This window comes from Amycolatopsis sp. TNS106 (genome assembly GCF_019330265.1).
GTDB lineage: Bacteria > Actinomycetota > Actinomycetes > Mycobacteriales > Pseudonocardiaceae > Amycolatopsis > Amycolatopsis lurida.
Genome location: NZ_CP024972.1, coordinates 6,167,198 through 6,223,283, shown reverse-complemented (window position 1 = coordinate 6,223,283; position 56,086 = coordinate 6,167,198). Strand labels below are relative to the sequence as shown.

58 protein-coding genes (2 of these 58 cut by a window edge) are annotated in these 56,086 nt (G+C 69.3%); 35 read left to right on the top strand and 23 right to left on the bottom strand.

The features are described from left to right. The 4 genes from CVV72_RS28435 to CVV72_RS28420 all read left to right on the top strand — a co-directional run. Positions 1-238, top strand: partial view of a DUF4328 domain-containing protein gene (locus CVV72_RS28435; RefSeq protein WP_219146671.1) — the final stretch only. 689 nt of this gene lie to the left of the window's left edge; 238 of the gene's 927 nt are visible here — the last part of the coding sequence; the start codon falls outside the window, past its left edge; its stop codon occupies positions 236-238. A 76-nt stretch (positions 239-314) separates the two neighbouring features. Beyond that, on the top strand, positions 315-617 hold the full coding sequence (locus tag CVV72_RS28430; protein ID WP_219146669.1) for a hypothetical protein: 303 nt from the start codon (positions 315-317) through the stop codon (positions 615-617). A 30-nt stretch (positions 618-647) separates the two neighbouring features. Beyond that, positions 648-1,073 carry a type II toxin-antitoxin system VapC family toxin gene (locus CVV72_RS28425; RefSeq protein WP_219146667.1) on the top strand — a complete coding sequence of 142 codons (426 nt, stop codon included), beginning with the start codon at positions 648-650 and terminating at the stop codon, positions 1,071-1,073. Between the two features lie 102 nt (positions 1,074-1,175). After that, entirely contained in the window at positions 1,176-1,484 is a 309-nt protein-coding gene (locus CVV72_RS28420) for an antibiotic biosynthesis monooxygenase (RefSeq protein WP_255632294.1), read from the top strand. Here the strand turns inward: CVV72_RS28420 and CVV72_RS28415 are convergent. Then, positions 1,481-2,650 carry a cytochrome P450 gene (locus CVV72_RS28415; RefSeq protein ID WP_219146665.1) on the bottom strand — a complete coding sequence of 390 codons (1,170 nt, stop codon included), beginning with the start codon at positions 2,648-2,650 and terminating at the stop codon, positions 1,481-1,483. The genes CVV72_RS28420 and CVV72_RS28415 overlap by 4 nt on opposite strands. A gap of 49 nt (positions 2,651-2,699) precedes the next feature. Then, complete coding sequence (locus CVV72_RS28410; RefSeq protein ID WP_219146663.1) at positions 2,700-2,912, bottom strand: hypothetical protein; 213 nt, start codon at positions 2,910-2,912, stop codon at positions 2,700-2,702. Between the two features lie 290 nt (positions 2,913-3,202). Here CVV72_RS28410 and CVV72_RS28405 point away from each other — a divergent pair, with 290 nt between their 5' ends. From CVV72_RS28405 to CVV72_RS28390, 4 genes are all read left to right on the top strand, one after another. Beyond that, positions 3,203-4,084 carry a DUF5926 family protein gene (locus tag CVV72_RS28405; protein ID WP_219146662.1) on the top strand — a complete coding sequence of 294 codons (882 nt, stop codon included), beginning with the start codon at positions 3,203-3,205 and terminating at the stop codon, positions 4,082-4,084. Between the two features lie 72 nt (positions 4,085-4,156). After that, the gene (locus tag CVV72_RS28400) at positions 4,157-4,510 is read left to right on the top strand and encodes a DUF952 domain-containing protein (RefSeq protein WP_219146661.1); all 354 of its coding nucleotides are present in this window, start codon (positions 4,157-4,159) and stop codon (positions 4,508-4,510) included. A 185-nt stretch (positions 4,511-4,695) separates the two neighbouring features. Further along, positions 4,696-5,208: a SigE family RNA polymerase sigma factor gene (locus CVV72_RS28395; RefSeq protein WP_219146660.1), complete on the top strand. Its 513-nt coding sequence runs from the start codon at positions 4,696-4,698 to the stop codon at positions 5,206-5,208. Then, entirely contained in the window at positions 5,205-6,047 is an 843-nt protein-coding gene (locus CVV72_RS28390; protein ID WP_219146659.1) for a hypothetical protein, read from the top strand. Before CVV72_RS28395 ends, CVV72_RS28390 begins: the two co-directional genes overlap by 4 nt. Positions 6,048-6,122: 75 nt before the next feature. Here the strand turns inward: CVV72_RS28390 and CVV72_RS28385 are convergent, their stop codons facing one another. The 3 genes from CVV72_RS28385 to CVV72_RS28375 all read right to left on the bottom strand — a co-directional run bounded on the left by CVV72_RS28385 (position 6,123) and on the right by CVV72_RS28375 (position 8,853). Further along, the gene (locus CVV72_RS28385; RefSeq protein WP_034309611.1) at positions 6,123-6,674 is read right to left on the bottom strand and encodes a ferritin; all 552 of its coding nucleotides are present in this window, start codon (positions 6,672-6,674) and stop codon (positions 6,123-6,125) included. A gap of 156 nt (positions 6,675-6,830) precedes the next feature. Next, the gene (locus CVV72_RS28380) at positions 6,831-8,042 is read right to left on the bottom strand and encodes an arginine deiminase (protein ID WP_219146658.1); all 1,212 of its coding nucleotides are present in this window, start codon (positions 8,040-8,042) and stop codon (positions 6,831-6,833) included. A gap of 13 nt (positions 8,043-8,055) precedes the next feature. After that, complete coding sequence (locus CVV72_RS28375; RefSeq protein WP_219146656.1) at positions 8,056-8,853, bottom strand: CPBP family intramembrane glutamic endopeptidase; 798 nt, start codon at positions 8,851-8,853, stop codon at positions 8,056-8,058. 23 nt (positions 8,854-8,876) lie between these two features. On the opposite strand from CVV72_RS28375, the gene CVV72_RS28370 reads away from it, so the two are divergent. Next, positions 8,877-9,338: a PPOX class F420-dependent oxidoreductase gene (locus tag CVV72_RS28370; protein ID WP_219146654.1), complete on the top strand. Its 462-nt coding sequence runs from the start codon at positions 8,877-8,879 to the stop codon at positions 9,336-9,338. Here the strand turns inward: CVV72_RS28370 and CVV72_RS28365 are convergent. Further along, a complete protein-coding gene (locus CVV72_RS28365) occupies positions 9,335-10,126 on the bottom strand; it encodes a DUF2470 domain-containing protein (RefSeq protein ID WP_219146652.1) in 792 nt (263 codons plus the stop codon). The genes CVV72_RS28370 and CVV72_RS28365 overlap by 4 nt on opposite strands. 94 nt (positions 10,127-10,220) lie before the next feature. Between CVV72_RS28365 and CVV72_RS28360 the strand changes: the two genes are divergently transcribed. Further along, positions 10,221-11,228 (top strand): hypothetical protein, encoded by a 1,008-nt coding sequence (locus CVV72_RS28360; RefSeq protein WP_219146650.1) that lies wholly within the window; start codon positions 10,221-10,223, stop codon positions 11,226-11,228. Positions 11,229-11,230: 2 nt separating this feature from the next. On the opposite strand, the gene CVV72_RS28355 is transcribed toward CVV72_RS28360, so the two are convergent. The 3 genes from CVV72_RS28355 to CVV72_RS28345 form a co-directional block, all read right to left on the bottom strand. Further along, a complete protein-coding gene (locus CVV72_RS28355; RefSeq protein WP_219146648.1) occupies positions 11,231-11,971 on the bottom strand; it encodes a hypothetical protein in 741 nt (246 codons plus the stop codon). Positions 11,972-11,982: 11 nt separating this feature from the next. Beyond that, a complete protein-coding gene (locus CVV72_RS28350; RefSeq protein WP_219146647.1) occupies positions 11,983-13,800 on the bottom strand; it encodes a substrate-binding and VWA domain-containing protein in 1,818 nt (605 codons plus the stop codon). Between the two features lie 190 nt (positions 13,801-13,990). After that, entirely contained in the window at positions 13,991-15,166 is a 1,176-nt protein-coding gene (locus CVV72_RS28345; protein WP_219146646.1) for a homogentisate 1,2-dioxygenase, read from the bottom strand. An 85-nt stretch (positions 15,167-15,251) separates the two neighbouring features. Between CVV72_RS28345 and CVV72_RS28340 the strand changes: the two genes are divergently transcribed. Together CVV72_RS28340 and CVV72_RS28335 are read left to right on the top strand one after the other, a co-directional pair. Beyond that, positions 15,252-16,106: a hypothetical protein gene (locus CVV72_RS28340; protein ID WP_016330606.1), complete on the top strand. Its 855-nt coding sequence runs from the start codon at positions 15,252-15,254 to the stop codon at positions 16,104-16,106. Beyond that, positions 16,103-16,744 carry an IclR family transcriptional regulator gene (locus CVV72_RS28335; protein WP_219146645.1) on the top strand — a complete coding sequence of 214 codons (642 nt, stop codon included), beginning with the start codon at positions 16,103-16,105 and terminating at the stop codon, positions 16,742-16,744. The genes CVV72_RS28340 and CVV72_RS28335 overlap by 4 nt, the downstream gene beginning before the upstream one ends. Positions 16,745-16,919: 175 nt before the next feature. On the opposite strand, the gene CVV72_RS28330 is transcribed toward CVV72_RS28335, so the two are convergent. Next, complete coding sequence (locus tag CVV72_RS28330) at positions 16,920-17,582, bottom strand: DUF998 domain-containing protein (protein WP_219146644.1); 663 nt, start codon at positions 17,580-17,582, stop codon at positions 16,920-16,922. 88 nt (positions 17,583-17,670) lie between these two features. After that, entirely contained in the window at positions 17,671-18,258 is a 588-nt protein-coding gene (locus CVV72_RS28325) for a TMEM165/GDT1 family protein (protein ID WP_219154181.1), read from the bottom strand. 187 nt (positions 18,259-18,445) lie between these two features. On the opposite strand from CVV72_RS28325, the gene CVV72_RS28320 reads away from it, so the two are divergent. The 9 genes from CVV72_RS28320 (at position 18,446) to CVV72_RS28280 (ending at position 30,921) form a co-directional block, all read left to right on the top strand. Beyond that, entirely contained in the window at positions 18,446-19,399 is a 954-nt protein-coding gene (locus CVV72_RS28320; protein ID WP_219146643.1) for a S41 family peptidase, read from the top strand. An 81-nt stretch (positions 19,400-19,480) separates the two neighbouring features. Then, positions 19,481-20,992 carry a cytochrome ubiquinol oxidase subunit I gene (locus CVV72_RS28315; protein ID WP_219146642.1) on the top strand — a complete coding sequence of 504 codons (1,512 nt, stop codon included), beginning with the start codon at positions 19,481-19,483 and terminating at the stop codon, positions 20,990-20,992. Between the two features lie 333 nt (positions 20,993-21,325). Then, entirely contained in the window at positions 21,326-22,333 is a 1,008-nt protein-coding gene (cydB, locus tag CVV72_RS28310; protein WP_219146640.1) for a cytochrome d ubiquinol oxidase subunit II, read from the top strand. Continuing rightward, positions 22,330-25,572 carry a thiol reductant ABC exporter subunit CydD gene (cydD, locus tag CVV72_RS28305; protein ID WP_219146638.1) on the top strand — a complete coding sequence of 1,081 codons (3,243 nt, stop codon included), beginning with the start codon at positions 22,330-22,332 and terminating at the stop codon, positions 25,570-25,572. Before cydB ends, cydD begins: the two co-directional genes overlap by 4 nt. Positions 25,573-25,586: 14 nt before the next feature. Then, the gene (locus CVV72_RS28300; RefSeq protein ID WP_219146636.1) at positions 25,587-26,732 is read left to right on the top strand and encodes a GAF domain-containing sensor histidine kinase; all 1,146 of its coding nucleotides are present in this window, start codon (positions 25,587-25,589) and stop codon (positions 26,730-26,732) included. Positions 26,733-26,866: 134 nt separating this feature from the next. Then, positions 26,867-27,475, top strand: a complete 609-nt coding sequence (locus tag CVV72_RS28295; protein ID WP_219146634.1) for an excalibur calcium-binding domain-containing protein — start codon at positions 26,867-26,869, stop codon at positions 27,473-27,475. Further along, complete coding sequence (locus CVV72_RS28290) at positions 27,472-28,104, top strand: class F sortase (RefSeq protein ID WP_219146631.1); 633 nt, start codon at positions 27,472-27,474, stop codon at positions 28,102-28,104. Before CVV72_RS28295 ends, CVV72_RS28290 begins: the two co-directional genes overlap by 4 nt. Before the next feature lie 9 nt (positions 28,105-28,113). After that, on the top strand, positions 28,114-28,740 hold the full coding sequence (locus CVV72_RS28285; RefSeq protein ID WP_219146629.1) for a histidine phosphatase family protein: 627 nt from the start codon (positions 28,114-28,116) through the stop codon (positions 28,738-28,740). Positions 28,741-28,776: 36 nt separating this feature from the next. Continuing rightward, positions 28,777-30,921, top strand: a complete 2,145-nt coding sequence (locus CVV72_RS28280) for an ATP-binding protein (protein WP_219146627.1) — start codon at positions 28,777-28,779, stop codon at positions 30,919-30,921. On the opposite strand, the gene CVV72_RS28275 is transcribed toward CVV72_RS28280, so the two are convergent. From CVV72_RS28275 to CVV72_RS28260, 4 genes are all read right to left on the bottom strand, one after another. After that, positions 30,902-32,434, bottom strand: coding sequence for a hypothetical protein (locus tag CVV72_RS28275; RefSeq protein WP_255632293.1), 1,533 nt, complete (start codon positions 32,432-32,434; stop codon positions 30,902-30,904). The genes CVV72_RS28280 and CVV72_RS28275 overlap by 20 nt on opposite strands. 71 nt (positions 32,435-32,505) lie before the next feature. Then, on the bottom strand, positions 32,506-33,132 hold the full coding sequence (locus CVV72_RS28270; protein ID WP_034309658.1) for a response regulator transcription factor: 627 nt from the start codon (positions 33,130-33,132) through the stop codon (positions 32,506-32,508). Between the two features lie 9 nt (positions 33,133-33,141). After that, positions 33,142-35,664 carry a M14 family zinc carboxypeptidase gene (locus tag CVV72_RS28265; protein WP_219146623.1) on the bottom strand — a complete coding sequence of 841 codons (2,523 nt, stop codon included), beginning with the start codon at positions 35,662-35,664 and terminating at the stop codon, positions 33,142-33,144. A gap of 69 nt (positions 35,665-35,733) precedes the next feature. Further along, complete coding sequence (locus tag CVV72_RS28260) at positions 35,734-36,051, bottom strand: nucleotide pyrophosphohydrolase (protein ID WP_219146621.1); 318 nt, start codon at positions 36,049-36,051, stop codon at positions 35,734-35,736. Between the two features lie 120 nt (positions 36,052-36,171). On the opposite strand from CVV72_RS28260, the gene CVV72_RS28255 reads away from it, so the two are divergent. The 5 genes from CVV72_RS28255 to CVV72_RS28235 all read left to right on the top strand — a co-directional run bounded on the left by CVV72_RS28255 (position 36,172) and on the right by CVV72_RS28235 (position 40,876). After that, positions 36,172-37,062: a nitrate- and nitrite sensing domain-containing protein gene (locus tag CVV72_RS28255; protein ID WP_255632292.1), complete on the top strand. Its 891-nt coding sequence runs from the start codon at positions 36,172-36,174 to the stop codon at positions 37,060-37,062. Further along, positions 37,059-38,372, top strand: coding sequence for a hypothetical protein (locus tag CVV72_RS28250; protein WP_219146619.1), 1,314 nt, complete (start codon positions 37,059-37,061; stop codon positions 38,370-38,372). Before CVV72_RS28255 ends, CVV72_RS28250 begins: the two co-directional genes overlap by 4 nt. A 165-nt stretch (positions 38,373-38,537) precedes the next feature. Beyond that, entirely contained in the window at positions 38,538-40,094 is a 1,557-nt protein-coding gene (locus CVV72_RS28245) for a DUF1841 family protein (protein ID WP_219146617.1), read from the top strand. Between the two features lie 69 nt (positions 40,095-40,163). Then, entirely contained in the window at positions 40,164-40,463 is a 300-nt protein-coding gene (locus tag CVV72_RS28240) for a type II toxin-antitoxin system Phd/YefM family antitoxin (RefSeq protein WP_255632291.1), read from the top strand. Next, positions 40,460-40,876: a type II toxin-antitoxin system VapC family toxin gene (locus CVV72_RS28235; RefSeq protein WP_219146614.1), complete on the top strand. Its 417-nt coding sequence runs from the start codon at positions 40,460-40,462 to the stop codon at positions 40,874-40,876. The genes CVV72_RS28240 and CVV72_RS28235 overlap by 4 nt, the downstream gene beginning before the upstream one ends. Positions 40,877-40,938: 62 nt before the next feature. Here CVV72_RS28235 and CVV72_RS28230 read toward each other — a convergent pair whose 3' ends face one another. From CVV72_RS28230 to CVV72_RS28220, 3 genes are all read right to left on the bottom strand, one after another. Next, positions 40,939-41,109: a hypothetical protein gene (locus CVV72_RS28230; protein ID WP_167373516.1), complete on the bottom strand. Its 171-nt coding sequence runs from the start codon at positions 41,107-41,109 to the stop codon at positions 40,939-40,941. Positions 41,110-41,894: 785 nt separating this feature from the next. Further along, positions 41,895-42,827, bottom strand: a complete 933-nt coding sequence (coaA, locus tag CVV72_RS28225; RefSeq protein WP_034309674.1) for a type I pantothenate kinase — start codon at positions 42,825-42,827, stop codon at positions 41,895-41,897. A gap of 157 nt (positions 42,828-42,984) precedes the next feature. After that, positions 42,985-43,626: a macro domain-containing protein gene (locus tag CVV72_RS28220; RefSeq protein WP_219146612.1), complete on the bottom strand. Its 642-nt coding sequence runs from the start codon at positions 43,624-43,626 to the stop codon at positions 42,985-42,987. Between the two features lie 97 nt (positions 43,627-43,723). Here CVV72_RS28220 and pheA point away from each other — a divergent pair, with 97 nt between their 5' ends. From pheA to CVV72_RS28205, 3 genes are all read left to right on the top strand, one after another. Next, positions 43,724-44,632: a prephenate dehydratase gene (pheA, locus tag CVV72_RS28215; protein ID WP_219146610.1), complete on the top strand. Its 909-nt coding sequence runs from the start codon at positions 43,724-43,726 to the stop codon at positions 44,630-44,632. After that, on the top strand, positions 44,629-45,249 hold the full coding sequence (locus CVV72_RS28210; protein WP_219146608.1) for a histidine phosphatase family protein: 621 nt from the start codon (positions 44,629-44,631) through the stop codon (positions 45,247-45,249). The genes pheA and CVV72_RS28210 overlap by 4 nt, the downstream gene beginning before the upstream one ends. Before the next feature lie 154 nt (positions 45,250-45,403). Beyond that, positions 45,404-46,054, top strand: a complete 651-nt coding sequence (locus CVV72_RS28205; protein WP_219146606.1) for a DUF4232 domain-containing protein — start codon at positions 45,404-45,406, stop codon at positions 46,052-46,054. Here the strand turns inward: CVV72_RS28205 and CVV72_RS28200 are convergent. The 4 genes from CVV72_RS28200 to CVV72_RS28185 form a co-directional block, all read right to left on the bottom strand. Continuing rightward, positions 46,051-46,488 (bottom strand): hypothetical protein, encoded by a 438-nt coding sequence (locus tag CVV72_RS28200; protein WP_219146604.1) that lies wholly within the window; start codon positions 46,486-46,488, stop codon positions 46,051-46,053. The genes CVV72_RS28205 and CVV72_RS28200 overlap by 4 nt on opposite strands. A 61-nt stretch (positions 46,489-46,549) precedes the next feature. Then, positions 46,550-47,809, bottom strand: coding sequence for an MFS transporter (locus CVV72_RS28195; RefSeq protein ID WP_219146602.1), 1,260 nt, complete (start codon positions 47,807-47,809; stop codon positions 46,550-46,552). A gap of 225 nt (positions 47,810-48,034) precedes the next feature. Then, positions 48,035-48,385 carry a metallopeptidase family protein gene (locus tag CVV72_RS28190; protein WP_034309691.1) on the bottom strand — a complete coding sequence of 117 codons (351 nt, stop codon included), beginning with the start codon at positions 48,383-48,385 and terminating at the stop codon, positions 48,035-48,037. A gap of 4 nt (positions 48,386-48,389) precedes the next feature. Continuing rightward, a complete protein-coding gene (locus tag CVV72_RS28185; RefSeq protein WP_219146600.1) occupies positions 48,390-49,379 on the bottom strand; it encodes a septum formation family protein in 990 nt (329 codons plus the stop codon). A gap of 95 nt (positions 49,380-49,474) precedes the next feature. Between CVV72_RS28185 and CVV72_RS28180 the strand changes: the two genes are divergently transcribed. Genes CVV72_RS28180 through CVV72_RS28165 form a run of 4 tightly spaced genes read left to right on the top strand, consistent with a single transcriptional unit; the run spans position 49,475 to position 52,722 of the window. Further along, on the top strand, positions 49,475-50,083 hold the full coding sequence (locus tag CVV72_RS28180) for a hypothetical protein (protein ID WP_255632290.1): 609 nt from the start codon (positions 49,475-49,477) through the stop codon (positions 50,081-50,083). Continuing rightward, positions 50,084-51,250 (top strand): glutathionylspermidine synthase family protein, encoded by a 1,167-nt coding sequence (locus CVV72_RS28175; RefSeq protein ID WP_034309698.1) that lies wholly within the window; start codon positions 50,084-50,086, stop codon positions 51,248-51,250. It abuts the gene before it with no gap. A gap of 58 nt (positions 51,251-51,308) precedes the next feature. Next, the gene (locus CVV72_RS28170; protein ID WP_034309700.1) at positions 51,309-51,761 is read left to right on the top strand and encodes a DUF350 domain-containing protein; all 453 of its coding nucleotides are present in this window, start codon (positions 51,309-51,311) and stop codon (positions 51,759-51,761) included. A gap of 55 nt (positions 51,762-51,816) precedes the next feature. Further along, the gene (locus tag CVV72_RS28165; RefSeq protein WP_219146598.1) at positions 51,817-52,722 is read left to right on the top strand and encodes a haloalkane dehalogenase; all 906 of its coding nucleotides are present in this window, start codon (positions 51,817-51,819) and stop codon (positions 52,720-52,722) included. Positions 52,723-52,774: 52 nt separating this feature from the next. Here CVV72_RS28165 and CVV72_RS28160 read toward each other — a convergent pair whose 3' ends face one another. Then, positions 52,775-54,058 (bottom strand): aspartate aminotransferase family protein, encoded by a 1,284-nt coding sequence (locus tag CVV72_RS28160; RefSeq protein WP_219146596.1) that lies wholly within the window; start codon positions 54,056-54,058, stop codon positions 52,775-52,777. A 133-nt stretch (positions 54,059-54,191) separates the two neighbouring features. Here CVV72_RS28160 and serS point away from each other — a divergent pair, with 133 nt between their 5' ends. Together serS and CVV72_RS28150 are read left to right on the top strand one after the other, a co-directional pair. Continuing rightward, entirely contained in the window at positions 54,192-55,460 is a 1,269-nt protein-coding gene (gene serS, locus CVV72_RS28155) for a serine--tRNA ligase (RefSeq protein WP_219146593.1), read from the top strand. 27 nt (positions 55,461-55,487) lie between these two features. Further along, positions 55,488-56,086, top strand: partial view of a DUF3558 family protein gene (locus tag CVV72_RS28150; protein ID WP_219146591.1) — the 5' portion only. 394 nt of this gene lie beyond the right edge of the window; the window shows 599 of its 993 coding nt (coding positions 1-599); its start codon is at positions 55,488-55,490; its stop codon lies off the right edge, out of view.

Here is a 56,086-nt window from a genome sequence, read left to right as displayed (position 1 = left end):
CGTCATCGTCTGGCGGTTCCGTGACGGCGTCCAGGCACTGGCCGACGGGGTCGTCCTGGTCGCGCTGACCGACCTGGCCGCGGCCGGGCTCGCGGTGGTGACGGCGCTGCTCGTGAAGCGTATGTCCGGCTTGCTCGCGCCTGTGGCGGAGAAGCGCCTTCGGCTGCTTCGCGTGCTGAAGGTGGACGGGGCTCCGGATCCGGACCGGCGGGAGCGCCCGGCCTCTTCAGTGCGCTGACGCAACTCGTCCACTGAACGTTTGAATGCGGATCTCCGCACCCCGTTGGGAGCGGATCGGTCTGTAACATGGAGGTATGAGCAGCGAGCAGCAGGAGTGTGATCTGCCCGCCGGGGAGACCGGCCGGGCGAGGTCTGCTGTGTTCGGTCTGTACAAACCGTCCGCCGCCAGGACGAAGAGGATCACCAGGCCCGTCACGGGCCGAGTTTCACCGGCCGGGAAAACAGGCCTCACCGCTCATGGAATCCGCAGGCCTGACTCGGCCACGGACGAACCGTCGACGCCGTATTCGCCGCCGTCCTTCTTGGGGATGTTCGATCTTCCCGCGGACGCGTCCGAGAACGTGAAGGCCGTGGTGCGCGGCCAAGATGTCGCCTGAGACGCACCAAGTGATCCGATGGCGCGCCCGATGGTGGTGGACGCCGGCCCGCTCATCGCCATGGTCAGCCGAAAAGACGATCACCATCAGGCGGTGGTGTCCTGGCTGGAGACCGCGGCCACGCGTGATCTGTTGGTGCCGTCGTTGGTGTTGACCGAGGTATGTCACTACCTGGAGAAGTACCTCGGCGGTGAAGCCGAAGCGGCGTTCATCGAAGGACTCATGCGCTCGCCGCAGTTCGCTGTCTACCACCCCATGGACGACGATTTCCGGCGGATGGCCGTGCTGATGCGCCAGTACTCTGATTGGCCGCTCGGCCTGGCCGACGCCGCGGTCGTGGCCACGGCGGAACGGTTGAAGACGGTCGAGGTGGCGACGGTCGACCGCCGGCATTTCGAGCACATCAAGCCGGTGCACGTTTCCCACTTCACTCTTTACCCCAAAGCCGCACGCTGACCTGCGGAAAGAGAGCAAGGGACCTTTGCTGCCGCCCCGGCTGCCGGAGTGAGCCAGGTCACCGTTGACCTCCAGCTCGCTGGAGGTTCCAGACTGCTGATCATGAGCGACGACGGCGTCACCTTCATCAATGTCTTCGAGATCCCCGCGGACCGCGTGGACGAGTTCGTCGAGACGTGGCGGGAGCGCGCGAACCTGATGCGGGACGCGCCCGGTTTCCGCGACGCCAAACTCCACCGGGCCCTGCTGCCGGATTCACGCTTCCAGCTGGTCAACGTCACGCATTACGACAGCAAGGAAGCCTGGGAGGCGGCCGGGAAGAACCAGGTGTTCCAGGCGTCGACCGAACGTGCCGCGGAGGTCGCGACGCCCAACGCCGCGCTCTACGAAGTGGTCGTCAAGTACCCCTAGCCGGTGGTGACCCGGAGCGAGCGCAGCCCCCGGATCACGAATTCGGGCCGCCGCTCCGGGGTCTCGGCGAGTTCCAGTCCCGGCAGCTTCGAGGCGAGGGAGCTCAGCGCGGCCGCGATCTCCACGCGCGCGAGCGGGGCGCCGACGCAGTAGTGGATGCCCATGCCGAAGCCGAGGTGCGCGTTCGGCGTACGGCCGATGTCCAGGGTGTCCGGCCGGTCGAAGACCTTCGGGTCCCGTGCCGCGGCGCCGAGGAGCGCGCCGATCTTCTCGCCTTCGGCCACCCGGAACCCGGCGATCTCGACGTCCACGGTCGCCGTCCGCTCGAAGAGCTGGAGCGGTGCGTCGAAGCGGATCAGCTCCTCGACGCACGGGTCCAGCAGGTCCGGGGAGGCCACCAGCCGCTCCCACTGGTCGCGGTGGGTCAGCAGCGCGTTGACGCCGTTCCCGATGACGTTCACCGTCGCCTCGTGCCCGGCCATCAGGAGCAGGACGGCGGTCGCGACCAGTTCGTCTTCGGTGAGCTCACTGCGCAGGAGATCGCTGACGATGTCGTCGCCGGGGGAGTTCGCGCGTTGCTTCGCGACGCCACGCAGGTAGTCGACGAACTCCGCCGACGCGGCTTCGGCGGCGTCGCGCTTCTCCTCGGCGAGCCCGTATTCGTACATCTTCACGATGTGGTTCGAGAGGGTGACCATGCGCGGTCCGTCCTCGACCGGGACGCCGAGGAGTTCCGCGATGACCGCGACCGGCAGCGGCTGCGCGAGATGCGTCAGCAGGTCGGCCGAGCCGGTTTCGGCGATCTCGGCGGCGAGGCGGGCGACCATGCCGTCGGCGAGTTCGGCGACCATCGGCCGCAGCCGCTGGACGTGCCCCCGCCCGAACGCGCCCGCGATCACCCGTCGCAGCCGAGTGTGGGCGGGCGGCTCGTTCTCCAGCAGCGAGTTGCGGTGCAGCAGGTTGAACGACGCGAACCGCTCCACCGGCAGCGCGTCCTGCCAGATCCGGCCGAGTCCGCGATGCCGCAGGACGGCGGCCGACGCCGCGTGCGACACCGCCACGGCGACACCGAGGCCGTCGTGCCGGTGGACTTCGCCGCGCTCGCGGAGGTCGGCGAAATACGGGTACGGATTCGCGAGGAAGGCCGGGTCGGCGAGGTCGAACACGTGCCGACTGTAACCCGCGCCGGGGCGGTCGCCCCGGCGCGGCGGTGAGCTACAGATGCAGCCAAAGCCCCAGGTGCAGGTGCAGGCCGTGGTGGTGGTGCCCGTGGTGATGGCCGCCGCACAGCAGCAGGCAATGGCGGGCCTGGTCCGCGCTGCCGGACTCCGGCGCGGCCGAAGCCGTGCCCGCCGCGGGCCCGGCCAGCATCAGTCCGAGTGCCACGGGAACCGCGGCCAAGGCGGCCCGGCGCTTCGAGGTGCTCATCTGTGATCCCTTCTCCGCACTGCGGCGCCGGGATGGCGCCGTGATCGAGTATTCGGTGCGGTGCGGGGGAAACGGCAGGCTGATCACCCGCGATTCGATCGTCCGGATGATGACAACCGTTTTCAGTCCGGTTTCCGTGGTACCCGGATGGCCGCTGAAACCCACCGATCCGGTCGATCCGGTGGTCTGCCGGGTGTTCGTCCGCGCCGTCTCGTCACCAACCCCGGGGGCCTTACGAGACGCGCGCCTTCCCGCGATAGCGTTCCGAACCGAGCTTTGAGGAGGCTGACGTGGGCAAGGGTTCGCGCAAGAAGGGTCCCAAGACGACCTCGGATCGCAAGCCGAAGGTGCGCGACGTCTTCGTCGGCCAGCCCTTCGAGGGGCTCGCGGCGGAGACCGAGCTGATCGCGCTGCGCGAGTTCGTCCCGTCGGCGACGGCGGCGCTCACGCTGGGCTCCGGCGAGAAGGTCACCCTCGGCACGGTGCTGCCGATGGCGGCGGCCGCGTTCGTCCGGTCCGACGGCGAGCGCTACGTCGGGATGCAGGTGCAGACCCGGTCCTCGGACATCAGCCGCGACCTCGGCCGCGCGCTGCAGTGGGTCCTGGACGCCAAGGAGGGTGACGTGCTGTCCGTGCCGGACACCACGACGCCGCCCACCGCCGACGAGAAGGCCCGTCTCCAGGACCTGCTCGACGTGAACGCCGAACTCGACGTCACGCTCTACAACGACTTCGCCTGGTGGCTCCCCGAAGACGCCGACGCGAGCGGCGATGTCGCACTCTCGCTCGAGCGGGCGAACGCGGCGATCATGCCGACCGAACGCCTCGGCGCGGGCGCGTACTGGGTGCTCGCCGGCGAGAAGGCGCACCTGCGCTGGGTCCGCCCGGAACCGGAGAACCTGCTGCTGCAAGCGCTTGCGCGGCTGTCCGCGGCCGGCGAGCTGGGCCTCGGCGAGGGCTCCCGCTACGCCGGTTCGTTCCGCGCGCACGGGCTGCTCGTCCCGGTGTGGGACCTCGACCCCGAGGCCCACGCCCGCGAGTGGGCCGACGCGAAGGACCAGCTCGGCGTCCGCCTCGAGGCCGCGCTGAAGTCGCTCGACACCGAGCCGCTCAACGCCGCCGAACGGCGCTCGCGCGACGGCCTGATCGGCCGCCAGCTCACCATCCGCTGACCTCCTCCCGCGCATTTCGTCCTCTGCATGCGGGCTCCGCGTCCAGAGGACGAAATGCGCGAGGATGGGCGAGTGATCCTCCATATCTGCCCCGAGGCCGACTGGTCCGCGGTGCCCGAAGGCGGCGTCTACACCGCCGCGTCGCTCGCCTCCGACGGCTTCATCCACTGTTCGGACCCGGGAACGGCGCATATCCCGGCCAACGCCGTGTTCCCCGGCCGCACCGATCTGCTGCTGCTGGAAATCGACCCGGCGCTCGTCAGCGCGCCCGTCGTCTGGGAGGACGGCGACCCGCCGCATCCGGCCGGTCTCCAGTTCCCCCACGTGTACGGGCCGATACCGCGTAACGCCGTGGTGGCCGTCCACGAATTCCCTGTTCAGGGGGACGGTACGTTCAGAATTCCCGACTCGGTGTCGAGGCGTTGAGCCGGCGCTCCTCGAACTGGTACGCGGCAAGAGACAACCTGTGGGGGGCCGTCATGCGTTTCGGGAGAGATGAGCCAGGCGAACCTGGCCGGGTGACCCCGGGGGGAGGCGATACGGTGACCGCTGCCGCGACGGTCGTACCGGGGGCGGAGGTCTGGGGGGCCGGCGAGAGCCGGAGGAGTGACGTGCCGGGTGAACTCGTCGACTTCGGCGACTTCGTGAGGACCAGCCTCCCGGGTCTGCTGAGGTACGGCCACGCCCTCACCGGAAACCCGCACGACGCCGCCGACCTGGTCCAGACCGTGCTGGAGAAGATCGGTTCCCGGTGGTCGTACGTCCAGCACAAGACCGGCGACCCGATGGCCTACATCCGCCGTTCGATGGCCAACGCGCATATCAGCCGCTGGCGCCGGACCAAACGCGAGAGCCTGGTCGCCGATCTGCCGGACACCCAGCCGTACAGTCCGGCCGACCCGTTCGAGCACGAACCACTGTGGCAGGCGTTACGAGCGCTGCCGCCGCGGCAACGCGCGGTGATGGTCCTGCGTTACTACGAAGGCCTGTCCGAAGCCGAGATCGCGGATTCGCTCGGGGTCAGCCAGGGCACCGTCAAAAGCCAGGCGAGCAAGGCGATGGCGTCGCTGCGCACGAAGCTCGCCCTGAACGAGCCCAAGGACGAAGGGAGGGAAGCGGGATGAACATGTCCGACGAGGACGTGCAGCGGAAGCTGCGTGACCTGTTCTCTGATGAGCGGCTGAGCGTGGGATCCACGCTGAATCCCGAGACGATCGTCGCGGGCGCCCGCCGCCGCCGTCGCCGTCGCCAGCTGATGCAGACGACGAGCGGGATGGCCGCCGCGGTGGTGCTGCTGGCCGGCGGGGTCACGATTTTCACGATCCAGGACAAGGACAACGGCGCGGCCTTCCCCGGAGGCGACCAGCTCACCATGGGGGCGGCCTCGTCGAGCCTCGCGCAGCCTGGGCCGGGGAGTTCCGTGCCGCCGGTTTCCGCACCGGCGGCGTCGACGCACCCGGCGTCCGTGCCACCGCCGTCGACGATCCCCGACGGGCCGGTCGAACCGCCGAAGAGCATCACCGTCACGAACCCGCCGACACCGCGCAAGGTGACCACCGGCGCGCTGCTGTCCCCGGCCGGCTTCGGCAAGCTCCGGCTCGGGATGAGCGAGGCGGAGGCGGAAGCCGCCGTCGGCCCGCTGCGCGCGAAGGATGGGCGGCAAGCCTGCGTCTACGGTTACGTGGAGGGAGACGCCGTTCCCGGGCCGACTTCGGTGTCACTGACCGAGGCCGACGGGATCACGGTCATCAACCCCTCCGGGGCGGTGCACACCCCCGAGGGAATCGGGGTCGGTTCGACCGAGGCGGACATTCTCGCCGCCTACCCCGGTGGCACCAAGAACGGCAATGCCTACTTCGCGCCGATCAGTTCGGTGAGCGCGTACCGGATCGCGCTGGGCAACGACGGGTCGGTCCTGGGCATCCTGCTGACCCGGATCGAGCAGAGCTGTCAGTACAGCTGACGGGACGAAGAAAACCCGGGCTTCTCCAAGGGGGAGAGCCCGGGTTTTCCCGTGGTGGGAGCGTTGGTCAGTGCGTCAGAGCGCGCCGCCCGCGACCGGGGGCATCCCCGAGTCGGCGCCGCCGTCCCCGACGGATTCACGGTGCAGGTGGTTCTCCACCTCGAACAGGTTGCCGTTCGCGCGCTTGACGATGTTGAGCAGCGTGGACATCTGGGAGATCTCCTCGACCTGCTCCTTGAGGAACCACTGCGTGAACTGCTCGCCGATGTAGTCCTCTTCGGCGCGCGCGGCCTTGGCCAGCTGCTGGATGTCGGTCGCGACGTCCTTCTCCTGCTGCAGCGCGAGCTCGATCAGCTCGGTGACGTCGGAGAAGTCGTTGCGCACGTCGCCGGTGCCGGGGATCTCCACGTGGTGGTCGGTGTCCAGCATGTACTGGACGAGCGCCATCGCGTGGTTCCGCTCCTCGACGGACTGCTTGTAGAAATGCTTCGCGAGCTGCGGCAGGTCCTCGGCGTCGAACCAGACCGCCAGCGCGATGTACTGCTGGGAGGCGTTGAACTCGTTGTGGATCTGCGCCTGCAGCAGTTCGTAGAACTTCGAGCGCGGTTGCTTCTTGAGGAGGGCCATGTGTTCGAAGATACGCCATGTGCTTATTCGATTTCCACTTTTATCTGGTGATCTACCCCCTATTAGGTTAGTATTCCCAATAATAGGTTCACCTCAATTAAGTAAGCCTTCCCTAATCATTCGAAATCGATTAGGGAAGGCTTACTTAATTTCCGGTCAGATGCTTTCGCGCCGGATGGGGCAGGACATGCAGCGCGGCCCGCCGCGGCCGGAGCCCAGCTCGGAGCCGGTGATGGCCAGTACTTCGATACCGGCTTCCACCAAGCGCGCGTTGGTTTCCACATTACGTTCGTACCCGACGACGACGCCGGGCGCGAGGGCGAGGGTGTTGTTCCCGTCGTCCCATTGCTCGCGTTCCGCGGTGACCGGATCGAGCCCGGTGTCGATGACGCGGAGCCGGTCGATTCCCATTGCCTCGGCGGCCGCGGTGAGGAATGGGGCCGGGCCCTCCACCTTCACGGAACCGTCATCGGTCGGCCGCATCGTGAACGCGGTCAGTGAATCACGGGAGAGCGGATACATGACGACGGCGTCGGCGTCGACCATCGTGCAGACGGTGTCCAGATGCATGGTCGCGCGGGTCTGCTGGATGGGGACGGCGAGCACGGTGTGCGCGATCCCGTCGGCGAAGACCGACCGCGCCAGCGACTCCGCACCCGCCGCGGTCGTCCGCTCGCCGACGCCGATGGCCAGGACACCCGGCGAGAGCAGCATGACGTCGCCGCCCTCGATCGGCGCCGAATGCGCGCCGTACGCGCGGGACGCGTGGCGGAACCACGGGTGATAGGCGTAGATGAGATCCAGCACCGCGGTCTCGCGGACCCTGGCGGGCATGGTCAGCGAGGAGACCGCGACGCGGTCGCCGATCCAGGCCGACGAGTCACGGGTGAACAGCAGGTTCGGCAGTGGATCGACGGCGAAGTCGTTCGGGTGGTTCATCAGCCGGACCAGCGAGGCGCCCTCGGCGGCGGGCAGCTCCTCGAAGGTCATCCCCGCCATCAGGACCTCGGCCAGGGTCGCGGGCGCGACGCTCGACAGATGGGAACGGAGCGAATCGGCAAGGTCGGGCCCGAGCCGCCGCTCGTCGACCGCCGCGTGCACCCCGGCCGCGTGGGCGCGGGTGTCGGCGAGTGCCGTGCGCAGCGCGTCGGCCAGCAGCAGCACCTCGACACCTCGGCCGCGCAGCACCTCGGCGAACGCGTCGTGCTCCTCCTGCGCGCGGTCCACCCAGGGGATGGAATCGAACAGGAGCTGGTCGTTGTTGCGAGGCGTGAGCCTTTTGAGCTCGTTGCCGGGCCTGTGCAGCAGCACCGCACGCAGGGGGCCGACTTCGCTGTCAACTCGGGGTGGAGTCGTCTCGTCAATCACGGCTTCACACTAGCTAGGGAAGCCAGGAAACTCGCCCTTTGAGCAGCGCGTATCCGACGAAGGAGACGAAATCCAGCGCGGTGTGCGCGGCGATCAGCGGCCACAGCCGGTTCGTCTTCTGCCACAGCCTGCCGAACACCAGGCCCATCACGACATTGCCGACGAAACCGCCGAAGCCCTGATACAGGTGATAGGACCCGCGAAGCACCGAAGACGCGACCAGCGAGGTGTTCTCACGCCAGCCGAGCTGCCGCAGCCGGGTCAGCAGGTACGCGACGACGAGCACTTCTTCGGCGAACGCGTTCCCGAAGGCCGACAACGTCAGCGTGATCGGACGCCACCACGTCTCGCCCAAAGTGGACGGTTGCACCGACAGGCTGAACCCGAGGCCGTAGGACAGGAAGTACAGGCCCAGCCCCGGAATCCCGATCACCGCGGCGAGCAGCAGCCCGTGGACGACGTCGCGGCCGGGGCGCTGTCTGTCGAGGCCGATCTCCGCGAGCTTCATCCCGCCGCGCCACAACAGGTACAGCCCGAGCGCGCCCCAGCCGACCAGCTGACCGGCGCTCAGGAGCTGCTTGAGCAGATCGACGAGGCTCAGCGTCGCCTGGGGAACGTTCAGCTGGGCCTGTTGCTGTGCCAGTGGCACCGGCTGCAGCAGCGAGTCCACAAGGGACAGCAGACTGCGCAGCCCGGACAGGCCGAGGGTGATGCCGAAGACGACGACCAGTTCGATGACGATCGCGCGGCGGCGCGCCGGATCTTCCACGAATTCCGGCAGCGCCGGGCGTTCGGGACGCAGCCAGCTCATCGGCCGCACGTTACCGTCGGGGCATGCCAAGGAGCATCGCGACCAACGAAACCGTCGACCGCGCCGCGCTCGTCGACTTCCTGTCCACCCGCCACCGCGCCATCCTGATGACCACCAAGGCCGACGGCGGCCCCCAGCTTTCCCCGGTGACCTGCGGAGTCGACGGAGAAGGCCGGCTGGTCATCTCCACGTACCCGAAGCGCGCGAAGGTGGTCAACATCCGGCGAGAGCCGAAGGTGTCCGCTTGCGTCCTCTCCGACGAGTGGAACGACCGGTGGGTCCAGCTGAACGGCACCGCCGAGGTGCTCGACCTGCCCGATTCGGTCGAGCCGCTCGTCGACTACTTCCGCGCGATCTCCGGCGAACACCCCGACTGGGACGAGTACCGCGAAGCGATGGTCAAGCAGGGCAAGAGCATCATCCGCGTCACCATCGAGTCGTGGGGCCCGATCGCCAAGGGCGGATTCCCGGCGGAACTGGCCTAACCCTGCGGGAAGTAGGGGCAGCCGACGAGACGGCGGATCTCGCTGCTCAACTGCTGCGGCCCTTCGACCGGACGCGAGAACGCGAGCCGGACGTCGTGGTCGCCTGAATCGGCCTCGACCCGCAGCCGAAGCCCGTAGCGATCCAGCCCGAGCGGCCGGATCCACCCGCCGCGCAGTTCGGCGGGCACGTGTTTGGCGAGCTGCCGGACGACGTCGGCGTGGTCGGTCTCCAGATGCCGCAGCCAGTCGGCCTCGTAGTCGTGGAACGGATCCGGGGGCGCGGCGCTGAACATGTGCGGCCGGAGCGAATGGGTGCCTTCGGCGTCGGCGAGCACTAGCGACGCCGGGGTAAGCCGCAGCAGCGTCAGGCCGTGTCCGACGTCCAGCAGGCGCTCGTCCGGCCGGGTCTCGGCGATGGAGACCGCGCGGGCCCGCGCCGAAACCTCCGAGAGCGGGCGGAGCCAGCCCGTGATCCACAGCAGCCCGCGGATGGGTTCCCGCAGGTCGACCGGTGCCTGATCGGTCAATTCGACCATCACCGCGAGCTCGCCGCGCTGGGCCTCGTGCGCGCGTTTCACCAGGTGGTGCTCGTCCGGCAGCAGGATGCTGACGCTGCCGCTCGTGTGCACGTGGTGCAGCTCGGGGATGACACGGCCGCACTGTCCTGGCTGGTCACGCTGCTCCGCGGTCGGCATCAGCGTCGCCGGCCCGTTGCGGGTGGCGATCGTCTTCGCGCGTTCGGCGGGGTTCGGCGCCGGCGGGCGGCGGATGGACGTCGGTGTGGTCACGGCTCACCTCCTAGTTAGGTGAGCCTAACCTGATCTGGCCACCGAGTGGAAGTAGCCTGGATCACGTCTCACCGCATCCCGATAGGTTGACCAGGTGGAAGCCCACAGAATCCGGGTGCTCGAACCACCCGAAGGGATTCCGGCGACGAACCTGCCGGTCCTGGTTCCCCTGCTCGACCGCAACACCGCCACCACCGGGACGATGGCCATCGCGACCGGACTGACCGCGGCGCTGGGCGTTGTGCTCGCGGTCTCCGGGGGACACGGGATCGCCGCGCCCCTGGCCCTGCTGGTCTTCATGACACCGTCTTCGGTCTATTTCGGCTACTCCGCCCTTGCCGGATCCTCCTCGATGCGGAAGCTCACCGACAAGCCGTTCCGCCTGGTGAACGGGCTGGACGACGCCGTCGTCGCGGGTGCACGGGTGAGCGTTCCGCTGGACGGACGGTGGCTCGTCGTGCGGCTCCCGATCCCGCTCCGGACGCAACTCGCGGCACAGCGACGGCTCTGGGTGCTCGGCCCGTTCGTCATGCTGCCGGGCGTGATCGTCCCGCGCCGTGGAGCGTTCCGCGACGCTCCGGTGAAGGGCTCGGTCCCGTTCGCCTTCGAGCCGGTGTCACCGGGCCGGATACTCGCGACGCAGCGGCGATTGCTTTCGACGTACTACTTCATCAGTGTCGTGATCCTGTTCGTCGCGAGCGCGTTCGGCTTCTGGACGTCGGCGGACTATCCGCGGCGGGACGGCATCCTGGTGGAGGCCACGTGGATTTCCGGCTACGGCTTCGCGGTGGGCGCCGTCGGGCTCGCGATCGTCGCCGTGGTGCTGCTCAGGAAGCTGCCCGAGCCGCGGTGGACCGAACTCGCCGTCGTGTCCGGGCCTGCGTCGGTCAACTTCTTCGGCATGGTCACCGTGACGGGCCGGACCGTCTTGCCCGACGGCCGCGAGGTGACCGTCACCGCCGGTGGTTCGGATCAGTCGCTGGCCGCGAACATCGCCGCGACCGGGCGGCTGTGGGTGCTCGGCGTGCCCGCGGCCGGGAGGACGGCGAAGGCCGGAGTGCCCGGTCACGCGGTGTTCGGGCCGGTCCGATTCGGCCGGTGACGTCAGCCGAGGGAGCGCCGCGTCGCTTCCTCGGTCTCCACGACACCTCGCCGGATCCCTTCCAGCTGTTCGCTCAGCTCGCCGATGGTCGTCGTGTCGAGCAGCGAATCCCCGGTGGCGGCCGACAGTTCGGCCGCCCTGGCGACCAGTCCGTCGAGTCCGAGCGCGCCGGATCGCAGCTGTGCCAGCAGTTTCCGCTGCGCGCTCGACAGCCGCGCGTGCACGTCCTCCTGTGCCTGCACGGCTTCGAGCGACTGGATCAGGTCGCCGCGGATGTCGTCGTCGGCGGCCTTGAGATCCTTTCGCAGCCGGGCTTTCTCGGCCGACACCGCGCCGAGGTCCACCCGTGCCAAGGCCTTCGCGGTGGCGGACGTGCGGGCGGCCAAGCGGCGGAGGGTGTCGACGGTTTCCCGCACCACCGGTTCCATGTCGGCCACCCGGTCGGCGAGCGGTCCGGCGTCGAGCGAAGCGGAAATCGACCGGAAACCGTCGGCCGCGGCTTCGGCGCGCCGCAGCCAATCCGCCTCCGGTGAACCGGGCTCGACGTCCGGGAGCGGCCGTTCTTCTGGATCTGGCAAGGGTTTCGGCCGCGTGGCGGCGGCGACGCCTGCCCGGGCGGCCAGCACGGTCACGCCGACGCCGAGCGCGGCGAGCACCGGCAGCTGCACGGCCCAGGCCGCACCCGCCGACGTCGCCGCGAGGAGCAGTCCCCACGGTTCGGCTAGCTCACGGACGAAGCGCATATCCGAGGATCTCAGAAATTCGAGATCACGGCGGTGAAGACCTGGTCGATCGAGTCCGGTTTGGACGAGTCGTACCCGACGCCCTGGGTGGCCTCGGCGATCTCCTTGAGGATGCCCAAATCCGCGTCGGAGCCGTAGGCGATGGTGAACATCCGCACCGCTTCACCGCCGCCCTCCGTCCGCAACCGGCCGACGAGGTTCGGCAGATCGATCCCGCCGGGATCCTCGTTCCGGCCGTCGGTGAGCACGACGACGGCGTTGATCGCGTCCGGATCCAGTCGCTGCTTCATGAATTCGTAGGCGGCGAGCGACGAATCGTAAAGCCCCGTCCCGTTTTGCGGGGTCAACCCGTTCAGCCGCGTCGCCAGCTCCTGCCTGCCCGGCTCGCCGCCGATCGGCGATACCGGCCGCAGCTCGACGTAATCCTTGTCGCCGTCGAGTTTCGTCGAGAACATCCACAGCCCGACCTTGTCCGCGTCGCCGAACTGCGGCAACGACGCCACGGCCGCCTGTTTCGCGAGATCCATCTTGTTCTTCCCGGTCCCGTCGACGCCGTCGCCCATCGACCCGGAGACGTCGACGACCAGCAGCACGTTCGCCTTCTTCCGCAGGTCCTTCCACGACTTCAGCACCTCGGTCAGCACCGGCGGGCTCGGCGGGCGGATGAGGTTCAGCTTCGAATCCGGCTCGGCACCGTTCTGCTTCGTGGTCTGCGAGCCGGGTTTGCCGTCGAACGTGCGGAAGCCGATGTCGCTGAACTTCTGCTGCGCCTCGGCGCCGCGCAGATGCGCGAGAAAGTCCGCCGCGACCTGCTTGCGGAGGTCGTCGGCCCAGTTCAGCACGGTGAACGGGTGATCGGAATTGAGGGTGCCGTCGCTCGGGTAGATCCCCACGAGCGGCACCTTCGGCGGCGCGTGCTGCCCGCGTTTCGCCGGGTCGTTGGTGGGATTGCCCTGGTTGTAACCGACGAGCGAGTTCTCCTCGACCGTGACCGCCGAGATGTACGACAGCGCGGCGCCGCGGTCGTCGGCCTTCTGCAGGTTCGTCAGGAACGTCAGCGTGTTGTCGCCGTAGTGGACGATGGCCTGCTCGACGTTCCGCACGAACGTCTGGGCCTCGGGCTTCGCGAGCGCGTTCGCGGTGAGGTCCGAAGACGTGCCCGTCGCCGCGTAGTAGGCGCCGATGGTGGCGTTGAGACCGGACGTCGAGATGTTCGGATTCGTCTTGCCCAGCCGGAACTTCCCCCACTCCGGATGGCCGTACTTCGCCCAGCCCTGCGGATCCGTGGCCAGCGCGGCGAGATCCTTCCAGCCGATGCCCTTGCCGGGCCAGCCGAGCGCCTCGGCCATCGGTTTCGGCATCGCGACGACCAGCGGCGCGTTCGCGACCGATTCCGGGTCGCCCTCGGGAACCAGCGCGGGGTGGTCGGAGCCGGTGAGGTTCTGGCGCAACAGGTTCACCCAGCCGGACGCCGCGGGCGTCCAGACGTCCGGGCGCGGGCCGTCCACGGCTTCGTTCCAGCCGCGCGACAGCGCCTGCATCGCGGTACCGGACGATTTCGACTGCACGAGCACGTCGACGCAGCGTCCGGCCACCGTGCGGCCGCTGTAGCCCTTGGCGATTTCGGCGACCACGCCCGCCTTCTCCGGCGAAGACGACACCTGAAGCTTGACCGCGTCACCGGTGGTGCACTTCGCCTCCACGGCCTCTTCGCCGGAGTCGCTCGTGAGCGCGCGCAAACCGATGATCAACCCGATCGCGACCACCGCCGCGGCCGCGAACGCCAGGACCTTGCGGCCACCGCGGGACTGCCCTGGATTCACGACCATGGAGAACCTCCCGGTGAGAAACACCGATTATCCGGAGGTTTCGCCTTGCCCTGCTTGGTGTTGCCGAACCGTTGCGGCCGTGGCGGTACTTATCCCGCCACCTTTCGGCGCAATCAGTCACCTACTTGCGTGAGCACTTTCCGGCGCACGTCTTCGCACGCCGCAAGTAGGTGACTGATTGCGGCAGTCACTAAGCGCCGGGGCCGCGTCCGGACCAGGTCCAGGCGTAGCCGTGGTCCTCTGACGCGTCCGCCGCCTCACCGAGGTCCAGCGGCGCGAAGGTGTCCACCATGACCGCGGTCTCGTCGAAGAACTGCGCCCCGATCGACGCCTCCGCCGCGCCGGGCTGCGGCCCGTGCGTGAAACCGGACGGGTGCAGCGAAAGCGAGCCGACCTCGATCCCGGAACCCTTGCGCGCCTCGTAGTTCCCGCGGACGTAGAACATCAGCTCGTCGGAGTCGACGTTCGCGTGGTTGTACGGCACCGGGATCGACTCGGGGTGGTAGTCGACCTTGCGCGGGCAGAACGAGCAGACCACGAAGTTCGGGCCCTCGAACGTCTGGTGCACGGGCGGCGGCTGGTGCACGCGGCCGGTGATCGGCTCGAAGTCGTCGATGTTGAACGCCCACGGGTACAGGCAGCCGTCCCAGCCGACGACGTCGAACGGGTGGGTCGCGTAGGTGTAGCGCGTCAGCCCGGCGCGGTGCCGCACGAGGACCTCGACGTCGGTGCCGTCGACGACCAGCGGCTCGGACGGGCCGCGGATGTCGCGTTCGCAGTACGGCGAGTGCTCCAGGAACTGGCCCTTCGCCGACAGGTACCGCTTCGGCGGGCCGATGTGGCCGCGCGCTTCGATGGTCAGCAGTTTGACCCCGTCGTCGCCGTGCGGGAGCACCCGGTAGGTGCACGACGTCGGGATGACGAGGTAGTCGCCGTCACCGACCTCCAGGGCACCGTAGATCGTCTCGACGGTCGCACCGCCGCCTTGGACGTAGAACAGCTCGTCGCCCGCGGCGTTGCGGTACAGCGGCGACGGTTTGGTCGCGTGGACGAAGCCGATGGTGACGTCGGCGTTGCCGAACAGCCGCCGCCGGTCGGTGACCGCGTCGGCGTCGCCGAACTTGAGGTCCTGGGTCTTGAAGGCGCGGGGCTTGAGCGGGTGGTTCGGGGTGATGGGGCCGCGCTCGTCCTCGATCGCGACGGCGTCGACGATCGCGGTGGGCAGCCCGCGGTGATACAGCAGCGCCGAGTCCGCCGAGAAACCCTCGACACCCATCAGTTCCTCGGCGTACAGGCCCCCGTCGGGCTTGCGGAACGCCGTGTGGCGCTTGTGCGGGATCTCGCCTACCTGCCGGTAGTAAGGCATCGGAATCTCCCCGGAACGTGTCCGTTGTGCGAACGATTTTGTCCTGATGTCGTACGCTACTAGCGTGTCAGTCGTGTCAAGCGCTGTGGAACTCACGCCACCCGGCCCCCGAGGAATCCCTCCCCTGTTCGCGCGGCTCGTCGACGACTCGGCGTTGTTCCCGCCCGGCGAGGCGTCCATGCCCGAAGCGCTGCGAGCGCACTTCGCGTCGAGGGCCGGTGAACACTCCGGCGTCCTCGGTGTGTTCCTGTGCCAGGCGTCGCGGCTGCCCGAGCTCATCACGGAACTCATCAAGATCAAACCCAAGGAACCGCTGCCGCTGTCGCTCATCATCGACACCGGCCTCGGCGGCGTCCCGAAGGCGATCTCGATCGTCGAATCGCGCAGCGAGATCCTCAGCCTGCGCATGGTGGAGATGCCGGCGCCGTCGGACGTCGACGAGGTCTGGCTGGAGCGCGTCTCCGAGTTCGTGCCCGAGGACGTCATCCGCGTGGTCGAGCCGCGGCGCGGCGTCGGCTGGCTCGACGGCGTGCGGAAGGTGATCGAGCACGGCAGCTGGCCCAAGATCCGCTGCGGCGGCAAGGCTGGCGAGAACTTCCCCAGCGTCGACGAGGTCGCCGACTTCCTCGCGGTGGTCAGCGGCTCGACCGGGGCCTCGTTCAAGGCGACGAACAGCCTGCACCGCGCCGTCCGGCACACCGAGGAGTCGAGCGGTTTCACCCATCACGGGTTCTTGAACCTGATCGTGGCGTCCGCGCGCTGCCTTTCGGGCGGCGACGTGCGCGCCGCCCTCGAATCGACCGACGGCGCCGCGCTGGCCGCCGAGGCCAAGGGGATGTCGGACGAGGCGGCGAAGGCCGTTCGCGGGCTCTTCGCCTCGTACGCGGCGGCCTCGTTCGACGAGCCGGTCGCCGACCTCGGGGAACTCGGGTTGCTGTGACTCGTGAAGGGTCGCTGACCCTGGACCGCGGGCTCGCACTGCTCCAAGCGGTCGCGGACGCCGGTGGCGAGGCGGCGACGATCTCCGAGCTCGCCGTCGCCATCGGCGCGAGCCGGGCCGCCGTCTACCGGCTGCTCGTCCCGCTGTCCGAACGCGGCCTGGTGTGGCGCGACGGCAACAAGGTGCGGCTGGGTGTCGGCCTGCTCCGGCTCGCCGGGCAGGTCCTCCCGCAGCTGCGCGAGGCCGCGCGGCCGGTCTTGCGCGAGCTGGCGGAGAAGGTCGGCGCCACGGCACATCTGTCGGTCGCGCAGGGCGACCAGGTGCAGGCCGTCGCGGTCGTCGAACCGTCCTGGACGAGCTTCCACGTCGCCTACCGCGTCGGTACCCGGCATCCGCTGTCCGCCGGCGCCGCGGGCAAGGCGATCACGCTGCGTCCCGGCGGCGGAGAGGGCTGGGTCACCTCGTCCGGTGAACTGGAGGCCGGCGCGTCGGGTGTCGCCGCGCCCGTGCGCGGGGTGCCGGGCTTGAAGGCCAGCGTGGGTGTCGTGTCCCTCGAACCGCTGGACGCGTCGGTGGTGGGCCCGGCGGTCGTGGCGGCCGCCGTCCGGCTGGCCGAGGTGCTGAAACAGCCCGAGTAGCGCGTCAGCGTTGGTGAACCCGCGTCCGCGATCGACGTCGGCAGGGGCGCTGCCTGGTCATCCACGTCACGATGAGCGAACAGGGCGCCCTGCCACCGCGATAGCGGGGCCTTCGGCCAGGGCGGGTTCACTTTCGCTACTTTTGGCGATATATCTCAGCTCCGCCAACAGGCTCTCAGCGGTGGCTGAGCAGCGGGCGGACCATGGTCGCCAGCAGCGTGAGGTCGACCGCGAACAGCAGCCGCTCGAACAGGCCGAGCGTGACCTCCTGATGCGACGGGCCGGTCAGCATCGTCCAGACGAACCCGCCGAGCACGATCACCACCGCGGCGAAGCTGGCCACCGAAAGCCGCCGGATCGTCGTGCGGCGCGGTTCCCACGGGCATCGCGCCCGGCCAGGGCGGGTCAGCACCCAGGCGGCGCCGGGAAGCGCGAGGAACGCCGCCAGCGCCGCGTAGTTGTGGATCTGTCCGGCCAGCGAGCGGGCCTGGCCCTCGGGGTCGACGGGGACGAGCGCGAGAACGAAGAGCCCGGCACACCACACGCCGAGGAGAACGAGGACGGACTCATAGCCGCGGCGGTGCGCTTTCGCGATCCCACCCAGCAGCGCGAGCGAGCCGAACCCCAGCGCCAGGCACATCGCGCCGAACAGCGGGGCCGCCGTCGCGCCGGGCGAGAGGTAGCCGTAGACGTACTCGGACAGCGTCTGCCAGATCGGGCTGACCTGGCTGGACAGCCTCAAGTGCAGGTCGATCGAGATGGCGACGGCGACGGCCATGCCGAAGACCGCGAGCCTGCCGTGCACAGGGGAGACGGCGAGTGTCTTCGGCGAGGTCACGAACGGTTTCTCCAGGCACTTCGGGGCGGGTGTTCACCTTTTCGTTCCCGAAAGGTTACCCGGCGAACCTGTGAAAACCCCGTGCGCCTCAGAACACCAGCTGGGCCAGCGCGAACAGCGAGAACCCGGCGAAGACGAACCCGGCCACGCGCTGGATGAGCTTGGGGCGGATCCGGCTGCGGACCTTCGCGCCGATGAACACGGCGAGCCCGGCGACGGCGACAAGCGCGACGAAGGAGCCGAGCGCGACCGCGAACGGGTTCCCGAAGCGGGCCGTGAGACTGGCCGTCGCGAGCTGGGAGGCGTCGCCCCATTCGGCGGCGAACAGCACGCCGAACGACGTCAGCGCGGAGCGGAAGAAGGTCGCGGGGCTCGGCCCGGAACGCGACGCGTCCTCTCCGCCGTCCTTGCCGGGGCTGAACCCTTCGCGAAGGAGCATGAACGCCCCGATTCCGAACATCGCGGCGACGATCAAGGTCACCAGTGTCTCCGGCAGCAAAGTGAGCACACTGCCGAACGTGGCGGCGATCGCGGATTGCACGGCGAATGCGGCGGTGACTCCGGCGAATACCGGCCACGCGCGGAAACGGGTGGTGAGAACCAGGGTGGCGACGAGGGTCTTGTCCGGTAGCTCCACGGCCAGTACCAGGCCGAATGCGCTGATCAGCGCGAGCATCGAGCTGGACATGATGGTTCTTCACCCCTTTCACTGCAACGATAAAGGGGTGATTCGGAGAAAGGCAAGCTGATGGCTTTTCCGAATCGGCACGCCGGTGCGGGCGAATTGTATTTCGTGGCGGGGCGGAATTGAGGTTTCGGTAAACCGAATTCTTTTTTCAGGTCCGCTGGTAGCGTCCGGGAGCATGGACGAGAGAGCGCGGATCGAAGACGTGTGCACGCGGCTGAAGGAGCACTATGTGTTCCCCGACGTCGCCGAGAAGCTGACAGTGTTCCTCCGGGCGAGGCTGAGCGACGGCGCCTACGCGGGGCTCGACGATCAGGCGTTCGCCGTCGCGGTCACCCAGGACCTGCAGTCGGTCAACGGGGACAAGCATCTGCGGCTACGGCATCACGTCGACCCGTTGCCCGAGGTGGACGGCGAGTCGTTCGATCCAGAGCAGTACCGGCGCGAGGCGGAAGTGAACTGTCACGGCATCGCGTCGGCGCGGCGGCTGGCCGGGAACGTCGGCTACCTGGAGACGAAGCTCTTCTATGGGCCGGACATCGCCGGTGAGGCGCTGGCCGCGGCGATGACGCTGCTCGCGACCACCGACGCGCTGCTCATCGACGTCCGGGAGAACCGGGGCGGGGATCCGGCGGCGGTCGCGCTGCTGATCAGCTATCTGGTCGACGAGCCCACGCATTTCAACAGCATCTATCTGCGCGACGGCGACGTGACCAACCAGTTCTGGACGTTGCCCTACGTACCGGGCCGCAAGTTCGGCGCGGACAAGCCGGTGTGGGTGCTGACCGGGCCGACGACGTTCTCCGGTGCCGAGGATCTGAGCTACTCGTTGCAGCAACTGGGGCGGGCGAAGACGGTGGGCGCGGTCACCGGCGGCGGGGCGAATCCGCGGAAGCAGTACAAAGTGGACACTCATTTGGATGTCACCGTCCCTGGTGGACGGGCCGTGAGCCCGGTCACGGGGACCAACTGGGAAGGCGTCGGCGTTCAGCCCGACATCGCCGTCGACGTCGAGGCCGCTTTCGACACGGCCTACGCGTTGGCGCTGGCCCACGTGCTGACACTGGGGGACACGGGCGTGCGGCGGCAGGTCGCCGACGAGGCGCGACTCACACTCGCCGGCCTCGGCTGACCTGGGCGCGGGACCAACGTCCCGGCGAGATCGGGACCACTTGAACTGGCGGGCTCAACGGGCGTTGAGCAGGCTTGAGGCGTGGAAGTTCTCGATCTCGCTCGATGGCAGTTCGGCATCACCACCGTCTATCACTTCCTGATGGTCCCGCTGACCATCGGGCTTTCCGTGCTGGTCGCCGGGATGCAGACGGCCTGGGTCCGCACGGGTGATCAGCGGTACCTGAAGATGACCAAGTTCTGGGGGAAGCTCCTGCTGGTCAACTTCGCGATGGGCGTGGTCACCGGCATCGTGCAGGAGTTCCAGTTCGGGATGAACTGGAGCGCGTACTCGCGGTTCGTCGGTGACGTGTTCGGCGCGCCGCTGGCGATGGAGGGGCTCGTCGCGTTCTTCGTCGAGTCGACCTTCCTGGGGCTGTGGATCTTCGGCTGGGACAAACTGCCGAAGAAGGTCCACCTGGCGTGCGCGTGGGCGTACTCGCTGGCGACCGTGGCGTCCGCGTACTTCATCCTCGCGGCGAACTCGTGGATGCAGCATCCGGTCGGGGTCGAGTTCGTCGACGGGAAGCCGACGATGAACTCGATCTGGGCGGTGCTGACGAACAACACCGCGCTGGCCGCGATCCCGCACACGCTCGCGGGCGCCTTCTCGGTGGCGGCGGCGTTCCTGGTCGGTGTCGCGGGCTGGCAGCTGTGGCGCAAGCGTTCGGAGGACGACGAGCACCGCGCGGTGTGGCGTTCGTCGTTGCGTCTCGGCGGCTGGACCGGTGTGGTGGCGTTCGCGGTGCTGGCGATCACCGGCGATTTCCAGGGCAAGCTGATGTTCGAGCAGCAGCCGATGAAGATGGCGTCGGCGGAAGCGTTGTGTCACACGGAGAAACCGGCGAGCTTCTCGATCATCGCGATCGGCGACGTCCGGAACGCGAACTGCGAGGACGTCAAGACGTTCAACGTGCCCGCCCTGCTCTCGTTCCTGGCGCACAACGACTTCTCAACCGAGGTCAAGGGCGTGGAGAACCTGGTGACCGAGTACCAGGCGAAGTACGGCACGAACTACCCGGACGACCCGCAGCTCGGCTCGCTCGCGGGTAAGCCGATCGACTACGTGCCCAACCTGCCGGTGACCTACTGGGGTTTCCGCGCCATGATCGGCTTCGGCGCGATCTCGGCCGGGATCGGGCTGCTCGCGCTGTGGCTGACCCGGCGTGGGCGCATCCCCGGGCAGCGGTGGTTCCCGTGGCTCGTGCTCGGCGGGATCGCGACCCCGTTCATCGGCAACAGCGCCGGCTGGATCTTCACCGAGATGGGCCGTCAGCCGTTCGTGGTGGTGCCGAACCCGACCGGTGTCGACGGGGTGTGGATGTTCACCGCGCAGGCGGTCTCGAAGTTGTCCACAGGCGAGGTCTGGACGTCGCTGATCGCGCTGACGACCGTCTACGCGGTGCTCGGCGTGGTCGAAGTCTTCCTCATGCGGAAGTACGTCCGCGGCGGCGTGGACGCCGTCATGCCACCCAAGAAACCGGCCTCGACCAGCGAGAACAACGATTCGAAAGGCGGTGACGGCGATGACGACGCGCTGGCCTTCGCCTACTGATCGCCTCTTGACGTCACCTACCCAGCCCCCCGCCCTTCCCGGGGGACGGCCCCGCACCCAGCGTATCGGGGGTATCGCTCAGGCGGGTTACCCACAGCCGATCTGTGGACAACTTGAGCGGTTGTGGATAACTCAGGGCGACTGGGGCTGGACGGACGGCTTCCGGAGGTCGGGAAGCGTCGCGAAAGCCACTTTCGCGACGTCTGATGTCCCGAAAGTGGCTTTCGCGACATGGCGTGAGGCGGCAGAGCACGTCACCGGGCAGCCAGCTGAAGGCTCCCGTCGCCGCGTCGCGTGCGATGAAAGCGCCAAGCCCAGGAAAGTGAGCACCCGATGACCCTCGAAACGATCTGGTTCTGCGTCATCGCCCTGTTCTGGCTCGGCTACCTCTTCCTCGAAGGCTTCGACTTCGGCGTCGGCATGCTCATGCCGGTCCTCGCGAAGGACAACACCGAGCGCCGCGTCATGGTCAACACGATCGGCCCGGTCTGGGACGGCAACGAGGTCTGGCTGATCGTCGCCGGCGGCGCGATGTTCGCCGCGTTCCCCGGCTGGTACGCCTCCCTGTTCTCGGCCGCGTATCTCCCGCTCCTGGTCGTCCTGCTCGCCCTCATCGGCCGCGGCGTCGCGTTCGAATACCGCGGCAAGGTCGACTCCGATCGCTGGCGCCGCAACTGGGACCGCGTCATCGGCATCGGCTCGTGGATCCCGCCGTTCGGCGTCGGCCTCCTGCTGGCGACCACCGTCCTCGGCCTCCCGCTCGACGCCGACGGCGACCGGGTCGGCGGACCGTTCGCCGCCCTCAGTGTCGAAACGCTGCTCGGCGCGATCGCGGTCGTCGGGTTCTCGCTGGTCCACGGCGCCGCGTTCCTCGCGCTCAAGACCGAAGGCGACCTTCGCCATCGGGCGCGGAACCTGGCCACTCGCCTGCTCCCGGTCGCGCTGATGCCGTTGCTCGCGTTCCTCATCCTCGTGCAGCTGCGCTCGGGCGACCTGTGGACGCTGCTCCTCATCGGCGTCGCTGTCCTCGCGGCCGTCGTCGCGTGGTTCAGGATCCGTGCGGGCCGCGAAGGACAGGCGTTCGCCGCGCTCGGCGGGGTCATCGCGGCTTCCGCCGTCGCGATCTTCGTCGCCCTGTACCCGAACGTCCTGCCGTCCACAGCGGACCCGGCGAACACGTTGACGATCGCGGGCGAGGCGTCGAGTCCCTACACGCTGACCGTGATGACCTGGGTCGCGCTGTTCGGCGCTCCCGCCGTCCTGATCTACCAGGGTTGGACGTACTGGGTGTTCCGCAAGCGCATCGGCACCCGGCACATCCCACCGGTGCACGCACCATGACCGAACTTCCCGGCCGCGACACCCTTTCCGCCACGGAGTCCACAATGGACCCAGCGCGACCGGGGAAGGGTCCGCTCGGCGCGCTGGCTCCACTTTCGAGTGCGGCGCGCCGGGCGTTGATCCTCAGTGGAATCCTGTCCTTCGTCAACGCGGTCCTGCTGGTGGGACAGGCGTTCCTGCTGGCCGACGTCCTCTCCGCGGTCGTCCGCGGAACACCGGGGGACCGCACCGCCCAGCTGGCCGTGCTGCTCGCGCTCGTCGCGGGGCGCGCGGCGACCGGCTGGGCGGTGCGAATCGTTTCCGTTCGCGCGGCCGCTCGGGCGAAGGAGGAGCTGCGCGCCAAAGCTCTCGACCACGCCGTGAAACTCGGCCCGGAGTGGATCGCGCGCCGCGGTCACGGCGAGCTGACGTCGTTGACCACCAAGGGCCTCGACGCGCTCGACGCCTACTTCACCCAGTACCTTCCGGCATTGGTGACCGCCGCGATCGTGCCGCTCGCCGCCGGTGTCGCGATCCTGTTCGCCGACTGGCCCTCGGCCGCGCTCGTCGTGATCACCGTGCCGCTGGTCCCGCTGTTCGCGATCCTGATCGGCAAGCACACCGCCGAGCGGGTCGCCGAGGCCGCCGACGCCGAACAACGGCTGTCGGGTCATCTGCTGGAACTCGTCCGCGCGCTGCCGATCCTCAGCGCGTTCCGCCGCGCGGGGGCGCAGGCCGAGACGGTGCGGAAGATCTCCGAACGGCATCGCCGCACGACGCTCAAGACGTTGAAGGTCGCGTTCGCGTCGGCGTTCGCGCTGGAACTGATCGCGACGCTTTCGGTCGCGCTGGTCGCGGTCGTCATCGGCGTCCGGCTCGTCTCCGGTGAACTGTCGTTGGCCATCGGGCTCGGCGTCCTGATCCTCGTGCCCGAGTGCTACCAGCCGCTGCGCGCGGTCGGCGCCGCGTTCCACGCCAGCGAAGACGGTGTCGAGGCCGTGCGCCGCGTCGCGGACGTTCTGGCCGAACCGTTGCCGCCCACCGGTTCCGAGACACCTGCCCGGGGCGAAGTCGACGTCCGCGGACTGCGCGTCGCCAGGCGGGGAGGATTCGCGCCCGACGGGGAGACGTTCAGCGTCCGGCCCGGGGAGATCACCTGGTTGCGCGCGCCGAGCGGCGGCGGCAAATCGACGACGCTCGCCACCCTGCTCGGCTTCGTGCAGGCGCACGACGGGACGATCACCGTCGGCGGTACTGACCTCGCCGACGCAGACCTGGAGCGGTGGCGCGAGAACGTCGCCTGGGTGCCACAGTCGCCGGTGTTCGGCGGGGGGACCGTCCGCGAGGAGGCCGGCGGCGAAGACGTCCTCGCCGAACTCGGCCTCGCCGGGCTCGCCGAGCGGCCGGTTTCGAAGCTGTCACAGGGACAACGGCAGCGCGTCGCGGTGGCGCGGGCGCTGACGCGCGTCCGGTCGGGCGCGTGGCTGCTCCTGCTCGACGAACCCACCGCCCACCTCGACGAGGCCAGCGCCGCACTCGTCATGACCGCGGTCCGCAAAGCCGTCGACGAGGGTGCCGCCGCGATCATCGCCGCACACGAGCGCACTTCCGGTGTCGACATGTCGACCGAATCGGTGCTTCAGGCCGGAGTCGTGGAAGAGGCACGGACGACCAAGCCACTGCCCTGGCGCGACCTGCTGCACCCCAGGTTCTTCGGCGGCGCGCTGCTCGGTGCCGCCGCGTTGCTCGCCGGTGTCGCGCTGACCGCGCTTTCGGGCTGGCTGATCGCCAAGGCGTCGCAACAGCCGCCGATCCTGACCCTGACGGTGCTGATCGTCGGCGTGCGGACGTTCGGTCTCGCCCGCGCGGGGCTGCGCTACCTCGAACGGCTGGTCACGCACGACGCCGCCTTCCGGATCGCCGGGAGCCTGCGCGTGCGGCTGTGGAAGTCGCTGGTGCGGCTCGGGCCGGCACGGGCGCTTCGGGCCGGTGAGGAACAGCGGCGGCTCGTCGGCGACACCGACACCGTGCGCGACCTGCTCCCGCGCGTGATCACGCCGCTGGTCGTGGTCGCGTTGGTGGCCGTGGGCGCCGTCGCGGTCCAGGCCGTCGTGCTGCCCGAAGCCGGACTCGCGCTGGCCGCGGCCGTGCTGCTCAGCGCGTTCGCGCCGCTGCTCGCGCTCCGGGCGGAACGCCGCGCGACCAGTGCGCTGGCCGCCGGACGGCGTTCGGTGTCGGCGCAGGTGCTGAGCCTGTTCGAAGCCGCCGCCGAACTGATCGCGTACGGAGTCGACAAAGAACGACGTCGCCGAATCGCCACCACCGACGCCGCACTGACCGCCGAAGCGCGGCGACAGGCGTTCGGTGCCGGCGCGGCCGACGCCCTGATCATCCTGGCGACGGGGGCCGCCACCGTCGTGAGCACCGGGTTCGCCGTGAGCGCCGTCGCCGCCGGCGCGCTGAACCCGGTACTCGCGCCCGTGGTCGCCCTGGTGCCGCTCGCGCTGGCGGAGGTCCTCTCCCTTCTTCCGCCCGCCGCGCAGCATTGGGACACCCTGCGCCAGGCCCGTCTGCGCCTCGCCGCTTGCGATGAACGGGCCGTTCTCAGCAAGGAAAGCCCCGTTCCTAGCACCGGCGGGGTGCGGATCCGGAACGCCGACCTCGGCTGGCCCGGCACCGAGCGCCCGGTCCTCACCGGGGTCGACCTCGACATCGCGCCCGGTACGCACGTCGCCGTCGTCGGCCCTAGCGGCGCCGGGAAGTCGACGCTCGTCGCGGCCTTGCTCGGCTTCCTCAAGCCGAGCAAGGGTGACGTCGCCGCTCCCGAGAACGTCGCTTGGGCGCCGCAGGAACCGATGCTCGTCTCGACCACGGTCGCCGAGAACCTGCGGCTCGCTCAGCCGACAGCGTCCGAAGCAGACCTGCGGAAAGCCTTGTACCAAGCCGTTCTCGAGGACGTCGAGCTCACGACGATGCTCGACAGCGCGGGCGCCGGGCTCTCGGGCGGGCAGGCGCAGCGGGTCGCGCTGGCGCGTGCCGTCCTCGGCGCCGCGCGGGCCGATCTCGTGCTGCTCGACGAGCCCACCGCCCACCTCGACGAGCCGACCGCGCGCACCGTCCGCGAACGGCTCGGCGAAGCCCTCGCCGGGAAGACCGTCGTCCACGTCACGCACAACGCCGCCGAAGCCGACGGCGCGGACGTGATCCTGGAGGTGCGAGAGGGCCGGGTCACAGCGCGCACAAGGGCCGGAGCGGTCTAATGTCGATAGCGCTCATGGATCCCACGCTTGCCGCGCGCGCACTGTCCGCCGCCACCGAGATCACCGGCACCGCCCTGTCCGGCGAAGACCCGGGCGACGTGCTGGAGACCGTGGTCGCCCGCGCCGTCGAACTGGCCGAGGCCGACCTCGGTCTCGTCATGGTGCGCGCGGACGACGGCCAGGTGGTCGCGGAGGCCGCGCACGGGGACACCACCCAAGGGCTTCAAGGGCTGGCCTTTTCCGCCGACTCCGCCGCGGGCCAGGTCGCCAGGGGCGGGAAACCGGTGGTCAGCGAGGACTTCACCGTCGATCCCCGCACGGCGCCGTTCGTGCCGCCGGAGCTCCAGGGGTTCGGGCCTTTCGCCGCGTCGGCGTTCGGTGCGGGCGGGCGGGTCCTCGGCGCACTCACCGTGTACCGCCGCCACGGCGGGGAGCCGTTCTCCGCCAGCACGGTCGAGGTGCTCACCGCGTTCGCCGCGCAGGCGGGCGTGGTGCTGGCGCTGGCGGAAGGCGCCAACGCCCGGCATCGCGTGACCCTCTACCAGGAGCGCGAACGCATCGCGCGCGAACTGCACGACGTCATCGTGCAGCGGCTCTACGGCGCCGGGATGCAGCTCGACCGCGTCCGGAAGAACATGCGGAAACGCTTCGCGCAGGCCGACGGCGCACGGCTGTCCGAGGCGATCGACCAGCTCGACCAGACCATCGAAGAGATCCGCGGCACTGTGCGCGCCCTGCGCAGCCCGGAACCCGCGAACCAGACGGTCACCGCCACCGACCTCGCCGAGTCCGCACGGGGCGAAGTGCGCATCGCGGGGGAACTGCTCGGCTACCCGCCGACCCTCGAACTTTCGGGGGAGCTGGCCGACATCCCCGCCGAACAGGCGGACCACATCCGCGCCGCCCTGCGGGAAGCACTGTCCAATGTGGTCAGGCATTCCGGAGCGAGCGAGACCCGCGTGACGCTCAGCCGTGACGCGGAAGGCGTCAAACTTCGCGTGCGGGACAACGGATCCGGCGTCCCGCAGGGCGTGGCCAAACGCGGCCTCCGTCATCTCGCCGAACGCGCGACGACGTCCGGTGGACGCTTCTCGATCAATTCTTCCCCGAGCCTGGGGACCTTGGTCGCTTTCGACGTTCCACTCGATCAGCCCGTGTGAAATTAACGGGTCTTTGTCGCTCGTTGGAGTGACAGTTCGCGATTTCTGATTAATCCGTAACAGTTGGGGCCGGAGCGCGACTGTAAGTGCATCGAACGCGCTCGGAGCGCGAATTCCCTAGGAAAGGACTTCTCATGTCCTCGGTTCGTCGCGCCCTCGGCACGGCCGTCATCCTTGCCGGATTCTCCTTGTTCGGCCCCGCTTCCGTGGCGTTCGCGCTGGCGGAGGCGCCCGCGATCGCCGACCTGGATTGCGGGAACTTCCGGTTCCAGGAAGACGCTCAGGCCGAACTCGAAAAGGACCGGTCCGATCCGCACAACCTGGACAACGACAACGACGGAATCGCTTGCGAAACGCTTCGCAAGCGTGGAACGGGGCCGGCCGAATCGAGCACGCCCACCACGCCGCCGGTCGTCACGGAAACGCGGACGCCACGGGCGACCGACAAGGATTGCGCCGATTTCCCCTCGCAGGCCGCCGCGCAGGCCGAGCTCAAGAAGAATCCGCGAGACCCGCACAAGCTCGACGGTGACCACGACGGGTACGCCTGCGAATCCCGGTTCGGCGAACCCGCGAAATCGGGTCAGGTCAAGGTCAAACCCGTCGGTGGCGTCGCGACCGGCGGCGGAGAGGCCAACGGCGGTTTCCTGGAGGTCGCCACGGTCGCGCTGACCGGCGCGGCGCTGCTGACCGCGACGGCCGCGGGCGCGTCCCTGGTCCTTCGGCGGCGTGCGGAGCGATGATCCGGCCTTCCTGGCGCCGGTGGCCGTTCCCGCTGGTCATCGGCACGCTCATCGGGGTGGTGCTCGCGGCCGCCCTGACCGCGTGCACCGTCCCTCCGCCGGGCAGGGTCGCCTCGCCCGCGTCGCCGCCGACGGTGTCCACGGCGGCCTCGGTGCCGTCGGTGGTCTCGCCGCTCGCGCCCGCGCGACCGGCGCGGCTCGAGATCCCGGCGATCGGGGTCCGCACCGGCGAGATCATCGACCTCGGCCTGGCCGGTGACGGCACCCTGGAGGTGCCGCACGACGCGATCACCACCGGCTGGTTCACCGGGGGCCCGGCACCCGGCGAGATCGGGCCCGCCGTCCTCGCCGGGCACGTCGACTACAAGAAGGTCCCCGGCGTCTTCGTCCGGCTCAAGGAACTCGAGGCCGGCGACGAAGCCCTCGTCCACCGCGCGGACGGGATCACCGCGGTGTTCACCGTGTACGCCGTCGAACGGCATTCGAAGACGTCCTTCCCCACGGAGAAGGTCTATGGCGACACAACCGGGCCCGAACTCCGCCTGATCACCTGCGGCGGGGATTTCGACTCGTCGACCGGCAACTACCTCGACAACGTCGTCGCCTTCGCGAAACTGACCCGCGTTTAGATTCGGGGGATGCGCACCGTCTACGTCGTCACGCATCCCGAGGCCACCCACCATGTCGATCGTCTGGTGGGCGGATGGTTCGACTCGGAACTCACGCCCGCCGGAGAACGCGCGGCCGTCTCGATCGCCGAGTCGCTGCGGGCGAAGGTGCCGGACGAGGTGGAGCTCTACTCCTCGGATCTGCGCCGCACCGCCCGGACCGCGGAAGTGATCGGCGAACGGCTCGGGGTGGCCCCGATCCTGGACCGGCGGCTGCGCGAGAAGTCGTACGGGGAAGCCGGTGGCAAACCGCAGGAATGGCTGGACGGCCGGTTCGTCCCGCCTCCCGCCGTCGGCGACCGGCTGGGACACGACGAAGGAATCCCGGGCGCCGAAACCAAAGGAGCGATGGCCGCGAGGGTGTACGCGGCCATGGAGTCGATCCTGGAAAGCCGCTGCGAGCACCAGATCGTCGTCACGCACGGTGGCGCGCTCACGTTCGTGCTCGCCGCGTGGATCCGGATGCCGCTCGAATCGGCCGGATACGTCGACTTCCGCGGTTCACCCGGCAGCGTCACGATGCTGCGTGAGGACGACTTCTTCCACAACCGGCAGGTGGTGGTCGGCCATCTCCCGACCGGGGAGGCCGATCGTTGATAGCCTCGGTACCAGCCGTGACGAGGGGAACACGCCGTGTGGGAAGCCGTTCTGGGCGAGGCCGTGAAGGCGCTGGCGGTCGGCGCCGCCGGCGGGGTGAAGGACCTGGTGGCCAAGCGGCTCGCCCGGCGCCGCACCGCACAGGACGTCGAGGCGCTGCTCGCGGATCCCGGCAGTGCCGAACGGGCGGTCCGGGAACTGGTCGAGACCGATCCCGAATTCGCCGAACGGTTGCGAGAGCTCCTCGCGGGAAGCGGTACCGGCGTTCGCGATGTGCCGGGCGCGCCCGCGCATTTCGTCGACCGGGAAAGGGAACGGCGAAGCGCTTCGGGGCCGGGCGTCCACGTCATCACCGGTCCGCGCGGGGCAGGCAAGAGCGCGCTCGTGTACCGGCTCGCGGACGACCTCCGCGATCGGTACCCGGATCAGGTCTACGTCGATCTCGCGGACTATCGCGACGGCACCGTGCTGCGCCGCTCGGAGGTGGCGACGAGGGTCCTGCGCGCGCTCGGGGTCGAGCCGAATCTGGTGACCACGAACACCGCCGAGCTGTGGGCCCAGTACCGGTCGGTCACCGCCCGGCGCCGGTTCCTCCTGGCACTGGACAACGCCGAAGTGGCCGCGGACATCCGCGAACTGATCCCCTCGTCGCCGTCGAGCCTGGTGCTGGTGACCGCCATCCGCCAGGACGACGACCTGCTGACCGGCAACGTCGCTCCGCCGATCGAGCTGGAATCCCTCGACCGGGATTTCGCGCTCGAACTCCTCGGCAAGGCGTCGGACCCGCCGGCCATCGAGGCGGAACGCGACTCCGCCGCCGAACTCGCCGCGCTGTGCGACCACATGCCGTTCGCCCTGGTGCAGGCCGGTGTGCGGATCCGCAAACGCCTGCGGCGCGGCCCCGGCGCGGTCGCCTCGGTACTGGCCGATTTCCGGCGGACCGGGGTGCTCGGCGGAGTCGACGTCATCGCGATGGCGTTCGAGCAGTCGTTCGCCGAGTTGTCCGCCGACGCCGCGGAACTCTGCGAAGTGCTGGCGGCCCATCCCGGCCCCGACTTCACGACGGCGTCGGCGACCGCGGTCTTCGGCAAACCCGCCGAAGACGCGCTCGACGAACTCGCGGACGCCGGGTTCCTGGCGCCCACGGGCACTCCCCGGCAGCGGCTGTTCAACCTGATCCGCGAGGGGGCGCGCCGGCGCGGGAGCCGGGACGCCGCGACCGATCGGGCGCTGGTCTTCTTCCGCGATCAGGCCGTCGCCGCGGACCACCTCACCAGTCCGGATCGTCTGCGCCGCTACGCGCCGGTTTCCGTGCCCCCGCCGGATTTCGAGGGTAAGCCGCCGCTCGACTGGGTCGAGGACGCCCGGGAAACCTATGGCGCGCTGGCATATCAGGCTTTCGAGCGAAAACGGGACGTCGAACTCGGGCAGATCTGCGGCGCGCTGGAAGTGCTCATGCTCAACCGTGGGCACCACCGGCTCTTCGCTCATATCAATCACTGGGGGCTGCTCGCGGCGAGGCGGTATGGCGATCCGGCCCTGACCACGAGGATCCTCAGCCAGCAGGGCCGCACCTTCTTCCTGCTGCACGAGTTCGACCGCGCCCAGCCGCTGCTGGAGGAGGCGCTCGAAACGGTCCGGACCCTGGACGACCCGGCGCTGGAGTCCTCCGTGCAGGAGTTCTGCGGCCGGTTCCACGAAGAGAAGGGGCTCCTCCCGGCCGCCGCGGACTTCCTTTGGCGAGCCGTGACGCTGGACCGCGCGATGGCCGACGCGGGCCGCCGGTCACTCGGCATCCACAGCCGCATGCTGGCGAACGTGCTGCTGAAGGCCGGCGCGTACGAGCACGTCTGGGCGTTGCTCGCCGAGTCCGCGCGGCAGTTCCCCGCGTCCGACGGCCGGAACCTGGGCAGGGTGTGCCTGGTGCGGGCCAAGTACCTCCGGACGATCGGCCACCACGACGACGCCGAACGCGAATTGCTCGAGGCGTGGCGGCTGGTGTCCGGCGCGACGCAGTACACGGCCGAGTTCGAGGAGGAGTTCGGCAGGCTTTTCGCGGCTCGGGGGGACCACGGCCGGGCGCATACGCACTTCCAGCGCGCCTGGCAGACGTACTTCGACGCGGGGCATCCGCGGGAGGCCGAGTTCCGTTCGGTCCTGGCTAACAGCGGGAGACGGTGACCGGCCGCCCGCTGACCGTGTGCGTTCCTTCGACGTCCGCCTGCGAGGCGAGCAGAAGGTGGAGATGACTCGCCAGGAGGGTCGGGTCGATTTCCGCTGACAGCAGGAAATCGCCGCTGTCCCGGACCCGCGCGAGACAGCCGCCGGGGGCGGGAGCGGCGACGAGCCGGGCGAGCGGCCACTGGGTGAGCAACTCGTCGAACCGGTCCGGGTCCTCGGCGAACACGATGGCCGCACCGTCCAGGTCGCGCAGGGTCGCTTGATCCGCGTGGGCGAGAACATGCCGCCGGCGCAGGCCTTCCGGCCGGGTGGACGCGGGAAAGCGCACCAGTTTCCCGGTTTCGTCGAACCCGGCGGCGAGCGCGGCCACCGGATGGGCCACCGGTGCCGGATCCGGCACGGGTGGGAAGGCGGGACGGGGATCCGGCCGCCTCAGGTCCAGGAGGTCGTAGAGCACATCGCCCAGCCGCTGACCGCTCGCGGCGGCCTCGACGGCTTGGCCGACGATCGGCCGGTAGCGCTCCGGCGAGTGGTTCTCGATGGCCGCGTCGATCTGCTCGCGCAACCCCGTGTCCGCCACTTCGGCCGCGGCCCGCGTCAGCATCGCGAGGGGCGAGTCGTCCACCGTCGTGGTCGCCGCGGACGGGGCGAGGAGCACGGGTTTGCCCGCCGCGGCGGCGTACAGCGCGGCGGAACCCTGATCGGAGAGCACGCAATCCGCCGCCAGCAGCGCGGCCTGCCAGCCGTGGTCCGGGGGAATGAGCGTGAGCCCCGCGGCGAGTTCCGGCCGGAGCCACGACTCCAGCTGCCACGGGCCGTGCGCCGCCCACACCCCCGGATGCAGGGTGAGGACGAGCTGGAAGTCGTCGAGCGGCAGTTCGCTCAGCAGCCGGTGGGGCAGCCGGGGATACCTGGCGTAGAGCGAATGCCGGCCCCAGGTCGACGCGATCACGACGACCTTCCGGTCGCCGGCACCGAGCGCGGCGCGGTAAGCCGCCACCCGGTGTCTGCTCGCCATCATCCGGTCGTGACAGGGATCGCCGACGACGACCGCCCGGTCCAGCGCCTCCGGGCAAGCCGACTTCAGCTGCTCCCGTTGCACGGAATGCGAAAGCGCGATCGCCGCTGGGATCACCCGGTCGTGGTGCCTGAGCCGATCCGGGTCCATCCCCGACGTGACTCGCCTGCCCGGGTAGTACTTCTGGTAACCGATCCCGTGCGGGACCAGCAGAATCGGCCCGTTCAGCTCGTGAAGGGCGTCGTTCTCGCTCGCCGCGAGGATGAGGTCGAAGGTGTTCTTCGTGGCCTGTTCCCACGGGGTGACGGCGACCCGCAGCGCCCGCAACGCGTCACTCACCCCGGCCGAAAGGATCCCCGGCCGCGCCTCGTCGAAGGTGAAGGTCGTCTGGATCCGGAGATCGGCGCTCGTCAGGGTCAGGATGTCCTGAATCCGGTTCAACGTCGTCAACGTCCGGACGACCACGAGGAGCTGCCGTTCGGGAGCGTTCGTCAACCAGGAACGGAAGCCCGGCTCAACCGGGACCTTCGGCCAAAACGACGGGGGGGGGAAGCCGTTTTCGCGCACTACCTGTCCCGGCGCGCGATCCACGCCGCGGCCTGCGTGCGGCGCTGCATGCCCAGCTTCGCGAGGACCGAGGTCACGTAGTTCTTCACCGTCTTCTCGGCGAGGAACAGGCGTTCCGCGATCTCGCGGTTGGACATGCCCTGCCCGATCAGCTCCAGCACCTCACGCTCGCGTTCGGTGAGGGAACCGAGCTCGTCCTCCGGCGGATGCCGCAGCTTGTCGAGCACCCGTGCCGTCGACAGCGGGTCGAGCAGCGACCGGCCCGCCGCGACCTCGCGGACCGCGTTGACGACGTCCTGGCCGCGGACCTGTTTCAGCAGGTACCCGGCCGCGCCCGCCATGATCGCGCCGACCATGGCCTCCTCGTCGTCGAACGCGGTCAGCATCAGGCACTGCGGCGGGTTCGGCTTCGACCGCAACTCGCGGCAGAGCGCGATACCGTCGCCGTCGCCGAGCCGCACGTCGACCACCGCGACGTCCGGCTCGACGTGCATCGCCACGGCCAGGGCTTCGTCGACCCCGCTCGCTTCGGCGACGACCTCGATGTCGGGCTCGTCGGTGAGGAGGTCACGCAGGCCGCGCCTCACCACCTCGTGGTCGTCGATGAGCAGCACCTGGATCGGCATACCCCCACGTTACTTCGCGGCGGCCCAGTAAATCGCCTTGGCCACCTGCGAGTACAAGCCCTTCGGGTGATCGCGGAAGAGCGGTTCGGTGCCGAACAGCACCGCCCGCCCGCCGAGCCCCGAGGTCCCGGACACGACCGCGGCCTGCCCCGCCGCCTGCAGCGGGCCGCCCGTTCCGTCGTCCTGGGTCCGCCAATGGCCCGCGACCAGCGGATTCCCGCTCGCGTAGCGCTGCTCGACGCTGACCGAGGAGCCGAGATCGGTGAACCAGAACGGCCCGTAGACGAACGAGTCCGGCAGCGCGCCGCTCCCCACCGGGCCGGTCCCGTTGACCACCGACACGACGCCGTTCCCGTCTTCCCAGCCCGCCACCGGACGCGCTTCGAGAAGTCCCACGTCGGTGTTGAACCGCGCGCCCGTGGCACCGCGCGTGACCACGCCGCCGCGAGCGAGGAAGGCACGCAAAGCGTCCTTCGCGGCCGGGGCGAGATCGGTGTAGCGCAGTCCCGATGAGACGAACAGGAGGTCCACCTTGGACCAGTCGAACCCGGCGTCGAGCACCGCCGCCGACACCGGCCGCACGTCGAAGCCCATGTCCCGCAGCGCTTTCAGCTCGTCGGGTCCGACGGCGGCCGCGATGGTCTTCCGCGTCAACGGCGTCGCCGTCCCGCGTGCTTCGGTGAACCGGACGCCGTAGCGGTCCGCCACCTCGGCGGCCGCCGGGCGGGCCGACGCGGGGACGACGATCGTGCCGTCGTCCGTCCGCCCCAGCGCGAGGCCCCGGTTCAGCAGGTCGTTGACGGCGCTGACGTCCTTGCCGTCGACGAGTTTCAGCGCGAGGTCACGGCCGGGCGCGGCGTCGACGCCGCCGGTCGGCGACGCGGCGATGACGTCGTGCGCCCGGACGTCGAGCCTGCCCTGCTTGACGATGTCGACCGAAGCGCCCCACAGCAGGCGGTGGCTCCAGCCGGAGATGTCGTACATGACCGGCACCTTCGCCGAGATGTCGCTGCCCTGCTCCAGCATCACGTTCGCCAGGCCGCGTTTCGGCTGGTGCATGTCGACCACGTACGAACCGGCCGGATACCGGCGCCCGGCCAGCGAGAACGGGCGATCCGCCTGCCGCACGCGGACGTCGTTGGCCACCAGGTGGTCGACGAGACGCGAGGCGGCGACGGCCGAACGCTGATCCGCGCCGGAGGGGATGACGTACGCGCGCGGGAACTCCGTGCGGTAGCGGTCTTCCGGCCCGAAGCCGGGTACGAACCCGTCGGGGATCTCGCGCTGCGCTTCACCGGCCGTGCCACGGCGGAACATCTCGATCTGGTTCGCGATGAGCTCACCGCGGTTGCGGTCGACGTAGTTCAGCGTGCTGCCGATGGTGGCCTCGACGACCTCGGTGTTGATCACCGCGCGCCGCTGGAGTTCGGCCACCGGCTGCGTTTCGTAATCCGCGTTGTTGACCCGCATCGGGACTTCGATCGTGAACGACACCGCGCCGTGGTACATCGCGTACTGGGCGGTGTAGATCGGCGCCCAGCCGTCCCAGCTGCCGGGTTCGTAGTCGCGGAAGGGGATCTCGGGCTTCGCCGTCTCCGGCCGCCCGAGTGCCTTGACCGCCTGCTCCATGCCGAGCCCGTTGGCGTACCCGTGCTTGAGGTAGAGGTCGAAATCGTAGTTCTGGCCGTGCGGCGGGGTGGTCGGCTCGATGAGCGTGTTCGCGACGTAGCCGTGTTCGTCCAGCATCATCAGCGGCTGCTTGCCGATGGCGATCCCGCGCATGGCCCGCACCTCCGGCTGCGACGCGGTGACGAAATCGCGGTTGGGATCGAAACCCTGCGACGTCTGCCGCGTGCCGGCGACCCGGCCGTCCGGATTGGCCGTGACGTTGAAGTAGAAGCGGTTCCGTTTCAGCAGTTCGGCGGTCTGGCGGTCGTTCGACGTCGCCAGCTTCTCGATGACGCGGAGCGCGCCGTCGGTACCTTCCCATTCGTTGCCGTGGATGTTGTTGTTGATCCACACCGGCGCCTTGTAGCCGTGGCGCAGGAACGGGTCGCGGGCGGCGCGGGTGGGGTCGTTCTCGATCAGCGACCGCCAAGCGTCCTGCCGCCGCGTCTCGGCCGGGCTCTCCGGCGCGGTGATCGTCACCAGGTAGAGGTCCCGGCCGAGGCCGGACTGCCCGGCGATCTCGACGGAGATCCGGTCGCTGCGCGCCTGCAACGCGTTCAGCTTCGGCGCGATCGCGTGATACGGCGCGAGCCCGAGCTTGATCGACTTGTCGGCGGTGTTCTCCGGGTGGACGCGCAGCTTGGTCTTGCGCGGATAGCCGGAATGGTCGCCCGCGAGGTTCTCGCCCGCCGCGGCCCGCGCGACGCTCATCGGCTGATCGGTCGCGGCGACTTCGTTGCGTTCCGGCCCGTTGCCCGGGTCCCGATGCGTCGTCGGCGGCGGCGGCGTTGCGTACGCCGGCGCGGCGACCGCGCTCAGTGACAGCACGAGGGCGAGGAACACGGTGCGAGCCGAACGCGACAAGGGCCACCTCCAGGGAACGTCGGCACAGTGTTTCCGCCGAACGAACGCCCCACAAGACCCGAAAGGCGGCTAACCGGGCGCCGGGAAGCGGATTTCGTTCCGGTCGATCTTGGCGTTCGCCGCCTCGATCAGGTCCACCCCGAGGCTGTTCGCGAGCTGGATGAGGTACAGCGTGACGTCGGCGATCTCGTCGACGACGTTGTGGGCCAGTTCGGGGTCGGAACGCCACTCCGCGGACTCCTCCGGAGTGAGCCACTGGAACAGCGAAGTCAGCTCGCCGACTTCGCCGGACAGCGCCATGACCAGGTTCTTCGGGGTGTGGAACGGTTCCCAGGCCCGTGCCGCGGCGAAGTCGCGGAGGCGCTGGTTGAGATCGTCGAGTGTCACGTGCCGTGCCTACCAGATCGTCACGGTGCGCTAACGGCCGTATGGCGGACGAGCGTTGACGTGCAAAGTGCAACTTGCATAACGTCGCTCGGCGTCGGGAGACCATCCGGAAGGAAAGTCTTGACGTATCAGCGAAGCCTTCGGTCTCGCGTGCTCTCCATCGCGTTCGTGCCGAGCGCGGCCCTCGTGCTCGTCGCGTTGTTCATCGGCGGATTTCTCGTCCAGCAGGCCATCGAGGACCGCGACGACGCCGAGAACGGAGCGGTCACCCTCGCCGAGGCGAGCCGAGGGATCGCGTCGTTGCAGCGGGAGCGGGCGGTCGCCTTGAAGGCGCCCGGCAGCCGCTCCGCCACCTACACCGCGTACGCCGATCGCATCGACGCCTCGCTTTCCTCCCTGCGCGAGATCGCGCGGGCGGCACCCGACGCCGAGGTCGGCTACCAGCAGACGATCGCCGTCGAACTGCTCACCGCGGTCGAAGGCATGGACCGCAGCGATGCCCTCGCGGTCGCCGGGATCGACGACGCGGGGCGGCGCGACTACGCCGCCGCCGTGGGCGCCTACCGGTCCAGGCTCGACGCGATCGCCGGAAAGCTGACGGAAAGTAGTCGCCAGACCTACCGGGATCTCGTCGGGAGCGAGGACTGGGGCCGGTTCGGCGCGGTCGAAAGCGCGTTGAGCGCGGCGACGCCGCCGCCCGTCGGCCAGGCCGCCTGGCGGGTCGCGGCCGACGTCGTCGGCCGGACCCTCGGCGATCTCGCCGCGCGGCAGATCGAGTACTCGGCGCAGCTCGCGATCGACGGCGGGCGCCGGGTGCTGAGTGGCGCGCTCGCCGCCGCCGGGGCGATTTCGCTGCTCGCGGGGGTGGTCTCGGCGATCGTCATGCAGCTCGCCCGGCGGCTGCCGATGACGACGCTGACCTGGTCACACCTGGTGAGCGATTACGCCGAAAAGAGCACGCTGTTGGCCCACACGAGTCGGCGAAGCGGTCGGGCAGACTTGTCCGGGTGAGTTCCCCGACGGATCTGCGCCCCTACCTGCGTACCTTGGACGCGGAAACGCTGGCGGACCTGCTGCACGCCCAAGCCGAGCGTGACCCTGCGTTACGGCAGGCGCTGGAGAACCGCTTCGCCACCCAGGGGAGTGACGTGGCTGAGGCGCACCGCCTCCTCGACACCGCCGTGCTGGCGGGCAACGTCGAGTACGCCGCGAAGGTCGGTTCCGTCCTTGACACGCTTCAGCGGCTTCTCGACGCAGGAAGCCGGGCCGATCTCGCCCCGCTCGCCCGCCGGACCGTGGACGACATCAGCGAGATGCTGGAGCAGATCGACGACGCCTCGGGCGAGGTCGCCGATCGGCTGGACCGGGCCGTCGAGCTGTACGCGCGGGCCTGTGTGGCGCATCCGCCGGATCCGGAGAGTCTGGCCGACTGGATCCTCGAAGTGGAGTTCGACGGCCCCGGCTGGCCGGTCATCGAGCTGGCCGACTTCGCCTCCGCGTTGGGAGACAAGGGGATAGCGCGAATAAAGTCCACTGTGGACAGCGTGCTGGCCGAGCAGCCGTCCGGTGCGCGACGCGAGACCGCCGAGCGGCTGCGCGAGGAGCTGGCGGAGGTGTCCGGCGACGTCGACGCGCTCGTCGCGATTCTCGCCGCCAAGCCGCCGCGGGTGGACGTCAGTCTCAAGATCGTGCGCGTGCTGCGCGCGGCGGGACGGCACAGCGAGGCCATCGCGCATGCGGCGCGGGCGCTCACACAGGACAAGAAGGAGGAGGCTCCTCCACCCGAGGACGAGCCGGTTCCCTTGTCGCGCAAGGGCTTCGACGAGAAGCCCACGGCCGCGACGTACCTCGCGCTGCGCGAGGAGTCGCTGGAAACGGGGCGCTGGGTCGCGCAGCGGAAGGCCGCGCTGGCCCGGTTGCGTGAACTCGCCGCGGGGAGCACGGAGGCCGCCGACGAACTCGTCCGCGCGTTGCTCGGCGAGGACCGCGCCGACGAGGCATGGCGGGCCGCGGTGCGATTCGAGGCGTCTTTGCCGGTGCGTGTCGAACTCGCGGATTCCCGTTCCGTCGCCCATCCGGCCGAAACCATTCCCGTGTACCGGGACCATGTCGAAGAATTGATCACGCGCAAGGATCCGAACGCCTACCGCGAGGCGGCCCGGCAACTGCGCAAACTGCGCACGGCGCACAAAAAGGCCGGTACGGCTGAAGAATTCAGTTCGTACCTCGGCACATTGGTGGAAATACACAAACGCAAGACGCGGCTGATCGCCGAGGTCAAAGCGGCGAGAATCGCGATTCCCAAACCGGTCAGGGCGTAACCGCGCCCGCCGCCTGTCGTTATTCAAGCGAACCGAGGAAACCCGGCGAAGAGGTCGAAGTCGCGGTGGTCGGTGAACCGGTGTCCGCCCGCGTCCGGGACCCCGTGTTCCGCGCCCAGGGCCACCGCGACGCACCCGGCCGGGTCCGCGTGAAAACATGTCGCCATGAGTCCGGTGAGCCGTGCCCGCAAGAAGGCAGCCCAGCCCTCCACCCCGAGTGTGACGGGCCTCTTCAAGGACGTCCTCCGGGACTTCTCGACCCTGGGTGCCGAACCCGAGGTGCTCGACGTCGAGCTGCTGACCTCCGAAGTGCTCGGCCAGTGGTGGGAGATCGAGCTCGAAGAGGACGAAACGCCGCTGGGCCTGGAGCTCATCGCGTTCGCCGAGCGGAAGATCACCCCCGCCGCGGCCGCACTGCTCGCCGGGCTGAAGGTCTTCGCCGAGACCGAGGAGGAGCGCGAGGCGGCCGCGTCGGCGCTGAACACCGTGCTGGGCCGCGGGATCCCGGAACCGGAATGGGCGGCGGAGCTGGCCGCGGTGACCGTCGGGGAATGCTGGCGGACCGGTGACGTCTTCGGTGACGAGTCCTCCCTCCTGTGCGTCTTCTCGCGCGGCGGCGCCGAGCACGGCTTGCTCGCGCTGGTCGACTTCACCGAGGGTGGCCGGATCCGCGACGTCGTCGTGGTCGACAAGCCGCAGGACGTGCTGGCCGAGATGCGGCAGCAGGCCGCCGACGACCCGGAACTCGTCACGCTGGAGCGGGTGCTGCCCGAGCGGGCCCACCAGCTGCTCGCGGACGGGCTGGCCGCGACGGACGTCGTCGAGGAGCCCGACGTCAGCGAGGACTACGCGCGGTTCCACGCGCTCGCGCTGGCCTGGATCCGGGCGCTTCCCGCTCCCGAGCCGTCGCCCGAGATCACCGAGTGGCCGGAGCAGGTCCGCGAAGAGGTCGTCGCCGACTTCGTCGGTTCCGGGCTCGTGGAAGACACGGAAGCGGCGCGGTTCTACGCGCGCCTGCTCGTGGATCACGGCTGTGAAACCGAGCCGGGCAGCCCGCTGCGGGTCGGCCCCGAGAAGCTCGCCCGGTTCCTCGAATCGCTGCTGGACGGCGAATTCGAGATCGACGAGGCCTACGAAGACGCGCTGGAGCCGGCTCTGCTCGGCTGGGTCACCTGGGCCGCAGACCGCGCCGGACTCCCCGAAGCCGCGCGTGTCGCGCTGCTCGAGAGCGCGACCGAGTTCCTGGAGGAATTCGCGCAGGACGAGGACTCCACGCTCGACGTCTACTTCGACGGCTCCGAGGGGATCGAAGACCCGGCGGAACTCGCGGATGCCCTGGCGCGCCGCATGTTCGCCGTGCCGACGGTCTACGCGGAGATCGGGGACGAGGAGCTGGAACTCGAACCCGCCGACCCCGAGCAGCGCCGCCTGCTGGTGATCGGGGAGCACCCCGAGTACCACGAGGCGCTGGCCGAGGAGACCTTCGACGGCGAACCGCGGATGCGGCTCGCGCTCAAGACCACGATCGTCGACCAGCTCTGGGCCGACGAGCCTGCCGAGGTCTGGCAGGCCGTGCGGCGGCTGAGCGAGACCGGGCAGGAGCGCGACGAGATCTTCGACCGCCTCATCGACGCGCTGTCCGCCCAGCTCACCGAAGCGGGCGAGCACGAGATGGACTACGACGTCGACGACTACCGGAAGGCGCTCGGCGAGCTCGCCTGACCACCCGTTTCCGCCGGTCACCCCTCCCCAGCCCTTGCCAACCCCCCTCATTCTGTCTAGTCTGTCTAGATGGAAGCAGCAACCTGGCAAGTGCAGGACGCCAAGCAGCGGCTGAGTGAGTTGCTGCGCCGTGCCGCGTCCGATGGGCCGCAGTTCGTCACGAAACATGGGGAGGAGGTGGCCGTGGTGCTGGACATCGTCGATTACCGCAGGTTGACCGGAAGCGGCGAAGCCCTCGATTTCAAGCTAGTGCTCTCCGGGGAACAGCACCATCCCGAGTACGGGGAGGCGCTGGCCGACGTGCTGGAGGAGATCGCCGCCGAACGCGCGGAAGACCTGCCGAGAGATGTCGTGGAGGTGAGCGGGTGAGCTTTCTGCTGGACACGAACATCGTGTCCGAGGCTCGGCGCCGCACGCAGAACCCGGGTTTCGCCCGGTGGTGGGGCGGAGTGTCGTCGAGCAGGCTCTATTTGAGCGCGCTGACGGTGGGGGAGATCGAGAGGGGGATAACGAAACTCAGGCATCGAGGGGAGCGGGACAGGGAACGTGCGGAAGCGCTGACCGAGTGGCTGGCCGGGCTCACCACGCAGTTCTCGGAACGGATTCTTCCGGTGACCGCCGAAATCGCGGCCGAATGGGGCAGGCAGTACGCGCCGCGGAAAGTGCCGTCCATCGACGGGCTGATCGCCGCGACCGCCCGGGTCCACGAGCTGACCCTGGTCACCCGGAACCTCGCCGACATGGCCGGACTCGGTGCGCAGCTGCACAATCCATTCGACTGAGCGGGTCTCCGCGAGGATCAAGACGTCCGGACGCCTTGATCGGCTGGAACTCCCACCGCGGTTCAGCCCAGCGGTGCCGCGGGGGTGCCCTTGTTCTCCGTGACTTGCGGCTTCTTCCGGCGACGGTCCCCGCGGGCGTCGTCGAAGTCGACGACGAAGGCGCCGGCGGCCATGGCCACCAAGAGCGCGAGGCCGAGAATCGAGCCGATCCAGGTCAAGACGATCGAGAACATCGTGACCCTCCTCCCTGCTCAAGGTCCTTTTCGAGACCTCGTGAACCCCTGAGACAAGGGTCGCCTCGGGCGGCTGTAGCCGGTATCGGCCAACCGGTTACACGTACTGAGCGTGGATCGGCCGATCGGCCGAGGAAAGCCGCCTGCCGACAGCGGTGCGCGACCGGCGCCCACCACCGGCTCTCCGGTGGTGCGAAGGCTGGTCCTTGTGAGGGAACGGCCGGAAACCGCCCGCGTGATCGGCTTCCGGCGAAGTGATCTTGGGACTTGTCGTGAACGTTCGCTGTGAGTAGAGATTCCGTGGTCGCCCGGTCACGCCGTGTCGTCCTCCGGCCCGCCCGGCCCGGGTGCCGTCCATCCAAGCACGCGTGTCGTCCGCCTGATCACGTGAGTTCTGCCCCCAATCACGCGTGTTGCGCTTTCGGTCACGTGAGTTGCGCCCCCGATCACGTGAGTTGCGCCCCCAATCACGCGTGTTGCGCCCCCGAGCACGCGAGTCACGGGTCTGGTCACGTGAGTCACGGGTTTGATCACGTGTGTTGCGGCTCCGGACCACGCGAGTTCCGGTTCCGATCACATGAGTTGCGCCCTCGGGCACGCGAGTCACGGCTCCGGTCACGTGAGTCAGGGGTCTGATCACGTGTGTTGCGGCTCCGGTCACGTGAGTTCTGCCCCCGATCACGTGGGTTGCGCCCCCGAGCACGCGAGTTACGGCTCCGATCACGTGTGTTGCGGCTCTGATCACGTGAGTTCCGCCCCCGGCCACACGAGTTCCGGCTCCGGCCTCAGAGCTTGCGCAGCCGGACCCGGTTGATCGTGTGGTCGGCGTCCTTGCGGAGGACGAGAGTCGCCCGGGGCCGCGTCGGCTTGATGTTCTCCATCAGGTTGGGCTCGTTGATCGTGCGCCACAGGTGGCGTGCCTCGGCGCGGGCCTCGTCGTCCGGGAGGCCGGCGAAGTGGTGGAAGTGCGAAGCGGGGTCCGCGAAAGCGGTGTGCCGCAGCTTGAGGAAGCGCTCGATGTACCAGCGTTCGATGTCGGTCGTCGGCGCGTCCACATAGATCGAGAAGTCGAATAGATCGGAGACGGTGAGCCGGGGGCCGGGCTGCAGGACGTTCAATCCTTCGAGGATCAGGATGTCGGGCCGCTGAACGACCTGCTCTTCGTCGGGAAGGATGTCGTAGGCGAGGTGCGAGTACACCGGAGCGCTGACCCGTTCCGCCCCGGACTTCACGTCGGTGACGAACCGCAGCAGCGCCCGCCGGTCGTAGCTTTCCGGGAAACCCTTGCGGTGCATGATCCCGCGCCGCACCAGTTCCGCACGCGGGTAGAGGAACCCGTCGGTGGTGACCAGGTCGACCCTGGGGTGATCCGGCCAGCGGGCGAGCAGGGTGCGCAGGATGCGCGCGGTGGTCGACTTGCCGACGGCGACGCTGCCCGCGATCCCGATGATGTACGGCACCTTGGTGCCCCGGCTGTCTTCGCCGAGAAAGGTGGTGGTCGCTTCGTACAGCCGTTGCCGGGCGGCGACCTGGAGATTGATCAGCCGGGAGAGCGGCAGATAGACCTCGGCGACCTCGGCGAGGTCGACCTGTTCGCCGAGACCGCGCAACCGCAGCAGTTCCGCGGCGGTCAGCGGCAGAGGAGTCGACCTGCGCAACTCGCGCCACTGCTCACGGTGCAGCTCGACGTAGGGACTGAGCTCACGGACCCGCGGCATCGCACACTCCTCGCCCGTCGCCTGCGCTGGCGCCGTACAAAACCGTGTTGACGAGTTCTCGGCGGGTGAACGTGCCTCGAACCGGATGAAGCCGCTTTAACGGTAGGGCTTACGGCTCGTGAACGCGCTGCGATGTGATGTACCCCGCTTCGGGGCGTTACCGTCCGTTACGGGGGCGGCCTGGGGTGAAGACCTCGTTCCACGCCGCGGCGACCTGGCGCGCGCAGACCGCGGGCGCGACCCCGCCGAAGCCGGTGCCGAGTCCGGGCATCGCGATCGTGTGCACGAGATCACGGACCCGGCCCTGGTCGAGCCTGCCGTCGCGCCACTGCTGGAACACCGCCCGGGCGGCCAGGTACGGATGCACGGTGTCCCGCGGCAGGTGCTCGCCGGGTTCCCGCATCGTCGGCGCGCTGATCAGCCAGGCGGGCTCGGCCTCGCCGGTGGGCACGATCACCGCTTCGCCGATCGGGAGCTCTCCGCCGTGGTAGGCGAGCACGGCGCTGCGCACGTTCTGCTCGACGTCGGGATAGGCGCGGGCATACACGGCGTCGATGCCGCCCCGCATCCAGCCGTAGGAGTTCGCGGGGCTGACGACGGCCTGCGCGACGACGTCGAGCACGGACCCGCGGTGCACGAAGACCCGGCCGTCCACTGTGTCCGCGACGGTCGTCCAGGCTTGTGCGAGCGGGTCATCGACGGCGCACAACACCAGCTCCGGAGTGGGGCTGTCCGGCGGGGGAGCGAAGGAGGAGCCGGCGTCCTCGTGGCCGGTGCGCGTGCCCGGTTCGGCGGTCACGCCCTAAGCATGGCAAAAAAAGCCACCCGGCGTAACCGGTGCGCGTACCGGCTGTCCGAGTGAAAGTCGCCACCCGCGCCGTGCGTAATCTGGCGGGGTGTCACGGATCGCCTACTTCGGCCCCCAGGGAACCTTCACCGAACAGGCCGCGCGCCGGCTCGCCCCCGGTGAGGAGCTGATCCCGGCGGAGACCATCCCCGCGGCGCTGGCCGCGGTGCGCGCGGGCGCCGCCGACGCCGCGTGCGTCCCGATCGAGAACTCCGTGGAAGGCGCCGTCACCGCCACCCTCGACAGCCTGAGCGAGGCCGAGCCGCTCGTCGCGGTGGCGGAGGTGCTGCTGCCGGTCCACTTCAGCGTGCTGACCAGGCCGGGAACCACCGAGATCCGCACCGTGGCCAGCCATCCGCACGCGCTCGCCCAGGTCCGCCACTGGGTCGAGGCGAACCTGCCGGGCGCGCGTCCGGTCGCGACGTCGTCCACGGCGGCGGCCGCGGTCGCGGTGGACGCGGGCGAGTTCGACGCCGCCGTCACCGCGCCGGTCGCCGTCGAGCACTACCCGCTGGAAGTGCGGGCCACCGAGGTCGCCGACGTCCGCGACGCCAAGACCCGGTTCATCCTCGTCCGAGCGCCCGGCGACCTGCCGGAACCGACCGGGGCGGACCGCACGTCGATCGTCGCCGCCGCGACGAACCGGACCGGCGCCCTCGCCGAGCTGCTCACCGAACTGGCGGTCCGCGGCATCAACCTGACCAAGCTGGACGCCCGTCCGACCAGGAACAACTTCGGCGAGTACCGCTTCTTCATCGACTTCGAGGGGCATGTCGCCGAGCCCAGGATCGGAGACGCGCTGGCCGCGTTGCGCCGCCGGTGCCGGAACGTGCGGTTCCTCGGCTCCCACCCGCGCGCGGACAACGGCACGACCGAGATCGAGCCGGGTGCCGCCAACGACGATTTCACCGACGCGATCGGCTGGGTCGAGTCGGTACGGAAGGGAGCACAGGCGTGAAACTTCTCCTCGTCCGCCACGGCCAGACCGAGGGCAACGTGCGAGGCGCGCTCGACACCGCGTTGCCGGGCCCGCCGCTCACCGAGCTGGGCCGCGAGCAGGCCCGGGACCTCGCGACCCGGCTGGACGGCGAGCCGATCGTCGCGGTCTACGCCTCGCAGGCGGTCCGCGCCCAGCAGACCGCCGCGCCGCTGGCGGCGAAACTCGGCCTGGACGTCCAGGTGCTCGACGGCGTGCACGAGGTCGCGGCGGGCGACCTCGAAGGCAAAACGGACAAGGACTCGATCACGATCTACATGAGCGTCGTGCGCCGGTGGACGCTCGGCGAGCTCGACCCGCCCATCCCCGGCGGCGAGACCGGTGCGCAGGTCCGCGTCCGCATGCTCGACGCGGTCGCCCGTCTGCGCGCCAAGCACGAGCAGGCCGACCCCGACGGCACGGTGGTGCTGGTGAGCCACGGCGGCGCGATCCGGCTGGGCGGTGAATGGCTCGCCGGGAACGTGACCGCCGAGGTCGCCAACCAGGGGCTCATCCCGAACACCGGTGTCGTCGAACTCGTCGCGACCCCGGCCGGCTGGACCTGCCTCACCTGGGCCGACACCCCCGTCGAAGCCTGACCTGGGACGTTTGCCTCCGACTCCGCCGGGGAATACACCCCACAAGATCGATTAACACCTTGTGGGGAATTAACCGGTGGAGCGCAACCCGCACGGCGGACACCACGTCTACTGAACAGTGGGTCACCCGGCAGCGTCCGATTCAGGGAGGCGAATGACCATGGTTCGTTCGAAGATGATCTCCATCGGCGGTCTCGTCGCGGGTACCGCCGGGCTTCTGCTGCTCAGCGCCTGCGGTTCGGAGACCGCGCCCGTCGCGCAGAACACGTCCGCGTCGCCGTCCAGTTCGGCGCCGGACACCTCCGCCGCGCCCAGCGCGAGCTCCTCGAGCCCGGCGCCTGCCCCGCAGCCCGTCCAGCCGCCCGCACAGGCGTCGAAGAACGACGGGCTGTGCAAGGCGGGTGACGTCAAACTGTCCATCCAGGACAGTGACGCCGCCGCGGGCACGGTGTACCGCAAGCTCGTGATCACCAACGCGAGCGGGCACCCGTGCACCGTCCAGGGCTTCCCAGGTGTCTCCTATGTGACCGGAGCCGACGGCCACCAGGTCGGCGAGGCCGCGTTCCGCGACGGCACCAAGGGCGGACCCGTGCAGCTCGCCAACGGGGAGAGCGCGATCGCCGACGTCGGTTTCGTGAACGTCCGCAACTACGACGAGGCGGTCTGCAAGCCCACCGAGACCCGTGGGCTGCGCGTGTACCTGCCGCAGGAGACGGCGTCGAACTTCGTGCCGGTGCAGGGATTGGGCTGTGCGGGGAAGATCCCCGGCAATCAGCTGACCGTCAAGACCGTCCACAAGGGCTAGAGCTGGGTGCAGAGCTGTTCGGCCTGCGCCAGGTGCCGCTGTCCCGAGATCTGGTTGAAGTGCAGGCTGAACACCATCCGGCTGACCCCGTCGATGTGCTCGGCCAGCGGCCGGTAGGTGTCGTTGGCGGCGGCCGCCGCGGCGGAGAGTTCGCGGGCGGCCGTCATCCGGTGCAGGACCTCGGGGGCCAGGACGGCCACGGTCCGTTCGCCGGGTGCCGAGCCGGTGGTGTCCGGGATCGTGCCGACCCTGGCCAGCGCCGAACAGGCGTCTTGCGCGTCTTCGAGCGCCCCCGCGTTGACGCCCGAGAGCGCCCACAGCATGCCGATCACGCCACCGCCGATCACGAAGCCGGCGACGGCGGTGAGTACTTGCGGGCGTCTCGAAGGTTCTGTCGTCCCCACGCCGGCCTCCGGCACCAGTGTCTGCTGCATCGCGGACCTCCCCGTCACCCGTGGCGGTGATGGGCTATTTCAGCACCAAAGGCCTTTGTTTTCACCGGTCCCGGTGGAGAACCCGGTCCTCCGTGGCCGATTCGTCATCGAAGGCTCCTTGCCGTAACGAGACGAACGCGAAACCGGCTACTCCGAACAGCAGCAGCCCGGACGTGAGGAACGTCCGGGCAGGCGATCCGAGGGCGTGGGTGAGGACGCCGCCGAGCAGGGCGCCGATCGGGATCGCGCCCCAGACGACGGTGCGCCACACGCCGAGGACCCGGCCGAGCAGATCGCCGGGGACGAGGGTGTGCCGCGCCGTCCCGAGCACGATGTTCACCGCGACCACGGCGGCCGCGAACAGGCCGAACAGCGCCGCTCCCGCCACCGGCGAGCTCGTCAGGCCCATGCCTGTGAAGGCCGCGCCGCAGCCGGCTGTGCCCCCGAGGAGCACCGCGCGACGGCTGGTCGCCTTCACCAGACGCGGGGCGACGGCCGCGCCGAGCAAGCCGCCGATACCGCCGACGAACGCGAAGAGCCCGAAGGCCGCTTCGCTGAGACGCAGGTACTCGATCGCGTAAAGCACCAGTTGCGCCTGCGCGAGTTCGCTGACCAGGCTGATCAGCCCGGCGATCACGACCAGCCGTAGCACCAGCCTGCTTTGCTTCAGCCAGCGGAAACCCTCCGCCAGTTCGGTACGGAGGGCGGCGGGCGCGTGGTCGGTGGCTCTCGGCCGATAACTCCCGGCGAGTCCGATCAACACGACGGCCGCGATCGCGAAGCCCACCGAGTTGAGCAGGAACGGGAAGGCCGCGAAGAGTGCGAAGGTGGCGCTCCCGACTGGCCCGCCTAGGAAGGTTTGCCCCACGATCTCGCACGCCTGCAGCTTGCTGTTCGCGCTGTCGAGCGAACCCTTGCCGACGACCGCCGGGATGAGCACGTTCGCGGCGCTGTCGGCGACCACCTCCGCGAAGCCGATGAGCAGCGCGGCGGCATAGACCAGCCAGATCGTCACCCCGCCCGACGCGACCAGGGCGGCCGTCCCGCCGACGACGACGGCGCGGACGCCGTTCGCGAGGATCATCGCCCGCCGCCGGTCGACGCGGTCGAGCAGCGCGCCCGCGGGGAGCGCGAACAGCAGCCACGGCAGGAACTGGGTCGCCGAAAGACCGGCGATGAGCAGCGGATCGCGGGTCAGGGTGACCGCGAGCAGCGGGAACGCGACCTTGCCGATCCCGTCGCCGAGGTTCGACGCCGCGCTGGACGCGAGCAACCAGCGCAATCGCCGGTCGCTCCCCCCTCGTGCCGTCGACTCGGCCATGGACCGCCTCCCCAGGCATTCGCCGGCGTCGGCCGACGACAACGTGTCGAAAAGTTTAGCGGGGGCTGTCGCCCAAAGTGGCTGGGTTGTTACGCCCAGTTAAGAATCCGGAGAACCCGTGGTGCTCCACGCACAAAAATCACCGACCATGTCGCCTTCGGCGCGGAATCCGCCGTGTCGGTGCCGGGGGAGCAAGGGACCTTTGCTCTCGCCCTGCCCGGCGGCTCAGCCCCACCCGAGTTCGTGCAGGCGCGCGTCGTCGATGCCGAAATGGTGGCCTACCTCGTGGATGACCGTGATCAGCACCTCCTCGACGACGTCCTCCTCGGTGTCGCACATCTCCAGCAGCGGGCGCCGGTAGATCGAAATCCGGTCCGGCAGCACCCCGCCGTACTCGTGGGTCCGCTCGGTCAGCGCGACCCCGTGGTACAGGCCGAGGATCGTGGGCGACTCCTCGTTGAACTCCTCCACGAGTACCACGACGTTGTCCATGGCGTCCGCGAATTCGGGCGGGAGCTCGTCCAGCGCCTCCGAAACCAGCTCCTCGAATCGCTGCTGGGTCATCTCGACGGGCACGCGCTCATCCTCCGGTCTTCGGGGCCGAAGAGGACGTAGACGACGCTGCCGGCGGGGTCTCACCGGTGCCGACCTTGACGCTCCCGGTGACCGGCGCCAGCCCCTTGTTGTCCGGCAGGACCGCCGCCACCTTGCAGTTCACCAGCGTCGACCCGGCGTCCCAGCTCTCCTGCTCGCGGACGTCCCAGCTGAGGATGAGTTTCTTCTCCGCCAGGTCCGCGTTGCCCGTGTACTCCTGCGCGGCCGTCGAGCACGCGGTGTCCAGCCAGGTGTTCTGCTGCTCCTGCGACGGGTAACCGTCCTTGAACTTCGTCTTGAGGTCGAGCGTCGCGATGATCTCGTACGAATGCGCCTGCGCGCAGTCGATGGGGTCGCCGAAGCTGTTGTTGAGCAGCGCGAGGCAGGTGCCCGGCTCCCAGACGGCGGACTGGTCCTGTTCCTTCGCCGGTCCCTTGGTCGCCTGGAGCTTGCCGCCCTGGCCCGCCCACTGCAGACCGCAGCGCAGCTGCCGGTCGCCGTCCGCCCACTGCGCGGGCGTCGGCCGGAGCAGGTTCATGCTCAGCTTGCCGTACGGATCCAGCGTGCGGCCGAGGTACGGCTTGACGTCGATCGTGCACTGGGACCTGGAGATCTCCTGCCACTGCTCCAGGTTCGGGCTCGGCGCCCCCGGCGGGTACTGCGCGCCGATGTCGACGATGCTGGTGACCTCGAACAGGTGGGCTTCGGCGCACGGCACGCGCCGCGCGTCGGTGGCGTCCGGATTGTTCCAGGTCAGACAGGTGCCAGGGGGAGATTGGAACGCCTCAGCCGCGGCGGGCGACAGTTTGGGGGCGCCGCCGCCCGCACCGCCCTCCGGGCCCACGTTCCACGAAAACGCCACACTCAGCGAAAGCGCGATGATCGCGCCCGCGAACACACCGGCCATGACGAGCCGGGTGCGCAGGGTGCTCAGCGCGTTTCGCGGATCACGGAACCGCTCGGCCTGTTGAGACATCCACTCCATGATGCCCGCGCCGCACGTAAGGTGCGCATACCGGGTGGTTAGTGTTGAGACACGGGTTCGGGCCGGCGGGCGATTACGGAGCTTCGATGACGCAGGATGACAACCAGGGGGCACAGGGCCCTCAGGAGCCGCCGAAGCGCGGCTCCATGCGCTTCCAGGACGGCAGCACTCAGGCGCGGCAGCCGTCGTTGGCCGAGCAGCGGGCGCGACAGCAGGCGCTGGCGGAGCAGGAGCGCCAGGAGGCGCTGGCCGCCGAAGCCGCTCGCGCCGCCGAGAAGAAGTCTTCGACCAAGAAGAAGATCCTGATCGGAACCGGTGTGACGGTCGGTCTGGTCGGTCTGGTCGCGACGTTCTACACGGTCGCGAAGCCGGAGAACGTCACGGCCGTCTGCACCACCAAAGACACCGAGATCGTCGACAACGACCAGAACTGCGACGAGAACTACGTGCGGTCGCACGGCGGTTACGTCAGCGGCGGGTTCTTCTTCCTCCCCATCGGCGGTATCGGCGGGCCGATGCAGAGCTACCGCTACAACTACGGCGGCTCCGGCGCGATCGGGCAGCGCGTGTCGGGTGGCTCGTACACCGCGCCGTCGAACGCGAACGTCAGCACGAAATCGGGCAAGTCCGTCCAGCGTGGCGGGTTCGGCATCAGCGGCAAGAGCGGCGGCAGCGGCAAGAGCGGGGGCTCGTAGGTGTACCGGGATTCCAAGCCGCCCCGGCGGGATTGGCAGAACATCGTCGAAGAGCAGGGCCTGGTCTTCGGCACGCCCGCCCGCGACGGCTCCGGCAAGTCCCGGCCGTACTGGGACGAGTCGGTCCACTATGTCTTCGACATGGACGAGATCCTGTCCGTCGAGGCGGACGTGGAGCTGCTGCACTCGATGTGCCTCGAAGCGGTCGACAACGTGATCACCACCGAGCAGTACCACCGCTTCGGCATCCCCGAGTGGGTCTGGCCGCATATCGCCGAGTCGTGGAAGCGGCAGGATCCGCACGTCTACGGCCGCTTCGACCTGCGGTACGACGGCAAGAGCCCGGCGAAGCTGCTCGAGTACAACGCCGACACCCCGACCTCGCTGCTCGAGGCCGCGGTGCTGCAGTGGCACTGGAAGACCGCGGTCTTCCCCGACGACGACCAGTGGAACTCGATCCACGAAAAGCTGGTCGAGCGCTGGGGCGAACTCGCCGACAAGCTGCCCTCCAACGAACTGCACTTCACCTGGTCGTCGGCCGATCCGTCCGGTGAGGACCACGTGACGACGGCGTACCTGCAGGAGACCGCGGCCGAGGCCGGGCTCGACACCGTCGGCCTGTCGATCGAGGAGATCGGCTGGGACCCGGTGCTCAAGCGGTTCGTCGACCTCGAAGAGGCGCAGATGGCGACCGTGGTGAAGCTCTACCCGTGGGAATGGGTGGTCGACGAGGAGTTCGGCCGCTTCGCCGTCGAGACCATGCCGCGCACGCTGTGGGTCGAGCCGCTGTGGAAGATGATCCTCTCCAACAAGACGCTGCTGGCGATCCTGTGGGAAAACTACCCGGGGCATCCGAACCTGCTGCCCGCCTTCGCCGACGATCCCGGCCTGCTGACCGAGTACGTCCGCAAGCCGAAACTCGGCCGCGAGGGCGCGAACGTGCAGATCGTCGCGACCGGGTACGAGACGCAAACCGACGGTGTCTACGGCGCGGAAGGTTTCGTCTACCAGGCGTTCGACCCGCTCCCGGAGTTCCAGGGTTACCGGCCCGCGCTCGGCGCGTGGATCGTCGGGGACCAGGCCGCCGGCCTCGGCATCCGCGAGACCGCGGGACTCGTCACCGACGACGGTGCGGCGTTCGTCCCGCACCGCATCGTCGAGTCGTGATAGAAGCAACCGCACAAACCTGACATTCCTGACCAGCACGTACCTCTGGGAGCACCCTGTGACCACCACCCTTGCGCTGTCCGACACGTTCGGCTCCGACCTCGTGCGAGGGATCGGCGCGATCCTGCTATACGGCGTCGTCGGCCTGCTGCTGATGTTCGCCGGGTTCTGGGCGATCGACTGGACCACGCCCGGCAAGCTGTCCCAGCTGGTCAGCCGTGGCCTGCCGAACGCGGTCATCGTCACCGCGTCGGGCCTGCTGTCGATGGCGTTCATCGTCGTCGTGGCGATCGCGAACTCCGCCAGCGACCTGACCGAGGGCCTCATCACGTCGCTGGTCTACGGCCTGCTCGGCATCGTCGTCCAGGTGCTGGCCGTCCGGCTGCTGGAGTGGGCGACCCGCATCGACGTCCGCTCGACCATCGAGAGCGACAAGTTCGCCCCGGTCAGCGTCGTGGTCGCGGCCGCGCACCTGGCCCTCGGCCTGGTCGTGGCCGTCGGCATTTCGTGATTTCTTGACCTGCTGAAACCGGCATCGGCGCACGATTCCCACTAACGTGGGGGTCGTGCGCCTTTTAAGGACACCGGACGACCGGTTCTCGGACCTGCCCGATTTCGACCTCGAACCGCGCTACGCGGAACTCGTCGACCTTCACGGCGGCGTGATCAGAGTGGGATACGTGGAGGCCGGACCCGAAGACGGGCCGCCCGTTCTCCTGCTGCACGGCGAGCCCACCTGGTCCTACCTCTATCGCAAGGTCATCCCGGTGCTCGCCGACGCCGGGCTGCGCGCCATCGCGCCCGACCTGGTCGGCTTCGGTCGATCCGACAAACCCGGCGACATGGTCGACCACACCTACCAGCGGCACGTGGAGTGGATGCGCGCGTTCGCCTTCGACGTCCTCGACCTGACCGACGTCACCCTGGTCGGCCAGGATTGGGGCGGCCTGATCGGCCTGCGCCTGGTCGCCGAAAACCCCGATCGGTTCGCCAGGGTCGTCGCGGCCAACACCGGCCTCCCCACCGGCGACACCGACATGCCCGAGCTGTGGCACAAGTTCCGCGACACCGTCGAGAACGCCCAGGTGCTCGACGTCGGGCGCTTCGTGCAGTCGGGCTGTCAGACCAAGCTGTCCGAGGAGGTCCGCGCCGCCTACGACGCGCCCTTCCCGAACGAGATGTACAAGGCCGCGCCGCGCGCGATGCCGTCGCTGGTGCCGATCACCCCGGACGATCCGGCCGCGGCCGCCAACCGGGCCGCGTTGAAGGTGCTGGCGGAACTGAACAAGCCGTTCCTGGTCTCGTTCTCCGACGGCGACCCGATCACCGCGCCGTGGGGCCTCGAACTGCGGGGCTCGATGCGCGGCGCCCGCGAACTCGAGCATCCGACGATCACCGGGGCGGGCCACTTCCTGCAGGAGGACGCGGGCGGGCGGCTGGGCGAGGTCATCGCGCGCTTCGTGAAGTCCTGATCCTCGTGAGTGGTAAGGACGGTTAGAACCGTCCTTACCACTCACGAGTCCGTCAGGAGATGGCGCCCAGTGCGTCGGTGATGATCCCGAGCCCCTCGGCGGCCTCGTCGGCGGTGAGCGTCATCGGCGGCGCGATCCGCAGCACGTTGCCGTGCAGCCCGCCCTTGCCGATCAGCAGCCCCCGCGCCTTGGTCTCCTCCATCATGCGCGCCGCGGCCCCCGGGTTCGGCGTCATCCCGCCCGGCTCGACCAGTTCGACGCCGATCATCAGGCCTTTGCCGCGCACGTCCCCGATCAGCGGGTGCCCCGTCGCGCGCAGGCCGCCGAGCAGTTCGTTGCCGCGGGCGAGCGCGTTGGCCTGCAGGTCGTGGTCGGCGATGTGGTCGAGTACGGCGGCCGCGCCCGCCATCGCGACCGGGTTGCCGCCGAAGGTCGAGATCGAGTTCGCGGTGAGGCAGTCGACGAGGTCGCCGCGCGCCACGAGGCCGCCGATCGCGAGACCGTTGCCGAGACCCTTCGCGAAGGTCATCGCGTCGGGGACGACGTCGTGCGCCTGGATCCCCCAGTAGTGTTCCCCGGTCCGTCCCCAGCCGGTCTGGACCTCGTCCGAGATGAAGAGGATCCCGTACTGGTCGAGGACTTCCTTCATCGCCTTGAACAGGCCGTCCGGCGGGGAACTGAAGCCGCCGACGCCCTGGATCGGCTCGGCGATCATGCACGCGACGTCGCCCGACGTTCCCGTCTCCAGGACGTCGACCAGGTCCGCGACGCACGCGTCGATGTACTCCGTGTCCGAAAGCGCCCGGAACGGGCTGCGGTACCGGTAACCGCCGTGCACGTAGCTCACCTTCACCGGGCTGAGTGACGACGCCGACCAGCCGCGGTTGCCGGTGATGCCGACCGTCGCGAACGACCGGCCGTGGTACGAGTTCCGCATCGCCAGCACCTGGTTGCTGCGCCGGTACTGGGTGGCGAGCATGAGCGCGGTGTCGTTGGCCTCGGTCCCGGAGTTGGTGAAGAACACCTTCGCGTCGGGGATCCCGGAGAGCTTCGCGATGCGTTCGGCCAGTTCGACCTGCGAGCGGATCAGGTACAGCGTTGACGTGTGCAGGATGCCGGTGTCGAGCTGCTTGCGCACGGCGTCGCTGATCGCCGAGACGTCGTAGCCCATCGAGTTCGTCAGGATGCCGGCGAAGAAGTCGAGGTAGGTGCGCCCGGTCGAGTCGATGACCCGGCGGTCCTGCGCGTGCACGATCTCGATCGGCTCGTCGTAGTAGAGCGCCAGCCACGACGGCAGTACCGCCTTGTGCCGCGCCAGCAGGTCCGCATCGGTCATCGGGTTTCTCCGTCCGCAGCAGGGAGATCTCAGTATGGGGACGGCCCGAAACGGGCGGCAACGATCAGACTGTCGGGTTATCCGCGTGGACCCGCACATTTTGTGCGGCTCGCACGGACTACTCTCAGCACTCGTGATTGACCCCAGGACTCTGCGCGATGACCCGGACGTCGTGCGCGCTTCGCAGCGCGCCCGTGGCGAGGACGAAGGAGTGGTCGACAAGCTGCTCTCCCTCGACTCCCGCCGCCGGTCGTCCATCGCCGCCGCCGACAAGCTGCGCGCCGAGCAGAAGTCGCTGGGCAAGCTCATCCCCAAGGCACAGGGCGACGAGCGGGCCGAGCTGCTCGCCAAGGCGAAGGACCTCGCCGCCCAGGTCAAGACGGCCGAGGTCGAGCAGACCGAGGCGTCGGAGGAGTTCGAGCAGCTGCACCGCCTGGTGCCGAACCTCGTCCACCCCGAGGCGCCCGAAGGCGGCGAGGACGACTATGTCGTGCTCAAGCACGTCGGCGAGCCGAAGAAATTCGACTTCGAGCCGAAGGACCACCTCGAACTCTGCGAGGGCCTCGGCGCCCTCGACATGGAGCGTGGCGCGAAGGTCTCGGGCTCGCGGTTCTACTTCCTCACCGGCATCGGCGCCCAGCTGCAGCTCGGCCTGCTGAACATGGCGATCGCGCAGGCGACCGCGAACGGCTTCACCCCGATGATCACCCCGACCCTGGTGCGGCCGGAGATCATGGCGGGTACCGGTTTCCTCGGCGCGCACTCGTCGGAGGTCTACCGGCTGCGCGACGACGACCTGTACCTCGTCGGCACGTCCGAGGTCCCGCTCGCCGGCTACCACGCCGACGAGATCCTCGACCTCGGCAACGGCCCGAAGCGGTACGCCGGCTGGTCGTCCTGCTACCGCCGCGAGGCCGGTTCGTACGGCAAGGACACCCGCGGCATCATCCGCGTCCACCAGTTCGACAAGGTCGAGATGTTCGTCTACACGCGTCCCGAGGACGCCGAGGCCGAGCACGCGCGCCTGCTGGACTGGGAAGAGCAGATGCTCGCCAAGATCGAGGTGCCGTACCGGGTGATCGACACCGCCACCGGTGACCTCGGCACCTCCGCGTACCGGAAGTTCGACTGCGAGGCGTGGGTGCCGTCGCAGAAGACCTACCGCGAGCTGACCTCGACGTCGAACTGCACGACCTTCCAGGCCCGCCGCCTCGGCATCCGTTACCGCGACGACGACGGCCGCCCGCAGACCGTCGCCACGCTGAACGGCACGCTGGCCACCACCAGGTGGATCGTCGCGATCCTGGAGAACCACCAGCTCGAAGACGGTTCCGTCCGGGTTCCGGAGGCGCTCCGCCCCTTCCTCGGCGGAACCGAGGTGCTCACGCCGACATCCAAGTAGCGGTCGGCGGTGAGGGAAAGAGGACGCATGCGGTTTCGGAATTCGCTCGCGCTCGGGCTGGCGGTGCTGACGCTCGGCGGCTGCACGTCGGTCGTCGGCGGTACTGCCTCGCCGGTGCCGGGACAGGGGCCCGTCATCACGAAGGCCGAGCCGTGCAAGCTGCTCACGCAGGAGCAGGCGGCAGCCATCGGTGTCACCTTTCCCGGCAAGGAACGTCCGGCGGACAAGGTGCAGAAGGTCCCCGGGACCTGCCGGTACCCGGAGCTGGAGGACGCGCCCGACGGGGTCACGCTCGAGGTGTCGCAGAGCTTCGACCTCCCGCTGGTCGAGTACGTCAACGGCGCTCTTCCCGGGGAGAAGTTCGGCATCGGCGGGTTCACCTGGACCCGCTACGCGTCCATCTTCGGCCCGAGCCACTGTTCGCTGATGACCGAACTCGATCCGAAGACCTTCGTCGAGATCACGAGCGAGGCCCCCGGCGAAGACGTCACCAAGGCCTGTGACCTGGCGAAGGCCGCGGCTCCCGCGGTCGCGTCCCACCTCCCCGGCGGACAGCCGAGCCCGCCGCTCACCGCGCCCCCCGGCCAGAAGCCGATCGAGCCCTCCGGCCCGCTCATGACCGTCGA

Bases quoted from the DNA above. Each gene is read 5' to 3' on its own strand.
- cydB (WP_219146640.1), top strand. From the start codon at position 21,326: ATGACCCTCGAAACGATCTGGTTCTGCGTCATCGCCCTGTTCTGGCTC.
- CVV72_RS28385 (WP_034309611.1), bottom strand. From the start codon at position 6,674: ATGGCCCTCCTCAAGAAGCAACCGCGCTCGAAGTTCTACGAACTGCTG.
- CVV72_RS28420 (WP_255632294.1), top strand. From the start codon at position 1,176: ATGAGCGACGACGGCGTCACCTTCATCAATGTCTTCGAGATCCCCGCG.
- CVV72_RS28160 (WP_219146596.1), bottom strand. From the start codon at position 54,058: ATGACCGATGCGGACCTGCTGGCGCGGCACAAGGCGGTACTGCCGTCG.
- CVV72_RS28200 (WP_219146604.1), bottom strand. From the start codon at position 46,488: ATGCAGCAGACACTGGTGCCGGAGGCCGGCGTGGGGACGACAGAACCT.
- CVV72_RS28320 (WP_219146643.1), top strand. From the start codon at position 18,446: ATGGACGAGAGAGCGCGGATCGAAGACGTGTGCACGCGGCTGAAGGAG.
- CVV72_RS28285 (WP_219146629.1), top strand. From the start codon at position 28,114: ATGCGCACCGTCTACGTCGTCACGCATCCCGAGGCCACCCACCATGTC.
- CVV72_RS28350 (WP_219146647.1), bottom strand. From the start codon at position 13,800: ATGGTCGTGAATCCAGGGCAGTCCCGCGGTGGCCGCAAGGTCCTGGCG.
- CVV72_RS28180 (WP_255632290.1), top strand. From the start codon at position 49,475: ATGACGCAGGATGACAACCAGGGGGCACAGGGCCCTCAGGAGCCGCCG.
- coaA (WP_034309674.1), bottom strand. From the start codon at position 42,827: ATGCCGCGGGTCCGTGAGCTCAGTCCCTACGTCGAGCTGCACCGTGAG.
- CVV72_RS28370 (WP_219146654.1), top strand. From the start codon at position 8,877: ATGCCAAGGAGCATCGCGACCAACGAAACCGTCGACCGCGCCGCGCTC.
- CVV72_RS28410 (WP_219146663.1), bottom strand. From the start codon at position 2,912: ATGAGCACCTCGAAGCGCCGGGCCGCCTTGGCCGCGGTTCCCGTGGCA.
- CVV72_RS28345 (WP_219146646.1), bottom strand. From the start codon at position 15,166: ATGCCTTACTACCGGCAGGTAGGCGAGATCCCGCACAAGCGCCACACG.
- CVV72_RS28205 (WP_219146606.1), top strand. From the start codon at position 45,404: ATGACCATGGTTCGTTCGAAGATGATCTCCATCGGCGGTCTCGTCGCG.
- CVV72_RS28325 (WP_219154181.1), bottom strand. From the start codon at position 18,258: ATGCTCGCGCTGATCAGCGCATTCGGCCTGGTACTGGCCGTGGAGCTA.
- CVV72_RS28430 (WP_219146669.1), top strand. From the start codon at position 315: ATGAGCAGCGAGCAGCAGGAGTGTGATCTGCCCGCCGGGGAGACCGGC.
- CVV72_RS28375 (WP_219146656.1), bottom strand. From the start codon at position 8,853: ATGAGCTGGCTGCGTCCCGAACGCCCGGCGCTGCCGGAATTCGTGGAA.
- CVV72_RS28240 (WP_255632291.1), top strand. From the start codon at position 40,164: ATGGAAGCAGCAACCTGGCAAGTGCAGGACGCCAAGCAGCGGCTGAGT.
- CVV72_RS28355 (WP_219146648.1), bottom strand. From the start codon at position 11,971: ATGCGCTTCGTCCGTGAGCTAGCCGAACCGTGGGGACTGCTCCTCGCG.
- CVV72_RS28425 (WP_219146667.1), top strand. From the start codon at position 648: ATGGTGGTGGACGCCGGCCCGCTCATCGCCATGGTCAGCCGAAAAGAC.
- CVV72_RS28195 (WP_219146602.1), bottom strand. From the start codon at position 47,809: ATGGCCGAGTCGACGGCACGAGGGGGGAGCGACCGGCGATTGCGCTGG.
- CVV72_RS28230 (WP_167373516.1), bottom strand. From the start codon at position 41,109: ATGTTCTCGATCGTCTTGACCTGGATCGGCTCGATTCTCGGCCTCGCG.
- CVV72_RS28185 (WP_219146600.1), bottom strand. From the start codon at position 49,379: ATGTCTCAACAGGCCGAGCGGTTCCGTGATCCGCGAAACGCGCTGAGC.
- CVV72_RS28295 (WP_219146634.1), top strand. From the start codon at position 26,867: ATGTCCTCGGTTCGTCGCGCCCTCGGCACGGCCGTCATCCTTGCCGGA.
- CVV72_RS28300 (WP_219146636.1), top strand. From the start codon at position 25,587: ATGGATCCCACGCTTGCCGCGCGCGCACTGTCCGCCGCCACCGAGATC.
- CVV72_RS28245 (WP_219146617.1), top strand. From the start codon at position 38,538: ATGAGTCCGGTGAGCCGTGCCCGCAAGAAGGCAGCCCAGCCCTCCACC.
- CVV72_RS28290 (WP_219146631.1), top strand. From the start codon at position 27,472: ATGATCCGGCCTTCCTGGCGCCGGTGGCCGTTCCCGCTGGTCATCGGC.
- cydD (WP_219146638.1), top strand. From the start codon at position 22,330: ATGACCGAACTTCCCGGCCGCGACACCCTTTCCGCCACGGAGTCCACA.
- CVV72_RS28270 (WP_034309658.1), bottom strand. From the start codon at position 33,132: ATGCCGATCCAGGTGCTGCTCATCGACGACCACGAGGTGGTGAGGCGC.
- CVV72_RS28390 (WP_219146659.1), top strand. From the start codon at position 5,205: ATGAACATGTCCGACGAGGACGTGCAGCGGAAGCTGCGTGACCTGTTC.